The following is a 57,671-nucleotide window of genomic DNA, read 5'->3' as shown; positions in this document are numbered from 1 at the left end:
CCATGAGAACCCCATGAAACCAATGTAAGTGCAAGGACTGCTAGATTTACTGATTTTCTACTCATTTGAGTCATTTGTGTTTAGCTATTTAGATTTTTTTTATAATCTTCAACGGTATCAATATCAATCGATTTTCCATTGGAAGATAGAATCATTGTATCATTTTTATTTGAATTGATTACGGCTTTTGCCCCATTATCCCCATCCAATTCACCTAAAACCTCGAAATATTTGACGCTGAAAAACGCCGGTACGCCAGCCTTATCGCCATAAGCCGTTGCGATAATACCCTTTTTAGTATGGTTATGAGACGCCACTAGAGACTTTAAATATACAGAGTCTATCAAGGGTTGGTCACCCAATATTACAAGAACCGCTTGGTATTCATTAGTACTATTACGAAGAAAATTTATACCAAAAGCCAACGAAGACCCTAAACCATCTTGCCAATTTTCATTCTCAATGCATCGTACTTCTCTTAAATCGGGTATAATTTTAATTTTGGCAGCAAAAGCTCCGAGAACAACAATCACATTTTTTGAAATAGATTTGGCATTTTTTATAGCATTACCCAGAAGTGTCGTGTTTTTCCAAGGTAACAATTGTTTGATTTTGCCCATACGGGAAGATTGGCCTGCTGCAAGAATGAGTACAGCCAAATTATTTTTATTGACCATCAGCTATGAATTTTACCTTCTTTATCCCGTAGCATAATGGGCTCCTTATCATGGATTGTCGCTAAAATTTCGGAAATAATGGCAATGGAAATTTCCTGGGCCGTTACTGCTCCAATATCAAGTCCGGCCGGTCCGTGTATGTAATCAAAAAAAGTATCTGATACTGTCGGACACCGTTCTATAAAGTCGTTTAAAAGCCGTTCTCTTCTTTTTGAAGGCCCCAATAATCCCAAATAGGCAGGTTTGCTATCTTTCAATGCCAACAAATGATTTAAATCTTTTACAAAACTATGGGTCATGAGCATAACCGCCGTTTGACCATCGATTTTCGGCAAGGGGGTAATTTCAGGGTCAATATTCAATAACTCTTCTGCACCCGGGAAGTCTTTAAGAGTTTTTTCTTCGGAAGGTGTGGCGATTATCGTCACTTCCCATCCTGTAAGCGCCGCATACGAACACAGTTGTACTGCATCGTGTTCGGCCCCTATTATAAGCAATTTAAAACAAGGCTTCATTTCTTGTTCAAAAATTTTCAAATCCCCGTTTAAAGCAGCATCAGGTCGAAACCCAAGCTTTCCATTCTTATACAGCAATGAAGAGCCATAGCCATCATCTACACCTTCTTTTTTAGAGAAAAAAGAAGCTATTTTAAAATGTTGTCGATTTACTAAAAGACCGAAAAAAATGTGAATGAAGGTCTCATCAGGTTGAAACGGTTCGATTAAAATATATAAAATACCTTCACAGCCAAGCCTATACCGCCCGTCATAGGTCATTATCTTTGGTCGATTTTCTCGAAAAACACGCTCTGATTGTCGAAACACTTCTTTCTCAACACAACCACCACTGACTGCACCTGTCATTTTACCGTCTTCGCGAATAAGCATACGAACACCAGGGCGACGATATGAAGACCCTTCGAGGGCCACAACAGTAGCCAGCACAGTTTTAATTCCCTTTTCCTTTGCTAGAATATGTGATCGTACAATTTTTTTTAATTCGTGTGTCATATCAAATTTTCTTCGTCAAGACCGACGAATTTAATAACCCTACTAAAACGGATCACTAATTATTTAGCCATTTGCCATTAACCTATAATTGGCTTAGCTGCAGTTTTCCAAAAATCTGGATCGGCCATAAATGGTTGTTTGTAGATGCGCTTACCGGTAGCGGCTTTCAAGGCGTTGGCAATAGCGCCACCTGCAGGAGGTAATGTTGGCTCTCCCAAACCTGTGGGTGCCAACTCATTTTCAATAAAGTGCATTTCAACCTCGGGAACTTCCTTCATTCGAATCAGTCTATACCTATCAAAATTCTTTGACTGAGGCACTCCATCTTTAAATGCAAAATCTCCGTACAACGCATGACCTATCCCATCAATGATTCCTCCTTCTACTTGATTACGTGCTCCAAGTGGATTGACTACGATGCCGCAATCAGCTACACAAGTCACTTTTGTAATTACGGGTTTTCCATTTTCGATTTGAACGTCTGCTACCTCTGCAACATGCGTATTATGGCAATAATAAGCTACGAAACCTTGATAGACACCTTCAGGTTGTTTGCCCCAGCCTGATTTATCAACAACTTCTTTAATGACGGCTTGTAATCGTTCAGGAGAATATTGAATGCGTTCGTCTGTTGTACCCTTGACCTTTTCCAGCAAATCTAATCGGAGTTGTACACGATCTACCTCCATGACCTCTGCCAACTCATCGAAGAAGCTTTGTTCGGCATAAGCCAGAAAATTGGTATAAGGTGCTCGCCATGCGCCTGTGGTAATTTTACTTGCATAACTAGCAACATCTACCTTGTAATTCTCAACGGCACCTGCGGGAAAGAAATTAGGAATCAATCCATACATATTACCATTGACTGCTGCTTCTTTAAGATAGTATCCTGTCAGTTTTCCGTCTTTCACAGCTGCTTTAATGCGATATTTAATGGCTGGACGATATACCCCCGTGGTCATATCATCTTCTCGGGAAGAGACCATTTTAACTGGTTTCCCGATTGCATCGGAGATTTCTGCGGCCTCATATACAAAATCACCGTAAAGTCGTCGACCGAACCCCCCACCCATTCTGGTCATTTCCAAAGAAACATCTTCAACATCACGACCCAACATTTGCGCCACTGTATTTGCGGCATCTTCGGGAGTTTGGACAGGTCCGACCAAATGAATTTTTTCCGGGTTTACATCGGCATAGAAATTCATTGGTTCCATGGTATTATGGGGCAAAAACGGGGACTCGTAGGTGCGTTCCAAAACCTTATCAGCTTGCGCAAAAGCCCTGCTTACATCGCCATCATTTCTTAACGTCGTGAAGTTCGTTCCATCGAGCAATCCTGAGAGTTTATCATCTTGATATTTAGAATCTTCCAATGCACTAACAGCTTTCCATACCGCTTTTATTGCCTTTTTTCCTTTAAAGGCATCCCAAGTTGTTTTTGCAATGACAACTACTTTGTCGCTAGGGCTCAATTGAACGGTCCAACTAATTTTATCCTTACTTAATAATTCCCTGGTCTTTGTCCCTATTTTAATGACATCAATGACACCTGGCATGGCTTTGGCCTCCTCAGCATCGAATGACTCTAATTCTTGACCAAAAGCAGGTGGTCGAAGTACTGTGGCATATACCATTCCGTCCGCCTTATAATCAAGACCATATAACGGTTTTCCCGTAACTATTTTATCTATGTCGACATTCTGAATGTCTGCACCAATAATCTTATAATCTTTTGGCTCCTTGAGTGTTACGTTTTCAGGAACATCAAGTGTAGCGGCGGCGTCTACAAGATTGCCGTAACCCAAGGTTTCACCGTTACCGTTTGTAATTACCCCTTCACTTACGGTACATTCTGAAGGTTCAACCCCCCAATGTGCAGCGGCCGCATTGACCAACATTTGTTTGGCTGTAGCACCTGTCTGACGCAGGGCATCCCAACCATGTCTGATAGATTGGCTCCCCCCAGCTACCTGACGGGTAAAATTTTTAGTGTCTAAAGCTCCCTGTTGCACGTAAACATTATCCCATGCCACATCTAGCTCTTCAGCTATGAGCATTGGCATGGCCGTTTTTACCCCTTGGCCGATTTCAGGGTTCGGTGAAAAAATGGTAACCGCACCATTTTTTGCAATTTTAATAAAAGCATTAAAGTCGGCATAATCTAAATCGGCCAAATCGACCGGTACTTTTGCCTCGGGTTTACAGGCGGTAAAAAGATTAAACCCAATCATTAAGCCTCCACTGGCAAGCGAGGAAGTTCGAATAAAGTTACGTCTGCTGAAGGTTATATTTGAAACTGAGGTTGACATGATGCATGAATTTAATTAGTTGGATTCTCGACTTTGGGGGAATGAAAATTAAAAATAGCTACTATTCCATCTTCGCCGCGGCCATTTCAACAGCTTTGAAAATCCGGTTGTAACTTGCACACCGACAAATATTGCCGTGCATTGCATTTTTTATGTCCTCTTTTGAAGGAGCTGGGTTCTTTTCAAGGAAAGCGGCCGCGGTCATGATTTGACCAGCCTGACAATATCCACATTGTGGTACGTCGACTTCTTTCCAAGCTTCCTGTAACGGATGTGAACCATCTTCCGACAACCCTTCGATCGTTGTTATTGATTTTCCTTCCACTTGGGCCAAGGTCGTAGAGCAACTGCGTATGGCATTTCCCTCCAAATGAACTGTACATGCGCCGCACTGGGCAATACCACATCCGAATTTAGTACCCACTAAATCGAGATGATCTCGCAACACCCATAATAAAGGAGTGTCTTCACTGACGTCGACTGAATGCGACTTTCCGTTGATGTTAAGTTGATAGGTTGCCATGACTTTTAGTTAGTTTAATGAATTTCACTTCTATAACCTTTACAAGTTATCAAAAAAATGGATAACCAAGGGCACTTTAACAGTTTCTTAAAACCGTCTTAAAAAGAGAAAATATAAGGGTGCGGTGTATAAGCCAAATCTAATATCACTTATTAAACCAATAGGTGAATTTTAAGGTCAGTGCCCAGTCTTTCTTGGAAAAAGGATCTATAAACTGATTGTTGGTGTATACTAAAAATAAATCGGAAGCGGGGCTATATCGCCATTGCAACCGTGAATTGAGATTGAAATTCTTTGCTTGTTCATTATATTGAAACAAAGTGGCGAAAAATAGTTTATTGGTGAAGGTTATATCTACTTCCGATCCGATAAGCCAAAATTCGGTATTGTTCCAAGGTTCGGGCAAACTGATATGATTGTAGTTCAAAGTAGCACTTAGGCTAACAAAAGGTTGAAATCGATAACCAAGTTCACTTGTTATACTAGTTCGATTTCCATCGGAATAGTATCCTCCTAAACGACCACCAAAGGCATATGTAAAAAGGCTTTGTGGTTTTGATACGTAATCCCAACCAATACCTGTCCAATAATGATCAGTGCCTACGTCAAGCAGTTCTTTGCCCGATCGTGTAGGATCAAAGGGGGAGAGAAGTTCAACATATTCTTTAAAGGTCACCAGCTCAAAACTACTACGATTACGAAAATTAAGACCATAACTGATAATATTTACATTATCGGTCTTTTTGAAATTCTCATTAAAGTAGTATATACTTTCCCACTGAGGACCATGACTAACAATTTTACCTTTTTCAGGAAAAAACAAATAGCCCACTTCCCCATTAAAATTCACATATCCATTACGAGGTACGTACCCAACTTCCGCCCTATAATCTTTACCTACCCATTCTTCTTGAATTCGCCAACTCCATTTTCTGTTAGCATAAGCCAAATGCGCCGCTTGGGTTGCCCCATCGCCATTTTTATCAGGACTAAATGATTTTAAAAAGAAAGCCTTGCCACTCCATAAAGCATTGGAAGATGCTAAATTATACTCCACTCCCAAATTACGGTTGAATTTAGGATATAGCGTTTGAAGCGAATCGTTTTCAAGAGGATAATTGATAGCTTGCTTATTGACCAACATTAGACCAATACTCGAACGACTGAACACTTTTCGCTGTAATGATAGCACGGCAAAATTCTGGCTGGGCAATCCAGTTTCATCAACACTTGCTGTTTGCATGTCCATAAGGCCTACCCGCCATTTCTTGTTTAGGTTACCGCTGATTCTAGCGCCTGCTTGAATGGGCACCCCCAATCCTATACGCCTCGAAAAGAAAGGCCTTATCGTAGGATATCCGAAACTGGCGAACAGATCACCATTTTCAAGAAAAAACTGACGCTTTTCGGGAAAAAACAATTCAAATCGGTCTAAATTGGTCACTTGCCGGTCGACCTCTACTTGTGAAAAATCTGGATTCACCGTCAAATCAAGATTTAGAGAAGAGGTTAAGCTGAACTTCACATCTCCCCCAATCTTAAAATCATTTTCAGTTTTATCACCAATTTCAAAATTTTGGTTTAACCCTCCTAATACATAAGGAATAATTGAAAAATTCGTTCTTGGAGCGGGTGGTGCTTCATCCCAAACCAAGGTTCCGGTATAGGCTAAAGATGCCGTCGGAAGCTGTCTGGGAATAGGTGTCCAGCTCGACTTTTCACTCGATTTTAAATCTAAACGGCTAAAATTGATGCCCCATTCCCGAACACCGTCTTCGTAGCGAATCGATTTAAAGGGCAATGCCATTTCAAAGACCCATTTCTCATCACTTCGGGTCGTTTCCGAAACCCATTTGCTATCCCAATTCAAGTCGACACTTCCTCCATTATACATCGTACCATCCCATTGGGCACCGTAGGCATTTGCACCAAAAGAAAAACCTGTAGTCTGATTGTTAAAGGGATCCATAAAAAGTAAAAAGTTATCGTTTTTACCAAATGAAAAATCGCGTCTCAACGACTCAACAAAATAACCGCCTTCCGCCATATTGTAAAAAGTAGCCAATAGATAAATATTGTTATCATCATAAGCCATACGAATTTCGGAAGTTTCGTTCGCCTTATCGGTATCCATAGGTAATACCATAAAAAAGTCTTTCGCAACGTCTGTAGTAGACCAAACTTCGTCATCCCCTACTCCGTCAACTACCACAGGTGAATTGATTTTACGAATATGGATGCGAAATGCTTCATTTTTTTTTTGGGCGTACAAAGGTAGCGTCAAAATCATGACTAAAGCAGCCAAAGAAAATTGTTTCATTGTTTTAAGGGTAACGGCATTAAAGCGCTACAAATAAACCACTTACCAAAACAGAAGCAGTAATTGATAGGATTATCGTAGTTCGCCGGGATGAAACTACGAATTTTTAATCTATCGATTTAACAATGTTTAACACAATTTTCTCTCTGAAGCTTATACTTTTAAGCGCATTTAGCCGTTGTGATGGTTGAACGTAAAAAAATTGAAAATGAAATCATACTTAAATCTTCTTGGGCTTATTTTTGCCGTAACCGTATTTATATCCTGTGGAAATGCAGATGACGATGTAAATTTTGGGTTGAATACGGGCGACGGACTAGGTAAAGGAAAACCGGTAGACGAATGCCTGGCTCTCGGTGAGAGTGATTTGATCTTGTCAATACAAGAACAGTATACTACGGCTCCTGGAAAAGTGTCTATCTTTTTTAAGGTCTCCGATACGAATGGCAACCCGGTACCCGGTCTAACAGCCGAGCAATTCACGATATACGAGCAAGGTAGAAATGACGCCTGTTTCAATACGATATCCACTTCAGAATCTCAAGCACGTATTTCTCCGAACTCTCAAATTTTCAAAAACAATACATTGCTGGTGCTAGACCTTAGTAACAGTGTATTGAGTAGCAGCCTTGCAGAGTTAAAAGCTGCCGGCATCAGCTTTGTTGACAATGTAATGCCCGCTACTACCCAAGAATCTTTTAAAATGGCCATTTATTGGTTTGATGGTGAAAATGAACTGCATCTTTTAAATGAATTGACAGACTCAAAAGAAGAATTGACGGCCTCCATATCGGGAATTACCGATGACATTAGCAATGACCCATCAACCGACTTGTATGGTGCCGTAATGAAATCTACGGATATTGCCGCTAACTTATTGAACGAAAGCACGAAAGGCGGGAAAATTGGGGCGGCCTCTGTTGTTATATTTACTGATGGTACTGATCAAGCTTCCCGTTATACCCAACAGGCTGCTCAGAAAAAAGTAGATGACGCAGATCCAAATATTTCCTTTTTCACAATAGGACTAGGAGCAGAAATTGACACACAAGTACTAACAGACTTAGGTAAAACGGCCAGTGTTTTTGCAACGAACAAGGATGAATTGGAAAGTACTTTTAACGATATCTCTTTTCGTGTATCACAAAGGGCCAATAGCTTCTATCTTTTTGAGTATTGTAGCCCAAAACGTGATGGTAGTGGTGAGAACAATCTAGCGATTCAAGTAAAGGATGGGAGTCTGCAAGGTGCTGTACAAACAAAGTTCAACGCGACTGGTTTTACCGGAGGTTGTGAATAATCAAAATAAGAAAATCTAGAAAAAGGCGCTTGATATAGGCGCCTTTTTTTATATCCACAAGTCACTAACAATCAGTTTTTTAATTTTATATTTTTCTTTTAAACATAGTATTGATAAGGCTTGCGAAACCTAGGTCGACGTCTTTATTCGATTTTCGTGCGTATATGTGAGTGAAAGAATAAACTATAATACAATTGAAAATGAAAAAATCGATTATTACAGGTACATTGGCTATTACTGTTTTAGCTTCTTGTGTTTCGAAAAAGAAATATGTAGCACTAGAGAGTGACTTACAGACCACACAAAGTGCCTTGACAAAAACACAAGTTGAAAAAGAAGAGTTAGAATCTAAAATGACTAAGATTGAAGCTCGGGTTACCGAATACAATGAAAAAATAAATTCATTAAAAGACATCAATGATTCGCAAATGACCTCCGTTGATGATGTTGCCGTGATGAGCAACAACACCAAACAAAAAATGAGGGAAACATTGGCAAAAGTAGATCCAAGTAAATTGGCACAGGCCAAAACTCTTCAAGATTCCATGAATTTGGCCGTCTCATATAATTTGAAAAAGTCAATTTCAGATGATGAAAATGATATTGATGTAAATATTGACAAAACTGTAGTTATGATCAATATATCTGATAAACTACTTTTCAATAGTGGTAGTTACAGGGTCAGTAACAAGGCCAATAATATTTTAGGAAAATTAGCCGAAGTAATCAATTCGGAGCCTAGTATGGAAGTAATGGTCGAAGGTCATACCGATTCAAGAACTATTAGTACCGAAATGTTCAGAAACAATTGGGACCTTAGTGTAAAGCGTGCCACTTCTGTAGTTGATATATTGCAAAACAAATATGGTGTTGATCCCGCTAAAATGATTGCGGCCGGGCGAAGCAGTTATTTACCATTGGTCGAAAATGACTCTAAGGAGAATATGTCAAAAAACAGACGCACCAAAATTGTCATTATTCCTAATTTAGATAAATTCTTTGCACTTCTTGATGCGGAAAGCCTATAAACTAAGTTAGTTACATTATCAGAAAAAGGGGGAGCAATGATGGCTCCCCCTTTTTATTTTTATTTTTTACGGTAGGGTTTTTGTTTTACCAATTGTTATAGTATAAACTACCCCATAGTTTTATGAACGCCTACATCCAAATACGAATGATGCTATTTAACTTAAAAAAACAGAATCATGGGTGTAATCAACGAAATAATGCAGTATAGTGCGCTTGGCGAATTGAATAAATGGTACAGATATTTTGTCGTACTACTCTTTTCAATAATTGTTACTATATTATTTGTAATGATGGCAGTTTTAATAGAGAATGGTGCTTATAAGAATATCCAGTTCGGCTATTAGCCTTACCGATAGATCATAGCGTTTTTAAAAGCGGAATTAAAAATTATCCTTTTATTTCCGTCGCTAAGATCAAACAAAAAGCCATTGATAATAGCATAGTGTAGCCTACCATCTTTTTGTAGAAAGAAAGTCGGGTTCTCCCCCACTTTAATCTGTAGCTCGGGCACCTCATATTTTGTACTTATCATATGAATAGGAAAGGGTGAATATAATTCTTTCGCAGAAATACCTTTGACCCGCAAGTAGGCATAGCCCGATTTTAAGAGTGAAGGAAAATCGATATCTTTTGAATCGGTAACAATTTCAGGGTATACTTTCCCTGGCACTATCGTAAAGCCCGAAGCATCCAATGTTTCGTAACCGTAGTACGTAGAAAGATCACCTTGATCCAGAATACGACTACTGTACCAAAAGTCATTGTGGTTTTCAAGATCGACTTCCAACCTATTGATGCCGATATCTAAAATATAGTCTTTCCCTAAAAGATTGTAGGTAGCGTTCGCTATCTTTAAATCGAATAATTTACGATCGTTTTCAGGTATTTTCTCATAATCCTCAAGTGCAAGACTTTTATAACTTCCTTTGGCTATGGTGTAAATGGCCGATAAAATCGATACATAGTTCAATTTACGTATCTCTTGTTTTTCCACGTCATTTTGATACCCTCCCGATTCAATTAAAATTGCGCTAGTGCCCCATTTTTGAATATTATCGCCAAAAGCCCTGGGTTCAAAATCGTCATTGTAGCGTCCCACTTGACCAGGAGCATATTTTTGAATAATATTATTCATAAAAACAATGACTTTCATAGCATTGCTGCGCACCTCATTAATATCTTTACCATAATTAAAGGCCGGGGCCAAATAAGAAATCGTAGCGGGTTTTTCGGTACGTTCAGCGTTGTAGTATGTACTTTGATCATGGAGGTTGAACCCAAATTCGGCATTCAAACTATCACGAACCCTTTTTAGTGTTTGCCCTTCGGGAGATTGTAATCGCAGTGCGTCGCGATTAATATCAATTCCTAAAGCATTTCTTCTTTGATATACCTCTGCCCCATCGGGATTGAGCATGGGCAAAAAGTGAAGTTTGAGGTTGGCCAATATTGCCTCCTTTTCTATTTTTAAACTATTACTCTTCAAGAAATTGAGAATATCAAAAATAGCTTGGGTAGCAGTAGGTTCATCACCATGCATTTGCGACCAAAGAAACACATCGATTTCTCCCGATCCGATACTAATCAAATTTAAATCCCTTCCCTCAATCGATTCTCCGACCTTTTTTACTACAAAATCAGGACTGGAACGATATTTCAAAACTAAAGATTGAATCTCATTATGCTTTATCCGACGTTTATCGAGACTAGCCTCTTTAAATTGATCGTAAGATTCATAAAGCGAAGTGGTAATGTCGTTTTGTTGACAAAAAACAACGCAACTTAAAAATATGAAAATGACCGTTGTAATTTTTTTTATCATGGAATTACTGTTTTGAAGGAACCGGTTTAAAATTAAGTCTTTTGGTGGCCTTTCGAACATCGTCCATAAATTTTTTGCCTGGATCGGTTTTTTTGGTACGATATCCATCATCTTTCTCCAACCAAAGTTCATGCCCTTCGAAATTGGTATATTCATAGTGACCGATTAAATACCCAATGTCATATTTTTTTGACAGGTATTCAACTAACCAAACATTTGATTTTAATTGCGCTTCTGTTAGCGGCGTATCTTCGGTGCCCCCAACGTTTTCTATTCCTATGGCACAGTGGTTTAATCCAATAACATGGCGTCCCATAATCGTTTCTGGCATAAGTCGATATATGGTTCCATCTTGAGCGACTAAAAAATGGGCGGAAACATTTAGAGCACTCATATTCTTGATGTCTGGCCGCCAAGTAGGCAATTTCGGGCGCTCAAACGCATCGAAAGATCCTTCAAAAGTTGGAATTGCCGTCCAATGCAACACAATCATACGGGGAACGATAGTGGGTTTATCTTGTTCAAGACCATAGCGTTCCGACAAATACTCTAAGGTCAAGGTTTCACGTTCCTCATTAAAAACAATAGGTCTATCAATGACTTCTTTTGAACTTGCACAGGAAAATATGACTAAAGAAATCACAATTAAAAAACAATAGTTCAAGTACTTGGGTCGTAATATTCGATACATATGCTAAACTTTATTCAGGCGGTTGTTCTATAGCGTAATAAATCACTTTTTTCTTTATTCCCCAGGCTTTTGCCTGTTTAATATCATTTCCCATATAAATATCGATGCGATTTTTCCATTTTCCATGCATTTTATCTTTAACCTTATAAACTCCCTGCAATCCTTCAATTCTTACTTTGGTCATGTGTCCAAGGCCCAACGCTATTAGGTCTTGAGAAACCGCAATGCTTTTCTCCCCTGGAACCAAGGTATCGCCCCACGCCGCCAAACGAGGATTATTGGCCGTTTGGGATTTTACCGAATTATAGGCCGAAACAGTAACCTCCAAGGGCTTCCAAATAGGGCCATTATCATGACATCCCACTATAAAAACCAGTACCAATAATCCCCAAATTCGTTTCCAACTTAACCCCATAGTATAGGTTATTTTAACTACCCCAGATTTAACGAAGGAGTTGCTTCCTCATCAAATACCCCCATATAGCCTAACATAAGTTCAATGCATAGGGTATTTTCTCCCCTTTATAACAGGCAATAATATTCTGAGCGGCATATTCTGCCATTCGATTTCTTGCTTCAACCGTGGCAGAGCCAATGTGCGGAGTTACAGCTACATTTTCCATAAACAAGAGTGGATTATCTTTTTCCATAGGTTCAGGATTGGTAACATCTAACCCCGCACCCCATATTTGCCTCTCTTTCAATGCCGTTATAAGGTCGGCCTCATTGTGTACTCCACCTCGGGAAGTATTAATAAAAATAGCAGTATCCTTCATTTTTCGAAAAGCCTCTTTAGCAAATTTATTGCGGGTCTCACCTGTAAGAGCACAATGCAGCGAAACGATATCACTTTGTTCGAGTAATTCGTTAAAATCAACTTTTTTGGCATTCAATTCACGCTCGGCAATCTCATTTACGGTTCTATTACAATAAATCACCTTCATATCGTAAGCCCCTTTACAGCGTTTTGCCAACTCCATGCCAATAGTTCCCAGTCCGAAAACGCCCAAGGTTTTATTTTTAAGTTCTTGCCCCAAATTAGCCTGAGGCCTAAAAAACTTCCATTGATCTTCGATAATGCGTTTGTGCATATAACACATCTTTCGCGCGGTAGCAAGTATCAGGCCGAAAGCAATATCGGCAGTAGCATCGGTCATGGCATTAGGGGCATTGGCAATAGGAATATCCAAGGCCGTAGCCGCATCGACATCAATGTTATCATAACCCACGGCATACTGTGAAATAATCTTTAGATGGCGATGCTTTTCGAGAAAAGGAGCATCGATGCGATAACTTCCGGTAGACAACAAGGCATCATGTTTTTGAACAAGTTTATCCAATTCTTCCGAGGTCATCGGTCGCTCTTTGTCCCATTTGGTAATTTCAAGGCCTTCTTTTTTCATAAGTTCTATTCCTATTTCAGGAATATTCAAACAAACCAATACTTTCATTTATAGTGATTAGAGGTTCTAACACGAAATATTTCAAGTAAATATTCGAAATGTTATTACCTATTTTAATAATACAAGTTACACAATTTATAAAGTAATTTTTATATTTAGTCTTTTTGCTACAACCGGGTCTGCCAGTTTATTCAAATTCGATTTCTCCTATGAAGTTATTGAAACGTTTTGTTCCTTGGCTTTTGCTTGTTCTTTTGTTTCTAGTCGCATATTTCAACTACCCAAAACTTACGATCATTTCAGGATATGCCTCTAAAAGTATGGCCTCTACCGTTTTTATTTCCCATCGTAGTAGCCAATCGGTTATCGAAAGTGATCATAACATACCGCTGATAAAATTGGCGGAAGTTGAATCAAGGCCCAAAATGGCGACTGCGACTTTTTTTGGGCTTATGGAACGAAAAACAATATGTCGCGAAGGCTTGGGTTGTGTATTGATAAATGATAAACATGCCCTGAAAACCAATATTCCCACACCCCATCGAGAAGCGTTACAGAACGACCTACCTTTTCCTTATGGTAATAATGGATCAAAGGATACTCTTTTTGACAATGTCGATTATGACCAACTAAAGAGGACTCTGGATAGTGTATTTGTTGCAATAGAAACCTCAAAGACACGTACTGTACTTGTTGCCTATAAAAATCAAATTATTGCGGAACGGTATGCCGACGGGTTTACGGAGGAAACCCCCATATTGGGTTGGTCTATGACCAAAAGTATTTTAGCGACGTTATATGGAATCTTGGAGCATCAGGGGAAACTGGACTTAAATAGCTACACCTCCATCGCATCATGGCAAAACGATGAGCGAAAGCATATTACCTTTAATCACCTATTACGAATGCAAAGTGGGCTGGAATGGGAAGAAGATTATTCTAAGATTTCAGATGTAACGCGGATGTTGTTTTTGAATTCCGATATGACGACGGCACAAATGGAAAAGAACGCCATAGCCCGACCGACTGAAATTTGGAATTACTCTTCTGGTACGACCAATCTCTTATCCGGCATTTTAAGGAAGCAATTCGAGACCCATCAAGAATATGTAGATTTCCCGTATGCGGCCTTAATTGATAAAATAGGAATGCACTCTATGATCATCGAAGCCGATATGACCGGAAATTTTGTCGGTTCTTCCTATGCTTGGGCAAACACCCGAGATTGGGCGAAATTCGGCCTACTCTACCTGAATAAAGGCAATTGGAACGGAACGCAACTGTTTTCATCAGCATGGGTCGACTATATAAAAAGGCCGACCCTAAATTCTGATGGAACCTATGGTGCTCATTTTTGGTTGAATGCCGAAGGGAAATATCCAGATGTTCCTCGAGACCTTTTTTCAGCGAATGGCTTCCAAGGTCAACGCGTATTTATTATTCCTTCAAAAGATTTGGTCGTTGTTCGCACAGGAATTTCCGATGGATCGGTTTTTGATATAAATACCTTCTTAAAAGACATCATTGCTTCTATTGACTAAAATAGCACACCTAAGGGATCCATTTATTTTTTCCGAAGTCGGGTTTCCGCTTTTCTAAAAAGGCATTACGCCCCTCTTTGGCTTCCTCCGTGCCATAGGCCAAGCGTGTCGCCTCACCGGCGAAAACCTGTTGCCCTACCATACCGTCGTCGGTAAGGTTCATAGCAAATTTTAGCATTTTTATCGAGGTGGGCGACTTTTCAAGAATTTCCTGTGCCCATTGATAGGCGGTATCTTCAAGTTCTTCATGCGGAACCACAGCATTTACCATTCCCATTTCATAAGCCTCTTGAGCGGAGTAGTTCCTTCCCAAGAAAAAGATTTCACGTGCTTTTTTCTGCCCTACCATTTTTGCCAAATAGGCCGATCCATAACCAGCATCAAAACTAGTGACATCGGCATCGGTCTGTTTAAAAATAGCATGTTCTTTACTTGCTAAAGTGAGATCGCAGACGACATGCAAACTGTGCCCGCCGCCCACGGCCCAACCAGGTACCACGGCAATGACCGCTTTGGGCATAAAACGTATCTGGCGTTGCACCTCAAGAATATTTAGTCGGTGCATGCCATCATCACCCACATAGCCCTGCGCTCCCCGAGCCTTTTGATCTCCGCCACTACAGAACGAATAGATACCGTCTTTGGTCGAAGGCCCCTCGGCCGAAAGTAAGACTACTCCGATACTCGTATCTTCCTGCGCATCATAAAACGCTTGATACAATTCACTGGTCGTTTTTGGGCGAAAAGCATTTCGTACGTTGGGGCGATTAAAGGCTATACGGGCTACACCGTTTGATTTCTTATACGTAATGTCTTCAAATTCTTTGGCTGTTCTCCAGTTTGGTTTTTGCATTGTACAGTTTTAAAGTTTACAAAGTAAAGCAATTTGATAAAACAGATGGTTATAAGGGTAGCGTTAAACAAATAAAATCCTCCCTTTCTAACGCCGATAATAGACCAATAATACCCGCTGTTTTATGTAGCCCTAACTTGACATACCCCAACATAAGCCATGCTACATTACCATTATTATATGAGATAGATAGCCTAATTTACAGGAGTTTATATTAATTTATTTTAGTACAAAGTTTAGGTGTACAAAAGATGTCGTATTCAACATTTTAAATAAGAAATGTATTATAAAAACATAGCCTACCTCCTGTTAATTTTTATGCCAAACACGCCCTATGAACAATCAAAACCATAAAAACCAAACTACTGATATTGCACAAGATGCTATTAATGCCATCGCCCGAATAGGTTCTTGGGAGTTTAATTTGGAAACACAACTTTTTACCCTAAATCAGATTTCCTGTGATATTTTAGAAATTCCGCAAAGCACGCTTAATCTAGCGGAATGCTCCTCATACTTCGAAGTAGGTTCTTTCACTACACAAATTAAAAAAGGAATTGATGATCTCATCGCCAAAAAGATACCTTTTGATCAAGAAATAGAGTTGATAACCTCGCTAAATAAAACAATATGGGTACATATGATAGGCAATGGCACCTTTAGCGAAAATATATGCCTCAAAATTTCAGGGATTTTTCAGGACATAACCAAAAGAAAGGCGTTTGAAAAAAAATTGCTTCAAAAGAATGAACTATTAAACTTTACCGAGAAAAAAGCTTCATTAGGGCACTGGAAATTAGATTTGAATACAGATATGGTCACCTGTTCCCAAAATATTTGTCGCATCATTGGTGTTGAGGAAGATACACCTATTACCATCGATATGATGATAAATAGTGTTCATCCTGAAGATATAAATATGGTACGTGCCCACTTTAAGAAGTCACTTAAAAATAACATTTTTGAAACCCTCCATCATCGTTATCTTTTAAAAGATGGAACTGAACGGATCATTCAAGTTTTAGGAGAGTTCATTGCCGACGAGGCTGGAAATTTCAATAATGTCCTCTTTATTTCACAAGATATTACGGCCAGAAAGCAGTTCGAGGAAGGGCTCATGGAAAAAAATCAATTATTCTCCGTTATTAAACGGATGATGAAGCTAGGCTATTGGCTGTGGGATTTAAGAACCAATGTATTAACCTGTTCCGAGAACATGTCAAACCTCCTTGAGTTAGAGCATAACGAGGGTCTCCCCGCAAAAACACTCTTAAAAAATGTGCATCCCGATGATTTGGAGAATCTACATGCCTATTTAGAAGAGGTTATCTTGACCAAGACTTTCAAAAGCTTTAGCCACCGCATCATAATAGATGGGGTCATCAGGTATATTCAGGTCAATGGTAAAGTCAATATCGATAAAAATGGGGAGGCGCTCACTATTTTAGGTATTTCACAAGATGTAACGGCGCAAAAAGACCTGGAAATCGAATTACAGGAAAAGAACCGACTTTTAAATTTTGCAGAAGAAAAAGCAGGTGTAGGACATTGGCGGTGGATTATAAATGAAGATTTGTTTCTTTTGTCTAAAAGTTTGTTTAAAATTTTTGGTATACCGGAGGGCACAAGAATTACTTCAGAAACTTTATTAAAGTACGTACATCCCGAAGATCGCAAGAAAGTTGAACAAGCTAAAGAAAATGCCATAAAAAATAAGGAATTTATCGATGTAATTCATCGAATTATTCTTGATGATGGAACCTTGAAATATTTGAATGCTACCGGAGGTGATTTAATTACTAATGATAAGGGAGAATTAATCGAAGTGAGGGGTGCGTTCATAAATGTAACCAAACAGCAAAAAGAAATATTAAAATTTAAAGGACTTTTAGAATCGGCCCCAAATGCTACACTTATTATAGGGCAAGATAGTATCATTCAAATGATAAATAAACAAGCTGAAAAATTGTTCGGCTACACACCCAAAGAATTGGTGGGTCAATCGATTGATATGTTAATTCCTTCAAGATTTTTAAAGAAACGGGCACCTATTAGAGAGGTCTTTTTCAACAATCCAAAGGTGATGTCCATTGATATCGATGAGGATTATTATTTGATTAACAAAAAGGGTAAAGAAATACCGGTAAAAGTAAGCATAGGTCCGCTTCAAGCCGATGATGGGCTATTGATATCAATGGCCATTTGGGATATTACGGCTGAAAAATTGGCCGAACATAAGATGTTAGAATCCAATGAGCGATTAGAAATACTTGCAAAAAAACTAACTGCCCAGAACCAGCAGCTCGCTGATTTCACGCAGATAACCTCCCATAACCTACGTGCCCCGGTGAGTAATCTAAACAGCATTGTTAGCCTCTATAAAACTTCGAACAGAGAGGAGGAAAGATCTGAGATATTTAGTAAATTTGAAATAGTTATAGGCCATCTTACGTTAACCCTGAATACCCTTGTCGAGACGCTGAAAACAAAAAGTGAGAAATCGGTCATTCGAAAAGAAGTCTCATTTACCCAGACCCTAAAAAAAACACAAGATATACTTATGGCCCAAATCTCGGATAGCGGCGCATTGATTAAAGGTGATTTCTCGGCAATTGACGTGGTTTCTTATAACCCAATTTATATGGAAAGTATTTTTCAAAACCTCATTGGTAATGCCATTAAATATAAAGACCCAGAACGGAACCCTGAAATAATCGTGACTTCTGAAATCGAGAATGGCGTAGTAAAATTAAGCTTTAAGGATAATGGATTGGGAATTGACTTAAAAAAACACGGCCATAAGCTCTTTGGCCTAAACAAAGTTTTTCATAGACACCCAGATGCCAAGGGTGTGGGACTGTTTATGACCAAAGCGCAGGTTGAAGCGATGGGAGGTAAAATCTCAGCAGAAAGTCAAGTGGGCAAAGGCTCTATTTTTAGTATTGAATTTTAATCTAAACTGTATGAAAAACATACTACATATTTGTATTGTCGATGACGACGATATTTATAAATATGCCCTTACAAAGTCGGTCGCGACGCTTTTGGAAGGAAATCAGGTTTCCCTCTTCGCCAATGGTGAAGATACTCTCGATCATATCTTAACCCATCAAAATGACCTTGCCGCTTTACCCGATATTATTTTATTGGATATCGATATGCCAGTAATGGACGGATTTCAGTTTCTTGAAGAGTACGAGAAAATAGCGCATTCCCTGGCTAAAAAAATCACCATCTATATGGTTTCTTCTTCCGTAGACCCAGAAGATGTTATCAGGGCCAAAAGTTTTGAAACCGTCACCGATTATATTTCGAAACCATTGAACGAAAATAAATTTGAGAGTATTCTATCCGAGCTCTAAATAGAAATCGGGCGTCAAATTTCATAAAGAAACTGGCTATAGATAAAAGCTAATGTTTGACATTCTTCTCTTGTATCCATTTTGATAGATATTTGGTCCCCTGCATGGTTTGATGTCGTAAAAGGCTGCCGATAAAATTTTTAGTGCGATGCGCTGTTAAATCCCCTTCCAAATGTTTTAATATTGACTCTAACCGCTGGGATGACACTTTTTTGTCATATACCGTATTGACAATGACAATGCCATTCTTTTGTGCCTCTAACCACTTCTTCCGATTTTGATACAATTCTACTGCAGCTTGGGCAAACTCTTCCGGGTCATCTTCGACGCATCCGTTCCACGCAAGATTTTCATGCATACTTTCGGCACCGATTTTGGTTGTTACCGAAGGGGTACCGTACTGCATAGCGTCGACCAGTTTCCCTTTGATACCCGCTCCATAACGAAGTGGAGCCAAAAGCACTCGTGCCTTGCCCATAACTTCTGATACTTCCCTGGCCCAACCTTTTACAATAAAACCGTCTTTTGCTTGGTGCATTTGATAGACATGCTGGGGCAGGTTAGCGCCATAGATATTTAGCTCTGATTGCGGTAATTTGTTACGTATCAATGGCCAAATTTTGGTTTTTAGCTGAACAATCGCATCGACATTGGGTGCGTGCCCTCCAAAGCCAATGAACAAAAAATCGTAGCGCTCTTCAAAAGTTCGCCAAGAATCGATTTTATTTTGATCAATAGGGTTTAGCATGAAAGGCAGCTGTAGAAGAAGTCGCTTATGACCATGAACGATAGGCCGTAATATTTGCATTTCGTAATCAGATATTATCAATGATAAATCTGATCGGTAAATGCTGGCCACTTCCCTTTTTGTTTTATCGCTTTGCAACCACTGTGTTATGGTAAAATTGTTATTGTCTTTTATCGCCTCGGCCCTACTGGCACGAAGCGAATGCAAATCTTCGGTATCTAAAATTCGAATGGCTTGAGGTGCTTGTTCGGCCACCCTCCATCCGAACTGTTCTTCGGCCGTAAATCGGTCGAACAATACAATTTGTGGATCAAGTTCTTGAACGAAAGTATCAAAACTATCATGATTCAACTGAATCTTAACGCGATTGATGCCCCCATTGTTCGATATATCATTGCTATGTTCCTCAGCCGTACTTGCTAAGGTAATTTGGCAGTTTCGCTGTTTAAAGAAGTCTATCAATTGAAATAGCCGTACTCCTGCAGCAGTAAAATTAGGTGCTGGCCAATTTAAGGCAATTACAAGAACCTGTTTTTTCACAACAACTACTTAGAAGATTAAAAGATACATCGAAAGAGCATTCCACTGAGCCAAAACTTAAACAACCTTTTCCGTTTATTATCCCATAAAACAATAACAAACACTTAGAATATAAGTTTTTACACGAACTACACCTTACATACGTTCCGCAAACTTTCGAGAAATGGCGGAGCGTAGTTTTCGACCATAGTCTTCCTCTAACCACTCCTTATAATTCTTTGTATTATTCATGATACAATACGAGTATTGTCGAATGCGATAGGCTATTTCTTCCTTCAGTTCTTTTGCCAAAATTCGCGCATCAAAAACGTCTTCTGCATTTTCGACACATATTTGAGCATGCTGTTCGATACTTCGCTCCAACACTATTTTCGACTTAAGGCCTTCAGCAAACACTTTTTTATACTCGGCCTTTACATTAAATTCAATATGGCTCGATTTCGAAAATTTTGCTCTTAGATCGGCCGGCATTTCATAAACGAACTCCCGTTCAATCTCTTCATCGTTCTTTATATTTTCTAAATAGAAATCGGGAAAATGAAAAATCTCTTGCCAATCTATTGGAGCATCCCAAGGACCAAAACGTGCAAGATTGTTTCCCAAGTCGATAACATTGAATTCCTTTTTATCCTTTAAAACCCGAGAACCCCGACCGATCATCTGAAAATACAGTGTCAACGAACGTGTTGCCCTATTTAATATGATGGTCTCCACAGAAGGTTCATCAAAACCAGTAGTAAGAATACTCACGGAGCTTAAAATAGCATCGGGAGTATTCGAAAACCAATCTAATATTTCCCGCCTTTCGGCTGCATTATTTTTATTGTCAAGGTGTCTTACATTGTAACCCGCCCTTTTAAAGGTTTCATATACATAACGCGACGTATTGATGCCATTATTAAAAATAAGGGTCTTGGTACCTTCTGCAATTTCTTTATAGGCCGCCAACAACTTACCCAACATGCTGTGGTTTCCATAAAGCTCATCGGAAGATTTTACCGTATAATCACCACTTATACCCAACTTCAAGCTTTGCAGGCTAACATCGTAATTATATAGGTTTGCCCGGGCTAAAAACTTACGTTTGATCAATGAGCCGATTGATTCCCCAACGATCAACTTCTTATAGTTGTCTTTCATGGGTAGCTTAATATTCGAACTAAGAGGCGTTGCGGTTACGCCGAGTATAGTAGCGGTCTTAAAATGCTTAAAAAGTTTTCTGAAAGAATTATAGTGCGCCTCATCTATGATAACAAGTCCAATATTATTGATTTCGATTTTCTCTTCTTGCAATCTGTTGTTCAAAGTCTCGACCATGGCCACAAAGCACATGTATTCGTCTTGGTCTTTGAGTTCTTTGACCTCACTATTGATAATCTTGTTCTTTACCCCAAAACCAGTCAACATATTCGATGTCTGCGAACTCAGTTCGATACGGTGGGTAAGCACGACCACCTTTTTTTTTGATTCTTCGATGTATCTACGGGCAATTTCAGAAAAAACTACAGTTTTACCGCCACCTGTAGGTAATTGATATAGTAAATTGGAATTAACGTGAGATTCTTCCAAATGCTTAAAAATAGCATTTAAGTCATCGATTTGATAATCGTAAAGTGTCTTTTCTGTAGTATCTTTTTGTAGTTCCAAACAGTAAGGTATATCTTAAATTTAGTCTCCTCTATAACGGGCCGATGCAGCAGGTTCAATTTTGCAAAACTAATCGAATTTTGTCCTCAACCGAAATTTATTAGACGAAAAATCCCTCAAATTTTCACAAATCATTGCATTACAGCACTATAGATATCCTTGGTTTTTGGCTACCGAATGCTAACAAAGAGACAAAATCGAAAAGAAACTCAATAGCATTAATCGATAAAATCTAAAACTCGGGAGAACCCTTCGCCGTGCAACCAGTTCTCGTCTTGTGTAATCTGGTATACTTTTAAGATCCGCGACTTAAAATCGTGTAGCAAACCATTCAGGGCCACATACTGTACTGCTTCATTGAAAGAATTCAACATACTTTTATAAAAAGCATCGGGAACATTTTGTTCTAGTTCAAAAGATTGTGCCACTTCTAGATTATATAACATTACATCGGCAACCAAATACGGATCGACACCCAACTTGATAAAATGTTTTATCCTGTTCTGTGCTACCGAACGTCTAGCTTTTGGCCGCTTTCTTTTTATAGGAAAGTATTCGTTAGAAATTTTTGTCTTGGCTTCCTGCACCAGTTTGTCTTCTTTCGGGTTAAACACAAAATCATAATATTGCTTTACCATAGGAAAACGGTCATAAAGATCGAGTAACTGCGCTTCCAGCTCTCGTTTGGGTAAACTTGATGTATACTTTTTAAGTGCCCTTTTGCTCATATTTTAGCTATATACAGACAAAAATAATACAAGTATCACGAAAACTCCTTTGTAAGGTAATAAATCATAAACTTCTCATAAATTATGTATAACAATACTTTAACTCTTTGGAAAAGACACAATAAAGATGTATACTGTAAGCTTGTAGAACTTCAAAATCCAAAAAAAATATATGAGGCAACTAAAGATCATCAAGCAGGTCACGAACCGTGAATCTAAATCGTTGGACAAGTACTTGCAAGATATCAGTAAAATAGATTTGATCAACGCTCACGAGGAAGTGGAACTAGCACAACGTATTAGGGCCGGTGATCAAGTAGCCTTGGAAAAATTGACTACTGCCAACCTTCGTTTTGTGGTATCGGTGGCCAAACAATATCAAAACCAGGGGTTAAAGCTACCCGATTTAATCAATGAGGGCAATTTGGGGCTTGTTAAGGCCGCCAAACGGTTTGATGAGACCCGTGGGTTTAAATTCATCTCATACGCCGTATGGTGGATCAGACAATCAATATTACAGGCCCTGGCGGAACAATCTCGGGTCGTTCGGCTCCCTTTGAATAAAATTGGATCTATCAACAAGATAAAGAAGACCTTTTCTTATTTGGAGCAAGCACATGAGCGACCGCCTTCTGCAGAAGAGATTGCCAAAGAACTTGAAATGACGGTTACCGAGGTTAAACAGTCTATCAAGAACTCCGGGAGGCACGTTTCAATGGACGCACCGCTTCGTGAAGGGGAAGATTCCAATCTCTACGACGTCTTACGTTCTGGAGAATCTCCAAGACCGGATAAGATTTTAATGCAGCAATCATTGAACACAGAAATAAACCGTGCTCTTGAAACACTGTCGCCAAGAGAGGCCGATGTGGTAAAACTATATTATGGAATCGGTGACCAACAGTCAATGACCTTGGCAGAAATTGGGCAAACTTTTGATCTCACTCGCGAACGGGTACGTCAGATAAGGGAGAAGGCCATTCGAAAGCTAAGACATAACTCGAGAAGCAAATTACTCAAGACCTATTTAGGCTAGAAACGCTGTCTTTGTCTTTAAAAATAAAAACGGGGGACAGCTTTGCTGTCCCCCGTTTTTATTAGTCATTTGTTGACCAATTAAGAATACTTTAGTTTGCTGATATCGAAGTTCATAAGAATATCATTTAAACTTTCGATAAAATTCAAATAAGCTGCGTTGTCTTGATTTTGATTTGCCATAATCTGGGGATTTTAAAAGTTACTTTATTTTACTACATATAGTCTAATTCGGCCAACTCGTTTAAACTTAAAATTTCATTTAAATCTTGGAGAAACGCCAAATATTCTTCTCCATAAGTATCGTAAAGCATAGTATATAGGTTTAAAGTTAGTCCCGATATATCGAGATGATTTGGGTTTAATTGCTTATAATACTGTAAACATAAAAATAACGGGAAGCCCCAACAATTAATTGTGGTGTACCCTTGTCTTTTCGTTGTATAACACTAAAAATTTGAAGAATGTTATTTCGTCGGCCAAGAAAAATCAATACTCTTTACGTCGAAAATACATTTGCGGAATTGCAATTAAAATTTGATTTCATAGGATATTCCTGCAGAAATCGACCATGTAAATTTACCCGAATCAAAAACCAATTCTTGTCGATTGACTCCGAGACTGGCCTTGTAAATATTTGGACTATTTTTTGCGGTGAACTGATACTCCATACCCAATCGTTGCGATTCAATAAAGAGTAGCGTTTCTGCAAGTAACTCTTCATCATCGCGTAGTTGTTTAAGCTCAGGAGAATATCCCATTCCGAAATTAATACCAAGATAGTTGTAGCCATCTCTCAAATATTTACGCATCAACAAGTTTCCAGAAAAACTCATATTGCCATTGGGCTGTGGCGTAAGATAAGGCCGCAGGGAAAAGTAGTAGTTACCGGAATACAAACCAATCGAGCCCGTATAAATCTGGGCCTTTGATGTGTTAAAGTCTAAAAATCGCATCCCCAAAGAAGCTTCTAACGATTTAGGCAAGTTTGCATAGAGTTCGGCCCCTACCCTATGATCTGGAAAAATGGGCGCATTTGAATACCCATAGTTCAAATAACCGTAGAACGTTTTTGAAAACTTAGGATAAAAATCCAATTCATATTGCAAACCATGGGTTTGAAAGCGATTACTGTAGTTGATTTTTGGGATTACGAGACCTGCCCCTGTTTCTCGACCATAACTTATACTCGAATAGATCATAGGGTCATAGACCACATCAAAAATTTCAAAAGAATTTGAAATTTTTACACCATTCTTGAGACCTCTCGCTGCTGTTAGCGTATCGTTGGAGGGTGTGAATTCTGTCGGTTTTGGTGTTTCTTGCTTCCCTTTCTTTACCAAGGCCAAAGTTCTCGCCTGCAGCGCTATGATATCTATATCATTCTCTAAAAAGGATACGGCTTTATTGGCTAAACCAAGAGCGAGGTAATAATTTTCGGCATATATTTCATTTTTAATGGTGGCGACCCACACTTCCTTATTTTCCCGCTCTACGGATGTTATGCGGTTAAAATGGGATCTCGCCTTATCATAGTCTCCATCCCAACTATACGTACTGGCCAATAAACTGCGTACATCGGTATAATCAGGGTATTTTGTTAAAATATGGCATAAAGTATCTCGGGCAACATTACGATTGCCGTCGAAAGCTAAAGTACGTGCCGTAAAAAAAGAGACATCGGGATCACCGTTATATGCCAGCTCTTGGGCTTCTCCCCAAAACGGAGGCACTAACAAGACCATCAGCCATATTTTTCTAATCAATCTCATCAAATATCACTTAAAACGAGTTCAGTTTCTACTTCTTTTTGGTTTGAAGACTTTTGATTGAATGTGCTTAGGTGTTTCTTTTCAGCCGCTTTCCTTGCCCTATTGATTTTTGATGTAATCGCGGAAGTATCGATTTCATTTTTATCCATAAGCGATATCAATCTTATGGCCGCCTCAGTTTTCTCTGACCAGAAATAAACATCAAGCAAAGCTTCGTAGGAGTCTAAATAAGAAGGATTTAACCCAATACACGTTTTAAGTATGCGAATAGACTCAGAATAGTTTCCCTCCCAAGCATTGATTCTCCCCATAAGAATATGTGCATCTAAATGACTTGGAATTTCAGAAAGTATGTACCGACAAAGCAGCAATGCCTTTTCCGACTCCTTATCAAAAGCAAAACTTCTTGCCGTTGAATAAGCCTTGTCGAAGTTACTACCATTGAAAACACTATTTAGCCATACCATTTCATTGTGTTCGAACGCCTCTTTCCTAAAAGGAAAAATGACCAGTTCATCAGGTATTATCTTATTCTTCTCGGTTACATATACATTCATAGCCATAAAATCATTTAGCTTTCTTCCTAAATTACCCTTTTGGCCCAGTACCAGTTTTAAATTAAGGTCACTATCAATATCAAAGGCGTCTCCATCGGAAAAAAACTTATTTCCATGAATAAATTCCATGGTTCCATCTTTATCTGTCTTCAGCGGAATATCTTTAATCGACCGAAATCGTCTATGCATATCCAACGCACCGCCTAACCACGCCACTTTTTTGGGCAGTTTTATTTCATAAGTTTTGTTTAGAAGGGCCAATAAGGATGGGGCCACATCTAAATGTGAGGAAATAGAACTAAATGTCTTAGCCGTTTTCAGCATGGGACTATATATGATCAAGGGCACATGGAAAGAACCTAATGTATTTTTTAGGGGAATATCGGAATCAAGCGAATGGCTTCCCGTAATTATAAACAAAGTGTTGCCGAAGTCATTATTTTTTTGATAGGCGCTAAAGAATGCCTTTAAGGCCTCATCACTGTACAATAGACTAGCAAAAACGTTACGGTTATCTTCGATTACCTCCTGCGTCTTTTCATCGCTATTACTATCAATGAGCAATTTAGAAACCAATGCTTCGTAGTACTTTTGATTTGACAATAAAAAAGGACTACGCAAATTGGCGGTCATATACACCTCCATCCTTGGTTGGGTATTTGGCTTGGGCAGACTCATACCCTTTCTAAAGAGTTCCTTATCGGGATAACCCCAGGAGGAACCGCCGGCATCTTCAACTTGCAATTGATAACCGTTCCCAAAACCGGATCGGTCCAAAATAAAATCGACACTTTCACTCTGAAGAAAATTATCTAAATTATTCAATGAACTATTGGTTCCTTGATAGTATGAAGTATGGTAGCCGTTGTTCTTTAAAACCCCAAATAAAGTCAGTTTATTCGGAAAATAACTTAGATTTAAAAATCCTTCTTCGCCAAAGGGCAACGATCCGATCAAAGATGGTATTGTCCCTGAAGTTTGTGTAGTGTTGCTCAAAAAATTATCCCAATAGAGTGATTTACGGGACAACGAGTCTAAAAAAGGTGTAAACCCACCATAGGGTGCCTCTTTCCCTATAAAACCCTTCCCTAATCCTTCCACTACAACAAAAACGATATTCGGTTTCTCTTTCCTTAATTCAAAATAATCTCCCAAAACATCTTCAGTGTTCGGTGTTCGGACTAAGGGGTACTCCACTTTAGAATTATAATTCGTTCGTTCGATAGTTTCGGTGAAAAGATGTTTCCCTAAATATTGGGTCTTATTCTGGTTGATGGGCTTTCCTTCTGTAAATAGTGTAATGACAAAAAGACTGAACAACACAATGGTAAAGGGGTACATTTTATTGATGTGATGGTAAAATTTCGAAGTGACTCTATAGCATCCAAAAAAAGAAGCTATCATAATAAGTGTCGCTAAAATGATGGAAGGCAACATACCCAGGGAATTGGACGCACCTATCATAAGATCGGTAAAATTATAATCTAATAAGTCTGCACCCAACGGCACATAGAAGGCACAGTAGTAGGTAACTAACAATCCCTCGATACCCAATAGAAAAAGTAGTACCAAAAAGACAACTCTAAAACCGAGCCTGGGATTAAGGTTTTCTAGAAAGTTAAAAAGCGGTACTAAAATGAGACCAACCAAAGAAGCATATCCCATGTGATGTACAATCGAAATAACAAAGCTCATTCCCAAAATGACATCAACAACACCTTTAAAAAACAATATAGTGTACTGAAAAACGGACAATACAAGCAACGACAAGAAAAATGAGATCATCAATCTTGTGTAATGTTTTAAGGTCGATTTTGAAATGCTATTCGTTTCCATTTTTAAACTATGTTGTTTTGGCAAATCCTTTACGAACTTGAGAACCCCATCCTGATTTTATCTTGAACAATTTTTTGTAATTACCCCTCACGGCAGACCAGACCACTATTGGATGAAAAACCAAAGGTTCAATTAGGGCACAGCACATTAATGTGAGTATGTCTTTAGTGCGTTTGTATTCGTTATAGGAGTATACATCCCATAAAATGGCATAAAAAGAGAACATTACCGAGAACATATAAATCATCATTGTTATTGCAATGAAAAAATCCCAATTCAGTATTCCCAGATAATAAAAAAGTATGATGGTAAAAAACCCAAAAAATTCCAGCAAGGGAGCAAGCCATTCATAAAAAAACCAATACGGATAACTTAGCATTCCCAACTTCCCAAATTTGGGGTTAAAGAACATATCTTTATGTTTAAAAAGTGTCTCTAAATTTCCTCTGGCCCATCTATCTCGTTGGTTTATAAATATTTTAAGGTCTTCGGGAACTTCTGTCCAACAGAGTGAATCTGGAATATATTCAACGGTATAGGATAGTTTTCTTTCATGCATATACCTTCGCATTTTAAATACAATTTCCATATCCTCCCCGACTGTATTGGTGTCATATCCCCCTACCGCGAGTGCAATCTCACGATCAAAAAAACCAAAGGCCCCGGAAATAATCAACAAGCTATCAATACGGCCCCAGGCCATTCTTCCTAAAATAAAAGAGCGTGTATATTCCAACAGTTGAAATTTTGCCAGCCAGTTTTTAGGAAGACGAATTTCTTCTAGTTGACCTCCCGAAATAACGCAGGAATTCGCTACCCGAATAACCCCACCGACGGCAATCACTCTTTTTTTCGAACGTTGATAGAACGATTTCACCACATGGAGCAGAGCGTCGGGCAATAACAGGCAGTCGACATCGATACAGCCAACATAGCGATTGTTGGAAAGCGCCATTCCGGCATTCAAGGCATCAGACTTTCCCCCATTTTCTTTATCGATTACCGTAAGTTTGGAGAAAGAACGTTGCGATGATCTATATATGCCTCGTATGGGCTTCGAACGCCAATCTGGATCGGATTGATGTTCCACCTGAACCAAATCATAAGCATCTATCATTTTCTGCAAGGTGTCATCCTTACTACCATCATTAACCACCATCACCTCATAATTGACATATCGTAATGATAACAATGATCGAATATTTTCAACAATGGTCATTCCCTCATTATAAGCGGGTGCAATAATGGTAATGCTGGGTGCCAAAGGCGATGCCATAACTTTTGACATATCACCAAAGCTATTCTTGTTTCGATAATGTATTGAGTTTCGGGTAGATAGATACCCCATTAGACTGAACATTAGAAATAGGACCGTCGTAAACAATAGAAAAACAATGTTTATATAATCTAAAATGATATTGAATACACCACTATCCATTTAACTTCTCTATAATTTTGTTTGGAAATGACCACAATTGGTTCAGGAATGAATCGTGCGGGTTTTCCAATAATAGAGGTGGTTCTTCTACATGTTCCAATTTTTCGGAAAATTCAAAGCCAACGTCAAAAATATCGTTGTTCAATGGGGGTTCCGCTTCCATCTCATCGAGTAGAAGACTATACTCTAAAAGTACCGCTCCGTCAATTTCTTGTGATTGACCTGTTGTACTAGCCGATTGATCGTTTGCTTCGTCGCTTCCCAAGGATTCTCGTTTTTCAGCAAGCTTGTTCATAAGCCCTTTTAAACCTAATTGTGCCTTCTTTCTTATTTCAAAATTAGGATCCTCTAAAAGGCTATCTAGAAATGGAATTTCCTTTTCATCGCCTACAGCGACAATCTCATCTAGCAAGATTAGTTTTTTTGCGGTATCACATGTACGAAAAAGGTCTTCGAATACGTTGAACGGTTTAAAATCTATGTCTTCGGAAACTTCTAAATCTGTAGGGCTAGAGCGCTCTTCAAAGGGCATACTGGCGAATTTAGATATCAAATGTCGAATGCGTTCTTTAACAGATTTGTTTTTTTCGTTTTGCAAGAGTTCACTCAAAAGGGGAATTTCCCGTTGATCCCCCAAGGCTTCGATGTCGTCAAGTAATTGCATCGTTGCTTCTTCGGTATTTTTTGAGTATGATTCATTGCTATGACCGTCGATATCATTTGAAACCAATTCTCCAGCGTCCTCTATCTTTGTTTCCGATGCTATATTATCTTTCTTATTTCGAATCAAATTGTCTGCGACACCTTCATCTGAAGCTTTATCCGTTTCATTGATCGTTTCTTCCTTTTGCAAAGGCACAAATTCCATATCAAGTGATTTTCCAATCCACTCCATGTCAGACCATACATCATCAAATTCGTTTATGATTTCCTCGAATTCATTGGTATTCTCGAAAACGACTAAATCTTCAATAATCGCTTTTAATTTTAATTGATCGGTAGGCTTCATTTCGTTTGTTGTCTGCTGAGAATTTATTTGTTCTAAATTATAACCCAACTCCTCCATCTTATATTTAGGGAGGACTTCGGGGTCGATTACTTCAATATCCGGTACATCTAAAACCGGAAACCCATCTTTAAATACTATGTTGTGTGTTTCATTGTCCAATGTCTCGCAGCCAAGTGTTTCTTCATGAATTACTTCAATCGCCATCACATCATCAACTGCCGAGATGTTTATTTCTGCTTCATTAGAAAAAACAGAATCTTGACTGTTGGCCACAATCGGTAAAAAATCAAATGTCAAAGCATCAATATTCTCAACTTCATAACCGCCATGGTTCTTTTCAATATCATCTGTCTTTTGGGTAAACCTTACTTCCTCAAAAACAACTTGAACCTCATTAATTTCATTTTTGACGATTATTTTGTTGGGTCTATATTGCGCTGAGGTTTCGCTTATTTCCGAAAAGCTATCGGTAACCGTTACCTTGTCGCACACAATGGGCAAAAAGTTGACATCCAAAGAATCCATTAGTTCCTCTTTAGATAAAGTAGAAGTAACGGTCGAATGGTTTTCCTCCATCTCTTTTAAGGAGGTCTTATCGTTGCCTTTTTCTGCTAAAGTCGATGCGACCTGAGAAACCTTTTCCCTTTCTTCTTCAGACTGGAGCACGATGATGTGATTATCATCAACCAATTTTGAATTTAGAGTATCTTCAGTTTTATCGGTAGTATTTTCTTTTACATCGGTTAAAGGTGTTATACTTACATCTGCGTTTTGAAGGCCCTCGGTCGGCATAATACTTTCTGGCGAAATAGCATTAATAGCACTTAAAGCTTTACTTTTAACTGAAAAGTTAAACTCCTTATTTTCCACTAATTTCAAAAATGCTACATCTGCTTCGCTTCCCAGATTGGCTATGGCATCCAATACCGATATTTTAACCTCGACATTGCTTTTCCAGAATATCAATTTTAACACATCTAGAGCGGCAACAACATTAAATTCCTTGATGCATTTTATAGCTTCTCCCCTAATTTGGTTATTCTTATGTTTGACCAACTCAATCAAAGAAGCGTTGCAGTCGTTTTGATTGTAGTATTTCACCAATCTAAGTGCAAAAAGTACCACATGCTTGTTGCGTGATGTCAACCACAGTTTAAATCTAGGGGGATTAAAGTCTTCCAATTTTCGCATGGCATCCAAGAGCTTTAATTGTTGCCATTCCGATATTCGATATTTTGTGGTATCCAAAAAGAAGGCTATTCCTTCAGGCTTGAGTGTTACCGTGGCAATTTCTGCCTGTTTACGAATAGTACTCCTCTTGTCATTTATGAATTTCGTGATAAAAACATAAGATTCAACAACTTGCATACTGGTAAGCTCTAATATACCTTTCGAAACAACCTGCCATCGTGTACTTTTCAATTTTTCAAAAGCGTCTTTATGGAGCCCTAAATCTTGGTAAAGTGAAAAAAGTCGCTTTTGGGTATCTCCTGAAACATCTTTTTGAAGGTCAAGTAATATTTCGGCCAAGACTTTACGATTAAAACTATTCTTGAGCAGCTCCCTTATTTCAATCTTCAGGGCCACATAGTTACTCTTGTCTTCTTTTAGTCCGTTATCCTCATAAAAAAGAAACTCACTGATCATTGGTGATAATTCGGTCTTACGCCTTCTAACCTTACGTTGAGTAGCGGAAATCTTATTTCTAAAAAAGAATATTGCGGTGAAGTAGATAAAGACCAAACCAATAAAAAGGAAAGTCAACTGCCATAAAAGTTCCGTATGGATTTTAGGCACATTGATCCAAAAATAATGGTGATATGTCAGTGCTTCTATTATCAAATTACATTTTGTTCAGTTCTCTTGCGACCCTGACGAGCAGTTCTGAAGGGCTTACCGGCTTGGAGATAAAATCGTTCGCGCCCAATTCAAACGCACTAAGTACATTTTCTTCATTACCCGCCGAAGAAATAATAATTATAGGGACATTCGACTTCAGTTCATTGCGTACAAAGTCTATAAGTTCTATGCCCGAGAAATATGGCATCATAATATCGCTAACAATAATGTCGGGCATTTCTCTGCTTAAATGCTCTTTAACAGCCTTTCCGTCTCGACTTAGGCAAACTTTATATCCGCCTTTCTCCAATCGAAATGTCAAGAGTGAAGCCAGCAACTCATCATCTTCGGCCAATAAAAGCTTTTTTTGTACCATTATTCGTCACTTATGAGGTTGAAAAACTGTTCGTCTATGACACCCTCAATCAGAGGGTAGCTATCTAAAAAAGACTGGTATAACACTGTTAGTTTATCTACGCCTTCTTGGTCGACACAGATACAATGCATTTTTTCTACAATACTGAACAAGTCTTCTGTTTTCAAGAGCAACAGGCTACATTTTAGTTTGTGCGTGGCAAATTGCAGCCTCTCATAGTCTTGATTCGCTATATGTATTTTTGCTTTTCCAATAAATTCCAAGATATTTTTCTTGTATAGGCCAATCAATTCTTTTAGCATGTCAACATCACCCATACATTCTTCCAATAAAGGTTTTAAATCAATGATACCAGAGTCAGAACCATAGGTATTTTTTGCTGGCGACTGTTGACGTTCGAAATTTTTCATAACATCGTTCTTTTATGCGGGTCGCCAGACCTTCTATTTCCCAAACAACTTCCAATTATACCGCCTTTATATTTGATAATGAATGTTTTATGCGTCGATATAAAAGTTCTCAAATGATTTTCAACCTTGCATAAAAAAGGGAAAATCGAGTCCACTTTTTTGTAAATGAATTCGTAAGAAACTTTGAAGTTAACTGTCTGGGATGAAAAATTATATAGCAATGATTCATCAAGCTGAAGGCATGCGAAAAGTAGGTCTTTAGTTTTCAAAGAGGGTTGATTTGGGTAAATCGATTGAAAATAGTAGAATTTTACCCCTACAAAATTTCAATTTTTTTGTTAGTAATCAGTTAATTACCTTAAAACTAGCCCAATTGAGGTGTAGTTTGCAATTAAATGTTACCTAGCCCTTTGTTTATGTGGTAAAAGACGTCTATTTGTAGGTGTGCGACTTTTACCGATAAAAATGGTCAACCAAATTTTACCGGAAGACCATCGTTTTGTTTGATGAAGACTGATTGCCCATAACAGGCAAAAAAAAGACTTAAAGTATTATGGTATAAAAAATACTTTAAGTCTTTAAATTTTAGAACATTAAATAACTATTATTCTCTTTTAAAGAATCTACATGACGCTATTCGAAGGAACGGCTGAAATCGATGCTTTGTGTCGTGAATCGCTGCCGTACGAATTGTTATACGGTTGCTTATTTGTCTTTTGCGGCGGCCAACCTATCTTTTACAAATTCTATTTTTGTTTTTCCGTGAGATTTAGGTTTGCCGGCATCATCTAAATTAACCATAATGATATTATCAACGGTAACTATCGTTTCATGCGTCATTTTATTACGCACTTCACAATTAAGAGTCAAGGAGGTTTTACCGAACTTGACCACTTCAATACCTATCTCTACGATGTCTCCTTGCCTAGCGGTACTCATAAAGTTAATTTCAGACATGTATTTGGTAACCACCTTTTTGTTCTCTAATTGAACAATACTATACAAAGCCGCTTCTTCATCAACCCAAGCCAATACCCGACCACCGAATAGGGTTTCATTGGCATTCAAATCTCCGGGCTTAACCCATTTTCTTGTATGGAATCTCATAATAATAATTTTAGGGGAATTTTTTATTTACTGCTACAAAATTACACAAGAAAACTGCCTTAAAATAGCTTAGGGTCAGATTCTTGCATCGTTTTCGGAATCTGTAAATTACTACCAAGTTTTTTATTCAATTTAGCAATAAAGTGCGCAGATAATAAGGGGGATGCCAATTCCATATTTTGATGAACAAAAAAGTGAATGTTCTTTAGCCCTTTTTTCTTCCAATCGTCTAATTTATCGACCCAATCCTCTAAACGCGTATAATCACTTTCATGATTAGCCCCAACATATCTAATAAAGGCCTCATTATTGGTTAAGCGCATATGCATCAAATCACGTCTACCTGCGGTATCGACCAAAACATTCGCAATACCGTTCTCTTGTAATAAATGATAAAGTTCTTCTGCCACCTTCTCTTCATTGAACCAATCGGTATGTCGAAACTCCATCGCCAAAGAAAATTCCTTGGGCCAGTTATCGACGAATTGCACTACCCTATCCCAATTTTTAGGACCGAAATTATTATGCATTTGCAAGAATATGGTGCCTAATTTATCTTTAAGATTTGATGTAACATTAAGGTATTGATCTAAGATAGGATAAACTTGATCGTTTAAACGCCTTAAATGACTAATGTTCTGTACAATTTTAGGGAAGAACTTAAAATCGTCTGGTGTCTTATCATACCACTTACCATAAGTTTCTGCAGGAAATATGCGATAAAAAGTCGCATTGAGTTCAATACAATTGAATTGTCTAGAATAATATTCAAGCTCGTCTTTCGTTCCCCTCGGGTAAAAATTCTTTAAGTCTTGCCTGTTCCATTTAGCACAACCCACATAAATTTTTGGCGCATCATTGTTCGTTTGTCTTGACAAGACTATATCGGTGTCGGGATGATCCTTCGGGATGGTGAAATCTACCGATTCGGGACGCTCTACTTTTCCAAATTTCATTTAGCTATGTTTTCTTAAGACTATCTATTTATTTTACAACTTATTACATCAATTATTTAAAGCGAACATTGATAACTATTTGAATATAGGAATCAATCATATTTAACATATACAGTCTTCTTATTTACAAACTCCCGAATGCCGTGCAACGAAAGTTCTCTTCCGTAACCCGATGTTTTAACTCCACCAAAAGGAAGTCTCGGATCGCTCTTGACAAGTTCGTTTACGAATACGGCACCTTCATAAAATTGAGGAATCAGACGATTGACCCGATCCCTATCCGTACTAAAAATAGATACTCCTAGTCCGAATACCGAATTATTGGCAAGATTTACGGCGTCTACTTCGTTTTCGAAGGTGGTAATTCCGATAACGGGACCAAAGGTTTCTTCTTTAAAAACGGGCATGTCGTCGGTAACCCCTGTTAATATGGTAGGCTCGAAAAAACAACCTTGTCTTTTACCTCCCAAGAGAACATGAGCACCCATTTTCACTGAATCATCAACTTGTTTTTCCAATTCTTCCGCTAGGTCTTCCCGTGCCATGACTCCGATGTATGTTTCTTTATCCAAAGGATTTCCACACTTTAGTTCCTCCACCTTATCTTTAAACCTTTCAATGAATCCTTTTGCGATAGATTGCTGTAAAATAAGTCTTTTACCCGCAATACAACTTTGCCCGGTATTTTGAAATCGAGCCTTAACACAAATTTCCACAGTCTTCTCCAAATCAGCATCGTCAAATACTACAAGTGCATTATTTCCGCCCAGTTCCAGCACCGATTTTTTGATATGTTGTCCTGCTGCAGCAGCAACCGATGAACCCGCAGGCTTGCTTCCCGTTAGGGTAACTGCCCTGATAAGATCATTTTCCAACAACGCTTCAATCTTTTCGCTTCCAATAATTAAATTTTGAAAGCATCCCTTAGGAAATCCAGCATTTTCAAAAACCTCTTGAATCATTTGTGCCGATTTCATTACGTTAGAAGCATGTTTCAACACACCAACATTACCTGCCATTAGATTTGGGGCCGCAAACCGAAATACCTGCCAAAATGGATAGTTCCAGGGCATAACCGCAAGAACAACCCCGATAGGTTCGTAACGCACATAGCTAATTTCTGCATCAGTAGCAACAGGTTCGTTTTTCAACTGGTCTTTTGCATTTTCGGCATAATATTCACACACCCAGGCACATTTCTCAATTTCGGCAATAGCTTGTGTAATGGGTTTGCCCATCTCATTGGTTATAATTTCTCCATACTTTTCTTTATTATTTTTTAGTTCCTCGGCCGCCTTGACCATTAGTCTCTTGCGCTCGTCAAATGTGGTTTTTTTCCACGAATGAAAAGTCTCATCTGCAAGTTCAACTCGTGACTGTATATCACTATCAATCAATTCTTTAAATTCATATATCTTTTTACCGTTATAGGGGTTTGTCGATACTTTCATAACTAAGATTCATTTTTCTTAAAGCTAATGATATTGTTTTAAAATGGGGAAGTGTTAGCACTTATTTAACGCCCTTTTATAGCTGTTCATAACCTGGTTAAAAACTAACAGCTTTCCCCCAAAGGCACATGGTCAATATGTATTAATTTTATAAAAACCACATGTAATGAACGACAGATCCTCTAGTCTTCTTGAAATCCGCCCTCAAATTCCATCTGCAAAAGTAACCGAAGAGATGAGTTTAAACGAACGGTTTCAAAATGAAACTTTACGTCCCATTATTAAACTTCAAAATTTTTTACTGTTAGCGGTATTTAAAAATTATATTTCAAAACACAAGAACAGGTTTTATGATTTATTACCGGAAAAGCGAATGGACTATATCGAAAATGCCATTCAAAAAGACATTAAATTCAGAAATTCTTTAAAAGGTATGCTGATTGGTCAGTTCACTGAAGAGGAGTATGATATCTACATTCAAAATTCTTCAGCACTCAACAAGCGTATGATGAATATGGTCGTCGAAAAACTAAAAGATCAAATGCAGTATTTCACAATGGAAATGCTAGTCTAATAGTGACTCTCCGTTTAAATTTGTGGTAAGAATTTCACTCATCAAATCGAAATAAGGCCGAATCGCCATATAAGCTTCGTCAACAACATTGATAAAATTTGGCGACAATACCTCCTCGTCGGTAAAATTCTTCACAAAAATGTATTGCTTTTTCTTAATAAGATCAATATTTACATCCTCTTTATTAAAACCCTTAGGTGCTGTCTTAACTTCGTCACCAACAAGGTTTCCCCAGATATTTTTAAAACCTTTTTCAGATATCACCTCTCGAACTTCGGTCGTATCCAGCTCAAATTCTTTGCGTATGCGTAGTAGGTCATCTTTATTCGGTTGCCAAAACCCTGTTGCGATAAAACTTCCCCCAGGTTGCAAATGAAAGTAATAACCTCCCCTATTTTTGACTCCCGCCCTGGAAAATGACCCAGCTAAATGGGTCTTATAGGGTTGTTTGTTCGCTGAAAAACGAACATCTCTATATATTCTGAACATTTTCAGCTTGTCGATTTCATCATGAGATTGTAACCGTTCTTGCAAACGTTGTAAAAATATCTTGACTTCCAATTCACGCGCTTTGAATTCCTTTTTGTGTTCTGCAAACCAGTCCCTATTGTTATTTTTTTCCAGTTTTTTAAGAAAAAGAAGGGTCTGTTTCGTAATTACCGAATCTAACATACGACCTACAAGTTGTTATTTTTAAGCTAAAGTAACCAATTGGGATAAACTGCTTTTAATATAATGGTTAATTTTGAAAATTGTCAAGCCGCACCATATGAATCAGAAATCGATTATTCAAAAAATAGTTCAGCACAAGAATCAGCCTAATTTAAGGTTTGCGCTAAAACAGAAGACAGAACAGTTTACCGACCGTCTTTTTTATACCCTTTTTGACATTGATACTCCCGTAGCCGAAAATCTATCAACTTTAGAATCGCAGTTTGATGGTTTGGTCGATTTGGCTTGTTGGGATGTAAACAAATCATGTAAAAAAGTTTGGGAAAGTTATGTGGGCAAACTTCCAAAAATTCTAGAACGACTGAATATGGATGCAGCTGCAACGGTAAATTGTGACCCTGCATCATTATCGATTGAAGAAGTTTACATGGCCTACCCTGGTTTTTATGCTATTGCCATTTACAGATTGGCACATGAACTTTACAATGAAGGTTTTCCCTTAGTGCCCAGATTGATGACCGAATACGCCCACAGGCAAACGGGTGTCGACATTAACCCTGGCGCTCAGATAGGTGATTCTTTTCACATAGATCACGGTACAGGTGTGGTTATTGGGGAAACAGCCATTATCAAGAATCATGTGAAAATTTATCAGGGCGTTACTTTAGGAGGCTTATATGTTGCCAAGCACTTACACAAGACCAAACGCCACCCCACTATTGAAGATAATGTAACTATTTATGCAAATGCCACTATTTTAGGTGGGGAAACAGTAATCGGGGCTAACAGTGTCATTGGAGGAAACGCATGGATAACAGCATCCGTGCCCCCTCACTCTACAGTATTTCACACCCCTGAGATTAAAATAAAAACACTACCAAATGTCTAAAAGTATTCTCGACCTTATCGGAAACACCCCTTTGGTATTGTCAAGGGTTTTGAACAAAAATCAAAATGTAAAATTACTTTTTAAGTTAGAAGGGCATAATCCTGGAGGTAGCGTTAAGGATCGAGCGGCATTGAACATGTTGAAAAGTGGGCTCGAAAGTGGAGCTATTCGCAAAACCGATAAATTAATCGAGGCAACAAGTGGCAACACAGGAATTGCTTTGGCAATGATTGCGGGAGTTTACGGGTTGGATATTGAACTGGTAATGCCGGAAAGTGCTACAAAAGAACGGATACAGACCATGCGGGCCTTTGGCGCGAAAGTGACCTTGACTTCTTCGGATGTTGGTATAGAAGGTGCCCGTGATTATGCCGAAAGCAAGGTGGAAAAAGATGGATACATCATGATCAATCAATTTGCCAACGAGGATAACTGGAAGGCGCACTATAAAACAACCGGACCGGAAATATGGGAAGACACCCATGGAGAAATCACTCATTTTGTTTCGGCAATGGGAACCACGGGAACCATTATGGGCACTTCCACCTATCTAAAGGAAAAGAATTCAAAGGTAGAGATTGTCGGAGTTCAGCCTACAGATGATTCGAGCATACCTGGTATACGTAAATGGCCTAAAGAATATTTGCCTAAAATTTTCGATGCGTCAAAAGTCGATCGAACAATGGAGGTAAGTCAACAGGAAGCCATTGACATGGCCAAAAGATTGGCCAAAGAAGAAGGTATATTTTCAGGAATGAGTAGCGGTGGTGCGGCCGCTGCTGCCCTACGCCTGGCAGATACCTTAGAACATGGTGTAATTGTTTCCATTGTCTGTGACCGAGGTGATCGGTACCTCTCATCTGATTTGTTCGCCTAAAATCCCTTGTTTTTTTAAACCAACTTTACCAACTCTCGATGAGATAAAATGAAATTGCGAAATGCTAAAAAGAAGCACCTTTTTTAAGGTGCTTCTTTGTACTAAAAGACTAAGGCCCCGTAATTATTTCATTGCTTTGTGATTTTCTAAAATCAGTTGGAGCGCTTTTCCGTCTTTATCTGTAATGACGAACATTGTGTTCAGGCTTTTCTCTGACATTTGAGTATCGTTATGTACATTCAAATATTTACTGTTTTCAATTGCAGCGAAAATTTCATTGTCGTTTGTTCGGAAAACAAAGTCCTTGTTGGCATCCGAAGTATAGCTAAAGCTAATTACCTCGTCGAAATCATCATCGGTGTCATTGTCTATATTAATCGTTTTCGTGATTGCCTTTGGGGTAATAATTCTTCGAGCATCGATTTTACCCTCATCTTCCTTTGCAAATTTTATTTCTTGACTAATGGAAGTATGAATCTCGACGGATTTTTTTACAAGTTTACCCGCTTCATACATTTCATATTTCTTCTGGGTGGTTTCTTCTGAAATTTCCCTGTTAGAATTCTGTGCAGATAGTAACCCGGCAGTCAAAAAAGAAAAAATCAAAAGTGTCCGTTTCATATATATCATTTCTTGTGTTTTATTTACAAAAACAAGATATGCTACAAGTGCAGGCATTATTTGCTCTTTCAAAAAAATTATGAACTACATAAAGTGATCACACAGTTTAAAGCTACAGGTTGTTATTACAGCCAATGTTTTCTCTTAAAATAAATGAGCATCAACAAAAAGAGTAAAATCATTACGCCCCAGACCATTAAATAACCATATTCCCAATGAAGTTCCGGCATATTGTCAAAGTTCATACCATATATACCCGCAATAAAAGTTAATGGAATAAAGATAGAAGCCATAATAGTCAATACCTTCATTACTTCGTTCATTTTGTTGCTCATATTACTCATATACATTTCCATTAGACTCATCGACATTTCCCGATAAATCTGAAGGCTTTCATTGATTTCTATGGAATGGTCCAATGCATCCCTTAAAAACATTTTGGTATCTTTATTGATAAGTTCGCTTTCTGAATCTATCAAACGGCTGAGCAATTCTTTGACGGGAAAAATCCAACGTCTTACTTTTAATACATCTTTTTTTAACTCTTGTATTTTATGGGCAACCTCTTGTCGCGGGTTTTCATAGACTTCGACTTCCAATACTTCAATTCTTGCATTGAGGTGTTCAAGCACAACAAAATAATTATCGACTATTGCATCAAGCAATGCAAAAAATAGGTAATCGGAACCCTTGTTCCTGATACGACCGGCTTTGTTTTTTATTCTGTCCCTTACCCCGGCAAATACATCGTCATCAAGCTCTTGAAATACCAAAACACCATTTTTCACCAAAGCAAGGGCTACGTGCTCTGCAACCAATTCGTTATCATCATTGATATACAGCATTTGAAACACTCCGAAAATATAGTTCTCATATTCATCGATTTTTGGTCGCTGTTGGGTATTTACGGCATCTTCGAGCACTAAAGCTCCGAGACCGTAGTACGTTCCCAAATTTTCTACAAACCTTTCATCACTAATACCAACCACATCGACCCATTGCAGCATATCGGATTTCTGAAGTTTTATTGTCGCTTCGACACTATCAGCTTTATGCACCTCATAGTCTGACTTATTATAATTTATTATGGTTACCTTAGAGGCTACCCCTTCCCGTTTCCCCATATAAGTTACCGTACCAGGTGCTTTCCCCGTTTTACGATGCAATTTTGATTTCTTCTTTTGGTTCGATTTAAAAGATATTTTTTTCTTTGCCATAACTATACTATTATATAAATGGTACTGGTGCGTATTTTATTTAAATTCTAAATGGTTCAAAAGTAACCCAGATCCGGGAGCAACGAAGGTAAGTTGTGCATTGTTATCTTCATACAAAGATTCCTTAATCTCCCGTATACTCAGTTCTTTCCTACCCAACTGAACCAATGCTCCCATTATCATGCGTATCTGATAGCGCATGAAACCTTCTCCGGTGACATAAAGTGCATAGCTGGTTGTAGGAAAAAAATTAGCAGTCAATAATGTATTGGGTCTAATTTCACAACTGTCTATGGTTCTCATGACATCAGTATTCGCTCTCAATCGAGCCGTATAAGCAGAAAAATCATGGGTGCCTACAAAAAGTTGAGCCCCTTCCTTCATTAGGTCAATAGCTAGATTTTCTTGAAAATTGGCCATATATGGGGCACAAAATGGGTGATTTTTGGCACCGAAAGAAAATAAGTAGACATATTCCTTGGTTTTCGCATGTTGTATTATGTTGAATGATGAATCAACCTCACTAAACTCCAACGCGCGAATATCAGGAGGGAGGTTCTTATTAAAGTCATCGAGAAATTTCCCATAATTTTCAATGGGTGCTTCTTCTAAAAAAAGTTCAAATGCGGTATTTGCTGCTGAAACTTTGGCGTCGGTTCGACCCGCTCCTAAAATCTTAAATTTTTGGCCATTTAGAACGAATTTAAGCGTCTTGGTCACCATTCCCTCAATAGTTCTTTGGTGCGGCTGCTTTTGCCATCCGCTATAGCGAAAACCCAAATATTGCAATCGTATCAAATAGTAGTACTTATTTCTTCCCATTCATAAAAGTAATTCGATTCAAGCTACTGCTTTTTTTTGTAATTCTTATTAGGCTTGTTTAGGGATCATACCCAAAACCGCAACCTTCATAAAAATTTTCTTGTGATTTTCTCAAAAAAGGACTGGAATTAATATTGGATTCACTAGCTACATAGCACCCTTTAATTCAGTATTTTATACTAATTTCGGTGTTAAGATTATGTATAACCAACATTAACTACAGTTTATCGAATATTTAAAATAAACCAAATTTGAGTACGTTTTAAGTTTTAAACCAGGGTTCTATAAATCCCCCGAAACCTAATTTTAAAATGAAATATGTTTTACAACTGTTCCCATGGAAATGGGTATTGAGACTGTCTATTATAACCTTGCTTTTGCTTGGTATTCTTAGTTTTTACGGACTATATACCGATAAATTCTACTTTTTTAAGCCCGATAACTACATCTTTCCATTATTGAGCATTATTCATTTTACCTTTCTATATGTGATGTGGTTCAAAATTAAAGAAAATGATTTGAGCGACCCTCCCATGCGCACGTTAGAATATTCTTTGTATGTCATTGTCTTGGTCTACCTCTACAAATTTTTTGAAACTGTACAGATATTAATAAGTTACAACGAGTATGAAAACCATGTATTACCAAGTTCATTTTTTCCTATTGCGATCTTAATTATGTCGTTACAACTTTTACTCTTGGTATTAACGCTAATGACGTTTAAATACCGAAAAGTAGTTATAGGTCAATATATATTCGATGATATGAATCAACATGTTGATTCTTGGAAATAAACCACTTACGCAATACAACTATAAGTATAAATTCAATAACTTAACTTTTCTGTTTTAGAAAGTCGGAGATATTAAAATCCAATAACAAACAAAAACCCCGTCATATTGACGGGGTTTTTTAGTGTTCCTAATTTTTCGTAGGTGAGTTCTACTATTTGGGGGTCGATTGAATACTTACTTTGATAACCCTTGCGTTGTCAGGTATATGCTCCAATTCGGCTACACTCGCAAGCCGAACATTTGCATTGGGGTCATCTGCGCCCGAATCGGGACCTGATTGCCTAATGACCTGAAACAAACCAGCTCCGGGATATTCATCTGCTTCGGTTCCGGCATCATAGAGGTAAACATATTCCGTCAAATCTCCGTCAATGGGTGTTCCGTTCTCAAAAAGGGCCAAACCATCGGGTGGAAACGAATAAAACCAATCATTGCTTTGTACGAACATGGTTGTAAAAGATAAATGTTCCCCATCTTTTGCAGAAAACTCGAATTGATAACTTCCTCCTGGACCAATAGCCCCAGGACCTGATGTACCTACCGGTGTATCGAAGGCCGCAAAAGCATTTATGCCCTCTTTAACCGCCAATGCGTCGACCAATAAGCTAGGAATTCCATCTTCGGCAATGGCCTGCAACCCTTCCCCAAAATCAGGGGTATCGATTTGATAAAAGGGCTGGACATTCGTGACATGGGTTGCCCAGACACCTGGTGATAGCGGAACGATCAGGCCCGTTGCTTCTTGGGCATCCATTAATAAGGCTTCTGGAAAACCATCTTCGGCTATATTTTCAAGACCATCTGAACTGGCTATAAGACCGGCCTCCGAAGCAGCCTCTCCCTCTACAAAAAATGGAGCTGGTGCCGTGTGTACGGCATAAACTCCCGGTGAAAGTGGAACTGCCGCCCTAGTATCTTCACCTTGAGCGGGAACTGCAATGGTTGTGCCGTTAGAAACATTTATTATACGGACTTTAAACTTAGCCGGACCAATATTTTCAATGGTAACCTGAATGACCTCTTCGTTTTCAGGTAACACATTGCCATAACTACAGCTGTTATTTGTTATTTTAGTAACAACCCCATATTCATTCTCTCCTTGATCCGCTGCCTCGGGCGATTGTTGTGGTTTTTGATTAGGACCTCCCGTACGTTCATTGACCTCGGTACCCGCATCCCAAAGTTCTATTTGATCCGTAACATCTACCGGGCCATTGGCACAAATTGAACTGCCATCTTCATTGTAAAGCCGAATCCCTTCTTCCCCAGGTGCATAAAAAAGATCGTTCGATTGCACGAACATAGTTACAAAAGAAAGCCTTGTGCCTCCATCACCTGGGAGTACTACCGGACCTGCATCGATTTCAAATTCATAAGCATCACCGGGAAATAAGGGAGCCGGATCCGACCCGCCAACAGGTACTGCAAATACCCCGCTTTGAAAAATAGGTTTGGGAGTGACCACATTCTCGATGGTCAACATGAAATCGGCTTGGGCCGCAACTTCCATCTCCGTATTGTCGGTGCTGCTTTCCGTATCATCAACGGTTTTTTCAACAGTTGTATCGTCGGAAACAAGTACGTCACTTTCAGGGTCTGAGCAAGCGGCTAGAAACAAAACTGTTCCGCTCAAAAAGGTTACAAATAGTGTTTTCGTTTTCATAATCTTAGCTTTTAGAATTATTTAAGGGTTAAATCCGCACTTTTGAATCGTTAGCAGATAAACAGTATGCTTATACTTTTTGCTAATCTTCCTTAATTGGCGGGGTTATTCTCTTATCAAACTAAATACAACGAAATCACAGGGCCATCACAAAAATCTCAACCTTTGAGCGTACCTTGTTATAATTTTGTGACACTTTCGCATAGCACAAATACTTAAATAGGTAGTAAAAAGACATAAAAAAGTTCAACATAGCTATGTCGAACTTTTATTACAGCCTATTGACCTAAAGGATCAAATACCTTTCAATCTACTTTTTGTCTATCGCGTTACCGAACCGACAGGAAAACTTCCTGCTACATTATTGGCTATTTCCTGTACACCGGAGGCATCATCGGCTATAAGACTGGCCAATGGCTTTAGCGTAAACGGACTGGGACTGTTATCAGGAAAAGGTTCGATGCTGACCACGGCAGTTTTTCCTCGTAAATCAGTAGGAAACACCAATCCTTCAGGGGCATTTTTCAAAAAGTCCTCTCCGGGAAAAGGAGGCCCGGGATTCTCACCACTGAAGAAATCACTTTCATCAGCGAGCGATACACTCGTAAAAGTGCCTGTAGTGACCGGAATACCATCGATGACCACCCAGCCTTCATATTTCCAACCTGCTGCGAGTTCAGGAAGCACTAAACCAGCTTCAGGATTCCCAGAACTTGGATCTAAGAACCAAATACCACTATTGGCCTCTTCCTCTGCACCGGTTCCTGTGGGCGTTGCTATTATAAACTTGCCAGAAACCGTATTAAAGGAACTTGCGACAGTACCGGTATTCAACTCAGCTGTTTTTCCTTCAAAATCACCCACAAAAATCTTAGTATCCGCCGGGTCTGGAGAGGGGTCCGGTACTGGCTCAATTGACAGTACAAAAGAAACGGCAGCGTTCAACTGCTCTGCATTTATTTCAAATTGTGATTGTGAAAGAACTCCATTTTCATCAACCGAAAAAGTACCTGTAGATATTGGGGCTCCTTCAACTATGAGCCAACCCTCATAGCGAAAGTCCGTTCCTAAGTCTTCTAAACCTTCTACATTAAGGCTCAAGGTCGAGTTCGTGGCCGTAGATTGTGTTTCTTCATCGTCATTGGAACAAGATGCCAATAGTAGCGCAGTTAATGAGAACAATAGACCGGTAAATTTTACTTTTTTCATTATCTTAAAGTTTTAAATGATTGAAAGCACAAAGTAAGCGGGCAAATGTTGTGAACAGATTTCAAAAGTTTCAATTTATGTCCATGTTTCAGTATTATACTGTGAACACTTTGCCTAAATCCTTTATTTGACCATCTTCTACCCTACGCCAATGCTCGTTTGACCAAGGTTGTGGTCAATTGTGATACCCTTGTGATACTTTTTCTATTTATTTACGACCAAAGAGCTTATGAAACAAATACTCATTATAGAAGACGATCCAGAAATCATCAAACTACTTGAGATTCACCTCACCGACCTAATCTATAGCACAACCAAAGCCATGGATGGGGAGTTAGGGCTGAAACTGGCACTCGAAAACGACTACGACCTCATTTTGCTGGATTTAACATTACCATCCATGGATGGCGTCGAGATATGTAAGGCTTTACGGGCAAAAAAAAACACGCCCATTATTATGTTGACCGCAAAATCAGAAGAAATAGATCGAGTTTTAGGTTTAGAAATAGGCGCCGACGACTATATCACCAAACCCTTTAGCATTCGAGAACTATTGGCTAGAATTAAAGCGGTAATGCGAAGAACAGATACGCGCCATAATGAAGAAAAGAATACCGCTTCGCTATCAGCCGAAGGTTTGGAAATAGATATCGATAAGCGTAAGGTGCTGTTGAAAAACCATAAGATAGAATTGTCACCCAAGGAATTTGAATTATTGGTGCTCATGGCCTCGAATCCGGGTCGAAATTATACGAGAACCGAATTGTTGAATATCATTTGGGGTTACAATTTTGAAGGGTATGAACATACGGTGAATTCACATATCAATCGGTTGCGCGCCAAAATAGAGTCAGACATGGCCAATCCGGTTTATATTTTAACGACTTGGGGAGTCGGGTATAAATTCAATGAAGATATTATGACATGAGCAAAGCAATAAACACACTAACACCAAAACTGGTCAAAAAGCTCTGGTTTGCATTTATTCTGCTGATAATACTGATGGGAGCGTCTTATATATTCATTACCATCTACTATGTTGATAAATATAGCCATGCTACAGCCCAACGAGTAGATGCCCATATTGCCGATCATCTTATTAAAGAAATGTTTCAAAATGATTCTCCTTTTTTAAAGGATGGTAGTGTGAACAAACCCCTTTTCGGTGACCTAATGCACGATATGATGGCTATCAATCAAAGTATCGAGGTATACCTATTGGATAAAACCGGGGAAGTGCTTTATTCAGTTGTGTTGGACCATAGTGCCAACGCCCCGGCAAAAACCGTGGCATTAGGCCCCATTCAAGCTTTTATAGCCAGCGATGGCGAAGAATACATTTTGGGTGATGACCCTCGCAATCCCGGGGAACAAGAAATATTCTCAGCTGCGCCTTTTTCCATTGATGGCCGTGAAGGTTATATCTACATTATTCTAGAAGGAAAAGAGCTTCAACTTGTTAGTAATAATCTTGTGGGCACTTATTTTTCAAAATTGGGAATCGGCGCCCTATTATTGTCCATGCTCTTTACCGTCATCATCGGACTACTGAGTATTTGGTTTTTGACGAAAAATTTACGGTTAATGACAGGTACCGTTCGGCGATTTCAAGAAGGTGATCTCGATGTGCGCATCGAGGACCCCGAGAAATCGGATATTGCTATTTTCGCCCATTCATTTAATGAAATGGCCGATACTATTGTAAGTAATATGGATAAGATGAAGTCTGTAGATTTGCTACGGAGGGAACTTATTGCCAATGTTTCACACGACCTTAGAACACCATTGGCCATATTAAAAGGTTATATCGAGACGATGCAAATCAAGAAAAATTCCCTTTCCGATCAAGAAAAGGAAGAATACCTTCAAATTACCCACGACAATGTAGATCGATTGTCAAATCTTATCAACCAACTGTTCGAATACTCAAAATTGGAAGCCGAGCAAGTGAGCCCTGTAAAAGAACCGTTCTCGATTACGGAACTGTCACATGACCTGATCGCCAAATTCAGGGTGCTAGCGGAACAAAAACAAATAACGCTACAACTTGATAACCCTCAAGAAAACAGCATGGTATATGCCGATGTAAGCCTTGTAGAACGGGCACTTCAGAACCTTATAGAAAATGCCCTGAAATATACCGAGCCCAATGGCAAGGTTACCCTGGCGATACAGCGAAAAAACAAGAACGTTGAAATAAACATCACCGATACGGGAACCGGAATTCCCTTAAGTGAACAGCCTTTTATCTTTGACCGCTATAAACAAGTAGACAAAAGCGCCAAGAAACAGGGTTACGGACTGGGCTTGGCCATAGTCAAAAAAATCATGGACTTGCACGATACCACAATCACGGTTTTAAGCAAGCCCAAGGAAGGAAGTTCATTTATCTTTAACCTACCTGCCTATCAACAGGTATAGGGAAAGAAATTGCTATGAACAAAAAGCCCTGAACAATACAAAGTCAGGGCTTTTGATTTATGCTGTAATGAAATTTCGAAAAGAAATTTTACAGACCGTTTATAAAACTTCCGTAAAGGTCTTTGAACTGATACCCTTCCGTGAAGCGATGTTTGCTCAGCTTCTTATAGGCCACCAAACCCCAAAGCAATAATTCTTTTAAGAAATACACATCCTCCTTCGGGAAATCAGGCTGATATTCTTTTACAATATTGTTGAGGGCCGGAATGGCATCCAAAGCCCTTTTATATTCCGCATCGGTATAATCGTCCAACAATTCAAACCCCTCACCTTCAAAGAACCAATGGGTAAGTTCATCATAGGGCGTTTTTTCATCTTTACGCTCCAACTTATTGATTTTCGGAAAATAGGTAGCAAATAATGATTTGACCGCGTCATCGATCAGTATGGAGGCCACCCCATCGGCTCCCTCTTGTTCTCCTTCATAGACCAACTCTATTTTTCCGGTAATCGCGGGTATCACCCCCACGAAATCGCTTAATCGAACCGCTGTTTCTGTTGCGCCGTTTAACAACGTACGCCGCTCGGCAGTGCTCAATAGATTCTCAAAAGCCGTTATACTGGTTCGGGCACTTACCCCACTTTTAGCATCAACATATTCGCTGTCACGAGCTTCAAAACTAATTTGTTCCAAAAGATCTTTGGCCACATCGGGCACATAGACGGCATCGGTTTGACGTATATCTAGACGCGACTCTTGCGCTGTAATCTTACGGGCCGTCGCAATATCGTCGGGATAGTGGGTCAAGATCTGTGAACCTATTCTATCTTTTAAAGGCGTTACGATACTTCCCCTGTTGGTATAATCTTCTGGATTGGCCGTAAAAACAAACTGTAAATCTAAAGGAAGTCGCAATTTAAACCCTCGAATCTGAATGTCGCCTTCCTCTAAAATATTAAAGAGCGATACTTGAATTCGTGCTTGTAAATCAGGGAGCTCATTGATTACAAAAATACAGCGATTCGCCCGCGGAATCATTCCAAAATGAATCACCCTGTCATCGGCATACGACAATTTTAAGTTTGCCGCCTTTATGGGGTCGACATCACCGATCAAATCGGCAACCGTTACATCGGGAGTGGCCAACTTTTCATAAAAACGTTCATCTCTATGCAACCAAGAAATAGGGGTTTCAGCACCTTTTTCGTTGATCAGTTCTTTCGCATATCTCGAAATCGGTTGTAAGGGGTCGTCATTAATTTCAGAACCAGCAACAATCGGAATGTATTCATCCAATAAATTGACCATCAATCGGGCCAATCGTGTTTTGGCCTGCCCTCTTAAACCCAATAAATTAATATTGTGGCGCGATAAAATAGCTCGTTCCAACTCGGGAATGACCGAACTTTCATACCCCCAAACCCCTGCAAAAGTCTCCTTTCCATTTCGTATTCGTTCTATGAGGTTTTCACGCAGTTCGTCTTTTATTTTTTTTGTTTGATAGCCGGCTTTTTTTAGTTCGCCAAGTGTAGTAATCTCTTTATAGTTCAATTCCATAGGTATAATATACATAAGTAAAAAAACAAAACACCCTTTATACAGGGCAATCTCGTCTATTTCAATCTTTTTCTTCTATTCTGTTCGTAGTCTTCAAAAATCATTTCTCCCAGCCCTTTTAATCCCGTAAAAAATGCCTTGCCTTTGTTCGCTTCGGTAAAATGCCGAATAAATTGCATCAAATAAGGGTCTTCGGCAATCATAAAAGTAGTAATAGGAATGTGCAATTTACGTGCTTGTCTCGCCATATTATAGCACTTTTCCACAATGTAGTCATCAAGACCGACACTGTTTTTATAATACGTACCATCGGGAAGCCGCAGACAACTGGGCTTACCATCGGTAATCATAAATATTTGTTTGTTCGTATTGCGTTTTCTACGCAGCATATCCATCGCCAATTGCAGACCCGCCACGGTATTCGTATGATAAGGCCCTACCTTCAAATACGGTAGATCTTTTATAGGAATCGGCCAGGCATCGTTACCGAACACCAAGATATCAAGGGTATCTTTAGGGTAACGTGTCGTTATCAATTCAGCCAAGGCCATAGCGACTTTTTTAGCGGGAGTGATGCGGTCTTCACCGTATAATATCATACTGTGGCTGATATCGATCATTAACACGGTACTCATTTGGGCCTTATGTTGGGTGTCTTCAACGACCAAATCATCTTCGCTTAACGAAAAATTGCCGATCCCGTGATTGATCTGGGCATTTTTAAGACTCTCGGTCATCGAAATGTGCTCTAGACCATCGCCATATCGGTATTCGCGAAAATCACCGGTATGCTCATCGCCCTGCCCCGATTTTCCAGTTTTATGGTTACCCGCACCGCTTCGTTTTAACTTTCCAAAAATTTGGTCTAATGCCCGTTGCCTAATAATACGTTCCATTTTAGCCGTAATCGACAGACTACCCCCATCACCTTCTTCTCCTGTACCTTCGCCCCCACCATCTTTAAACTCTTCCCGAATGTAACCTTTGGCTTTTAAATCCTCAATAAAATCATCAATGGTATATTCGTCATCGGTAAGTTCATATTCTTGATCTAATTCACGTAACCAATCGATCGCTTCATCAAAGTCACCTGAAGTATGGGTTATCAGTTCTTGAAAAATATCAAAAAGTTTATCGAACGGAGTTTCTTCCGGTGCTTCGTAGGTAGAAAAACGAAAACCTTTTCTTGTCGTCATAGCCATAGTATAAATTTAAGATATTTGAGCTTGTGAATAATGCTTTTTAGGAAAAGTTAACTTTAGGCACTTTGGTGGTGTTCTATTGCCTTGGTCGGTTTAACTGCCGTAAATTAACAAACTCATTTGACTATATGCAAGATCAATTTCTAGAAAAACAATGTATAGGATTCTTAAACACGCCGCCCCTATGGGATACCGAGCAATTTGATGTGCAACAATTTGAGTTTCCAGATATTGATTTACCCGATTTCTCTCCTACTGCTATTCCCCAAAATATCCGTTTGGGGCATCAAATGGAATATATATGTAAACAGTTCTTAGACCATTCCAATCGGCATGAAGTGTTGTTGCATAATTTTCCTATCTATAAGGACAAACAAACACTTGGTGAAATTGATTTTATACTGAAAGAAACATCCACAGAGCAACTAATACATATGGAATTAACCTATAAATTCTATATTATAGATCCGGATATTGCGGACCCTCTTTACAATTTAATCGGACCAAACAAACGAGATGTCTTCTTTGCTAAAATTCAAAAAATAAAGAACAAACAATTTCAATTATTACACTCGGTTGAAGGGGCTCAGGCACTACAAGAAAAAAACATCAACCATAAGGGCATTGTGCATCAAGCTTGTTTCAAAGGCCAAATATTCAAGCCTTATGGTGCTACTATTACCACTATGCACCCTATAAATGAAGATTGTATTCGAGGTTATTGGCTGCGCTTCGATGATTTTAAAAAGGATGAATTCGCAACTTTTCAATTCTTTATTCCTTCAAAAACTGAATGGGTCATAGAGCCACAGGAAGCGGTACAATGGGCATCACATCTTAAAACGATAGCAAGCATTGCAACTCATATGCTTAGAAAAAATGCACCTATGGTCTGGAAGAAAAAATCAGATACTGCTTTTGAAAAGTTCTTTGTAGTTTGGTGGTAAAAAACAACTCAAAAAAAAAGTGGATTATTTCCCGAAAGAAATAATCCAACTATTTGTATCAAATATATTTTTACTCCACAGTGTAACTCGTCTTGTTTACCTCGGTCAACCTAAAATAGCCATGGGCATAATTATCAGCATTCGTTTGGTTGATACAATTACCTCTCACCGCAACCGGGGTAGCTTGAAAAAGTCCGACCCCACCTATTTGATCTATCAAAATATCCATATAATTATAGTACGCATTTGAGATACCGTACATTTCTATGGAGACTACATCCCCTGGCTGAAGCACATCTATTTTGTCGGTATCTTCGTCTTCTTGAACTTCATACCACCAATCGACTTCATTGCCGTCGACAAACTCATCATCACCGACTTCGAGCTCTGGCAGTAGGTCTCCCTCTTTATGAAATCTAATAAGATAGTAATTGTCTACATTGGCGGGATCGGTAAACTCAACATGAATTTCCAATTCTTCATCATCAAAACCATCTTCACGGCCTTGGTAAACATTGGTGATATCAGTCACGCTATTCAAGGTCTCTTGAGCAACATAGGTTTCTCCCTCATGAATAATCTCTAAGGTATACGATTGGTCGATAGCGGGAACAAACTCTGAAGTTAAGTATTCGCCATTGTTCTGATCCACAAAAAGGAATTCATCACCGCTCGTATCATTGGTAATCTTGACCGACGCCCCTGTAACAGGGGTAGTACTTGCTGTGTCGAAAAATGCCGATGACGTACTTAACCGGATCGTCTGTTCATTACCAGAGGTGCCCTTGACCCAATCAATGGAAGCCTCTACAACAAGTCTTGTGGGCGCCGTTTGCACGGGAACGTCGATAACATCGGAGCAAGAAGCTAAAGCAATAGTGAATAATAGTATGGTGGTTCGAATGTATGTTTTCATGTGCTTAAAATTTAAAATTATAGGTTACCGATGGAACTATGCCGAAGATGGCCGTTCTTGTGGCTTCGTTGGCCCCAGTTTCAAAATTCTGACCAAAAGAAATGGAAGCTGCGTTCTTGCGATTATAGGCATTGTAAATTCCCAATACCCATTCGCCCTTAAACCTGCGCTCGGGTTTTCGGTTCGGTTTGTAATTGACCGAGAGATCTAACCGATGATAGGCTGGCAAACGGTCTGAATTTCTTGCGGCATAACTAGCGACCGAAATTCCTTCGTATTCATACTGCTCGTTCGGATACGTAACCGGTCGGCCCGTCTGAAAGACGAGATTGGTGCCAAAACTCCATTTATCGTTCAATTTATATGCTCCGGATATCGAAATATCATGGGTTCTATCATAAGGCGTATTGTACCACTCCCCATCGTTGATTCCCAATCCGCCAGCGTTGCCACCGGGAGTTCGTTGCTCTGATTTCGATAAGGTATAGGCAATCCATCCGGTAAACTTTCCTTCGTTTTTACGAAGTAACAATTCGAGGCCGTATGCCCGTGATTCCCCGTTTAAAATTTCCGTTTCAATCGTATTCTGTCCTATTAAATCGGAGCCATCGATATAATCGATTCGGTTGTCGGTATTTTTATAATAGGCCTCTACCTCCATAGAATAGACCTTATCCTTGAAATTGCGGAAATACCCGATCGCATATTGGTTCGATAGTTGCGGAGCTACGTATTTTCCACTGGGTGTCCACACATCCAACGGTGTTGCCGAAGCCGTATTTGACAGCAAATGAATGTATTGTGCAACCCTAGAAAAGCCCGCTTTAAAAGAAGATACCTCGTTCAATTGATAGGCCAATGACAATCGCGGTTCAAAATTCCCGAAACGTTTGATGGCATCCCCCTTTTCATAATCGGTCTCCCCTACTTCGGTACCACGTTCATAGATACCTAAGGCCTGATTGTATACAACCGGTTGGTCATTGGCATAATCAACCATTGCTTGACCGCCCAATCGTGAGAATGCACTATACCGCAGGCCATATTGTGCCGTTAGTTTATCGGTAAGTGTATGTTCTGCATTTATGTAAAGTCCGCTTTCAAGCGCCTTTTTACGATCCAAGGTCATCGGGTTAACGGCCGAAGTTTCAGAAGTCGGAATGATCTGACCGGGATCAAAATCATAATAAATACTACTCGCCCCAAAATCAAGCTTGAAGTTGTTACTCAAATAATATTTCAAGTCATATTTTAGATTATAATTGCTAATTGAAGAAACCCAATCAAATTCAGCAGCTGTAATGCCCAGGTCATAATCGTATTTGCTGACTACGGCCGAAAGGTTGGAAAAAAGCCGCTCGTTAAAAATATGGTTCCAACGCAGGTTGCCCGTTGAATTACCATAGCTGCTGCTGAAACTTTCGCCCAATTCAAAGGCATCCCTGCCGAAATAGCCTGATAGAAAAAGCTTGTTGTTTTGATTGAGATTGTAGTTGGCCTTTAAATTGAGGTCATAAAAGCTTACACTATTATCTTCGCCTGCCGCTTTTAGCAAAACGTCGGCATAAGAACGGCGCCCCGCTACCAAAAACGAACCTTTTTCCTTAAATATAGGTCCTTCTACCGCAACACGACTTGAAATAATGCCAATGCCACCCGTAGCGGCAAACCGTTTGCTGTTACCATCTTTTTGGCGAACATCGAGTACGGAAGACACCCTCCCCCCGAAACGGGCAGGAATACCGCCTTTGTACAATTTCACATCTTTTATCGCATCGGCATTAAAGACGGAAAAAAAGCCGAACATATGTGAGGTATTGTAAATTATCGCCTCATCGAGCAAGACCAGATTTTGATCTCCGGCCCCTCCCCGTACGTGAAATCCACCGGTACCCTCACCATTGTTGGTCACCCCTGGTAGCATTTGTAAAGACTTCAAAATATCGACTTCCCCTAAAACCACTGGCATCTGTTTGACGGTAGCAATATTCATTTTCGCCACACTCATTTCGGGCTTTCTCAAGATAGCCCTTTCAGGTTCATCGGCGGTAACCACGACTTCTTCGAGTTCAGTAGAAAATTCGGTAATTTCGAAATCGAGTTTTTGATTACTGTCAAGTGTTATGTCTTGATTGATTTCAGAAAAGCCGACATACGAAATATTCAAGGTATAGTCTCCTTCAGGGGCCGTAATGGAATAAAAGCCATATTCGTTGGTAACCACCCCAATGGTGGTACCCTTTAGAAAAACAGAAGCCCCGAATAGGGTTTCGCCATTATTTTTGTCGGTAATGGTACCATTTAGTGTATAGTTCGATTGGGCCAGCGCCGCCGAACTAAAAAGAAACGTAATAAGCCAAAGGCCGAAGACCAAAGGCTTTTGAAAATTTGTTTGCATTCGCATTGATTGATGGTTTTTTAATGTTGTCTTTTAATTTCCCTTCCAAAGACAACGGCAAAAATAAAAGGTTGCACCGACCGACCCTTTTATTTATGAAAAGTTTACCATTCGTTGTTCAACCAAGGAAAACAAGGTTCTCGGAAGGCGTTTTATATAGCCCTGGGGTTGGCCCATGTACTTTGGAGCAGTCTTGGACATACCCGTTTTTTTAGCTGTTGGTAAAATGTTAAATTTGAGTGTGCTAAAAGAGAGCTATAGTTACTAGTGGCTATAAACAATTGTTGTACGCAATATCCCACTGACACTTTTAACATTTTTTTGACATTTTGACAGTCAATAATAATTGGCATCTTTATTGGAAAAATGAATTCGAATCTGATTATAACATATTGAATATCAGAATTAATTTAATTTCATCAATAGCCTTAAGCCTTGAAGAAATATATAACTAAACTAAATGGCGACATCAGTAAATTCAGCTTTCAGCACCTTCAATAAAGATTATGTGAATTTATTGAAGGACAGAACAGATAAGGCAAGAGCCAGTAGAAATTGGTTATATGGGCAATTAAACGGACTTGAAAATAAAGACGACCTAAATTTCCCTTATAAATATGATGGTTGGCACATTAATTATGGCTCTTTTGAAAGAAGAACAAAAATCCGCGAATTAGACGATGTTGATTTAATGTTCTGTTTGGGTGCCAATGGAGCATATTATTCTAAATATGGAAATGAATACACCATTCATACACCAAATGCTGGTTACAGATTAAAATATTTATCCGATTCCGATGTTTTGAATTCAAGAAGAGTTGTCAATAAATTCAAAAATTCACTATCTACTATTGAACAATACAAGTCAGCCGAAATTAATAGTCGTGGAGAAGCAGCAACACTAAATTTATCATCTTACGAATGGGTGTTCGATATTGTTCCTTGCTTCAAAACAGATACTGACATTTATTTAATTCCTGATGGTAATGGCAATTGGAAACCAACTGACCCAAGAATTGACCAAAATAGAATTACAACTGCTAATCAAGACAATAAAACCCTTGTTTTACAACTTGTTAGAACATTGAAATATTGGAATAGGAGAAACTCAACCCATACTATCTCATCTTATCTTTTTGAAAATATTGTAATAAATTTTGTGAATTCAAGAGCAGAACTAAACGATTATAATGACATTAATGTAAGAGATTTTTTTTACTATTTAATTTCTGCAATCCTAAATTCTGTTTATGACCCAAAAGGATTTCAAGGAGATATGAACACATATTTATTTGCAGAAAAAGAAGCGATTTCAAGAAAAGCAGATTGGGCATATGAAAAAGCAAAACAGGCTGTCTATGCTGAAATAACAGAGAAAGACCAAAAAAAATCAATTAATCTTTGGGGAGAAATTTTCGGAGCAAACTTCCCAACATATGGCTAATAAAGGAAAAAAAATATTAAAAAAGCAAAACAAGGATATTCATATTAATGAATTGCTTGCTCAAAAAAGGGTCTATTCAATAGCCAAGAATTATCAAGGTTTATTAATTTTTATTTCAGTACCACTTCCAATTATTATTTCTTTGGTAATTAAAACAAATCCAACCTTCATTGATGAAGCAAGCTATATATTTGTTTTGTACACAATTATCGCAGCAGTTGGAGAAAAGATTTTAGAAAGTACTATTGATAGATTAAAAAAAATTGCAGCATCGATAAAGGAAACTTTTGATACTAAAGTGCTTGACATCCCAGTAAATGAGACATTAAATTTAGTTCTTATAGACAGAGAGATTATTAGACGATATTCTTTAAAGCATAAAGAAAATCAAAAGATTGTTGAAAAAGTTACTAATTGGTATTCTTTAGCTATAAAAAAAGTTGATACTAACGTTGCAAGTTTACTTTGTCAACGTACGAATATTACATATGATTTTTCAGTACGCAAACGCTACAAATATTTAGTTTACTTAATTAGCTCAATAACTTTTACTATTCTTTTAGTAATCGCTCTTATGAACGATTTAAGTTTACAAGGTTTTCTTATTGAGGTTATATTGCCATCAATTCCAGTTTTTATGTTTGCTTACAAAGAAATCAATTCAAATACAGAATCAATTGATAACCTAAATCATTTGAGAAACCTGATTGAATCGACATTATCAAAAACTAATATTAATGATAATATTGATAAAGAACACTTGAGAAATATTCAAGATAGAATATATAATAACAGACTTTTAAGCCCAATGATTCCTGATTTTATTTATAATTCTTTAAGACCAAAACTTGAGGATGAAATGAATTATTCAATGGAAGAACGGATAAAAATACTGCGTACAACATAGTATCCTATGAAAAGCACTAGTCCAGTTCCTTAAAGTTAATATTTTATTTTTTATCAATCCATAATGGTGATTTTGGGGTGTTGAATTGTTGGCAACCCTTGTCAGCTTTTTACTTGGTTGTCAATACTTCAACACCATATATGACTTGCTCCGCATCCTATGTGTGATCGATCCTGGATTATGAACGTCACCGGCATCTGTATGATTATAAGCTATAATAGACCTGTTCACTTGCTATACGATGTGAT

49 protein-coding genes (1 of these 49 running past the window's edge) are annotated in these 57,671 nt (G+C 38.7%); 16 read left to right on the top strand and 33 right to left on the bottom strand.

Annotation, left to right across the window (positions count from 1 at the left end; all coding sequences use genetic code 11):
* The 6 genes from AACZ88_RS00245 to AACZ88_RS00220 all read right to left on the bottom strand — a co-directional run.
* A protein-coding gene (locus tag AACZ88_RS00245) for an amidohydrolase family protein (protein ID WP_339704448.1) crosses the window boundary here: on the bottom strand, positions 1–65 show its beginning. 1,030 nt of this gene lie to the left of the window's left edge; only the first 65 of its 1,095 coding nucleotides appear in the window; it begins with the start codon at positions 63–65; the stop codon falls past the left edge of the window.
* 15 nt (positions 66–80) lie between these two features.
* Positions 81–677: a nucleotidyltransferase family protein gene (locus tag AACZ88_RS00240; protein ID WP_339704445.1), complete on the bottom strand. Its 597-nt coding sequence runs from the start codon at positions 675–677 to the stop codon at positions 81–83.
* Positions 677–1,687: an XdhC family protein gene (locus AACZ88_RS00235; RefSeq protein ID WP_339704442.1), complete on the bottom strand. Its 1,011-nt coding sequence runs from the start codon at positions 1,685–1,687 to the stop codon at positions 677–679. The genes AACZ88_RS00240 and AACZ88_RS00235 overlap by 1 nt, the downstream gene beginning before the upstream one ends.
* 77 nt (positions 1,688–1,764) lie before the next feature.
* Positions 1,765–3,999, bottom strand: coding sequence for a molybdopterin cofactor-binding domain-containing protein (locus tag AACZ88_RS00230; protein WP_339704439.1), 2,235 nt, complete (start codon positions 3,997–3,999; stop codon positions 1,765–1,767).
* Positions 4,000–4,060: 61 nt separating this feature from the next.
* Positions 4,061–4,522, bottom strand: coding sequence for a (2Fe-2S)-binding protein (locus AACZ88_RS00225; protein WP_339704436.1), 462 nt, complete (start codon positions 4,520–4,522; stop codon positions 4,061–4,063).
* 145 nt (positions 4,523–4,667) lie between these two features.
* Positions 4,668–6,842 (bottom strand): DUF5916 domain-containing protein, encoded by a 2,175-nt coding sequence (locus AACZ88_RS00220; protein ID WP_339704433.1) that lies wholly within the window; start codon positions 6,840–6,842, stop codon positions 4,668–4,670.
* Positions 6,843–7,050: 208 nt separating this feature from the next.
* Between AACZ88_RS00220 and AACZ88_RS00215 the strand changes: the two genes are divergently transcribed.
* The 3 genes from AACZ88_RS00215 to AACZ88_RS00205 all read left to right on the top strand — a co-directional run bounded on the left by AACZ88_RS00215 (position 7,051) and on the right by AACZ88_RS00205 (position 9,515).
* On the top strand, positions 7,051–8,142 hold the full coding sequence (locus tag AACZ88_RS00215; RefSeq protein ID WP_339704430.1) for a VWA domain-containing protein: 1,092 nt from the start codon (positions 7,051–7,053) through the stop codon (positions 8,140–8,142).
* A 200-nt stretch (positions 8,143–8,342) separates the two neighbouring features.
* On the top strand, positions 8,343–9,170 hold the full coding sequence (locus AACZ88_RS00210) for an OmpA family protein (RefSeq protein ID WP_339704427.1): 828 nt from the start codon (positions 8,343–8,345) through the stop codon (positions 9,168–9,170).
* Positions 9,171–9,347: 177 nt separating this feature from the next.
* On the top strand, positions 9,348–9,515 hold the full coding sequence (locus AACZ88_RS00205; RefSeq protein ID WP_339704424.1) for a hypothetical protein: 168 nt from the start codon (positions 9,348–9,350) through the stop codon (positions 9,513–9,515).
* A 2-nt stretch (positions 9,516–9,517) separates the two neighbouring features.
* Here AACZ88_RS00205 and AACZ88_RS00200 read toward each other — a convergent pair whose 3' ends face one another.
* From AACZ88_RS00200 to AACZ88_RS00185, 4 genes are all read right to left on the bottom strand, one after another.
* Positions 9,518–10,993: a M14 metallopeptidase family protein gene (locus AACZ88_RS00200; RefSeq protein ID WP_339704421.1), complete on the bottom strand. Its 1,476-nt coding sequence runs from the start codon at positions 10,991–10,993 to the stop codon at positions 9,518–9,520.
* Positions 10,994–10,997: 4 nt separating this feature from the next.
* The gene (locus AACZ88_RS00195) at positions 10,998–11,684 is read right to left on the bottom strand and encodes a peptidoglycan recognition family protein (protein ID WP_339704418.1); all 687 of its coding nucleotides are present in this window, start codon (positions 11,682–11,684) and stop codon (positions 10,998–11,000) included.
* Positions 11,685–11,694: 10 nt separating this feature from the next.
* Positions 11,695–12,099, bottom strand: a complete 405-nt coding sequence (locus tag AACZ88_RS00190; RefSeq protein ID WP_339704417.1) for a hypothetical protein — start codon at positions 12,097–12,099, stop codon at positions 11,695–11,697.
* A 70-nt stretch (positions 12,100–12,169) separates the two neighbouring features.
* The gene (locus tag AACZ88_RS00185) at positions 12,170–13,135 is read right to left on the bottom strand and encodes a D-glycerate dehydrogenase (protein WP_339704415.1); all 966 of its coding nucleotides are present in this window, start codon (positions 13,133–13,135) and stop codon (positions 12,170–12,172) included.
* Positions 13,136–13,296: 161 nt separating this feature from the next.
* On the opposite strand from AACZ88_RS00185, the gene AACZ88_RS00180 reads away from it, so the two are divergent.
* Positions 13,297–14,628 carry a serine hydrolase gene (locus AACZ88_RS00180; RefSeq protein WP_339704413.1) on the top strand — a complete coding sequence of 444 codons (1,332 nt, stop codon included), beginning with the start codon at positions 13,297–13,299 and terminating at the stop codon, positions 14,626–14,628.
* 10 nt (positions 14,629–14,638) lie between these two features.
* Here the strand turns inward: AACZ88_RS00180 and AACZ88_RS00175 are convergent, their stop codons facing one another.
* Complete coding sequence (locus tag AACZ88_RS00175) at positions 14,639–15,481, bottom strand: 1,4-dihydroxy-2-naphthoyl-CoA synthase (protein ID WP_339704410.1); 843 nt, start codon at positions 15,479–15,481, stop codon at positions 14,639–14,641.
* 334 nt (positions 15,482–15,815) lie between these two features.
* Here AACZ88_RS00175 and AACZ88_RS00170 point away from each other — a divergent pair, with 334 nt between their 5' ends.
* On the top strand, positions 15,816–18,434 hold the full coding sequence (locus AACZ88_RS00170; protein WP_339704407.1) for a PAS domain S-box protein: 2,619 nt from the start codon (positions 15,816–15,818) through the stop codon (positions 18,432–18,434).
* 10 nt (positions 18,435–18,444) lie between these two features.
* Positions 18,445–18,843, top strand: coding sequence for a response regulator (locus AACZ88_RS00165; RefSeq protein ID WP_339704404.1), 399 nt, complete (start codon positions 18,445–18,447; stop codon positions 18,841–18,843).
* A 49-nt stretch (positions 18,844–18,892) separates the two neighbouring features.
* Here AACZ88_RS00165 and AACZ88_RS00160 read toward each other — a convergent pair whose 3' ends face one another.
* The 3 genes from AACZ88_RS00160 to AACZ88_RS00150 form a co-directional block, all read right to left on the bottom strand.
* Positions 18,893–20,131 carry a glycosyltransferase gene (locus AACZ88_RS00160; protein ID WP_339704401.1) on the bottom strand — a complete coding sequence of 413 codons (1,239 nt, stop codon included), beginning with the start codon at positions 20,129–20,131 and terminating at the stop codon, positions 18,893–18,895.
* Positions 20,132–20,266: 135 nt separating this feature from the next.
* Positions 20,267–21,778 carry a DEAD/DEAH box helicase gene (locus AACZ88_RS00155; protein WP_339704399.1) on the bottom strand — a complete coding sequence of 504 codons (1,512 nt, stop codon included), beginning with the start codon at positions 21,776–21,778 and terminating at the stop codon, positions 20,267–20,269.
* A 218-nt stretch (positions 21,779–21,996) separates the two neighbouring features.
* The gene (locus tag AACZ88_RS00150; RefSeq protein ID WP_339704396.1) at positions 21,997–22,506 is read right to left on the bottom strand and encodes a DUF6155 family protein; all 510 of its coding nucleotides are present in this window, start codon (positions 22,504–22,506) and stop codon (positions 21,997–21,999) included.
* A 172-nt stretch (positions 22,507–22,678) separates the two neighbouring features.
* On the opposite strand from AACZ88_RS00150, the gene AACZ88_RS00145 reads away from it, so the two are divergent.
* Positions 22,679–23,542: an RNA polymerase sigma factor RpoD/SigA gene (locus tag AACZ88_RS00145; RefSeq protein ID WP_339704393.1), complete on the top strand. Its 864-nt coding sequence runs from the start codon at positions 22,679–22,681 to the stop codon at positions 23,540–23,542.
* Between the two features lie 529 nt (positions 23,543–24,071).
* Here AACZ88_RS00145 and AACZ88_RS00140 read toward each other — a convergent pair.
* The 9 genes from AACZ88_RS00140 to AACZ88_RS00100 form a co-directional block, all read right to left on the bottom strand.
* Entirely contained in the window at positions 24,072–25,313 is a 1,242-nt protein-coding gene (locus tag AACZ88_RS00140; RefSeq protein ID WP_339704390.1) for a YaiO family outer membrane beta-barrel protein, read from the bottom strand.
* Positions 25,313–27,706 carry an LTA synthase family protein gene (locus AACZ88_RS00135; protein WP_339704387.1) on the bottom strand — a complete coding sequence of 798 codons (2,394 nt, stop codon included), beginning with the start codon at positions 27,704–27,706 and terminating at the stop codon, positions 25,313–25,315. Before AACZ88_RS00135 ends, AACZ88_RS00140 begins: the two co-directional genes overlap by 1 nt.
* 7 nt (positions 27,707–27,713) lie before the next feature.
* Positions 27,714–29,144: a glycosyltransferase gene (locus AACZ88_RS00130; RefSeq protein ID WP_339704384.1), complete on the bottom strand. Its 1,431-nt coding sequence runs from the start codon at positions 29,142–29,144 to the stop codon at positions 27,714–27,716.
* Positions 29,137–31,995: a hypothetical protein gene (locus AACZ88_RS00125; protein ID WP_339704381.1), complete on the bottom strand. Its 2,859-nt coding sequence runs from the start codon at positions 31,993–31,995 to the stop codon at positions 29,137–29,139. The genes AACZ88_RS00130 and AACZ88_RS00125 overlap by 8 nt, the downstream gene beginning before the upstream one ends.
* A 1-nt stretch (position 31,996) precedes the next feature.
* The gene (locus AACZ88_RS00120) at positions 31,997–32,368 is read right to left on the bottom strand and encodes a response regulator (RefSeq protein ID WP_339704378.1); all 372 of its coding nucleotides are present in this window, start codon (positions 32,366–32,368) and stop codon (positions 31,997–31,999) included.
* A complete protein-coding gene (locus tag AACZ88_RS00115; RefSeq protein WP_339704375.1) occupies positions 32,368–32,778 on the bottom strand; it encodes a hypothetical protein in 411 nt (136 codons plus the stop codon). Before AACZ88_RS00115 ends, AACZ88_RS00120 begins: the two co-directional genes overlap by 1 nt.
* 705 nt (positions 32,779–33,483) lie before the next feature.
* Complete coding sequence (locus AACZ88_RS00110; RefSeq protein ID WP_339704372.1) at positions 33,484–33,885, bottom strand: hotdog domain-containing protein; 402 nt, start codon at positions 33,883–33,885, stop codon at positions 33,484–33,486.
* A 59-nt stretch (positions 33,886–33,944) separates the two neighbouring features.
* A complete protein-coding gene (locus AACZ88_RS00105; protein WP_339704369.1) occupies positions 33,945–34,841 on the bottom strand; it encodes a DUF72 domain-containing protein in 897 nt (298 codons plus the stop codon).
* Positions 34,842–34,933: 92 nt separating this feature from the next.
* Positions 34,934–36,292 (bottom strand): NAD-dependent succinate-semialdehyde dehydrogenase, encoded by a 1,359-nt coding sequence (locus AACZ88_RS00100; RefSeq protein WP_339704366.1) that lies wholly within the window; start codon positions 36,290–36,292, stop codon positions 34,934–34,936.
* 166 nt (positions 36,293–36,458) lie between these two features.
* On the opposite strand from AACZ88_RS00100, the gene AACZ88_RS00095 reads away from it, so the two are divergent.
* Complete coding sequence (locus tag AACZ88_RS00095; protein WP_339704363.1) at positions 36,459–36,866, top strand: glyoxalase; 408 nt, start codon at positions 36,459–36,461, stop codon at positions 36,864–36,866.
* On the opposite strand, the gene AACZ88_RS00090 is transcribed toward AACZ88_RS00095, so the two are convergent.
* Positions 36,858–37,538, bottom strand: a complete 681-nt coding sequence (locus AACZ88_RS00090) for a DUF2461 domain-containing protein (RefSeq protein WP_339704360.1) — start codon at positions 37,536–37,538, stop codon at positions 36,858–36,860. The genes AACZ88_RS00095 and AACZ88_RS00090 overlap by 9 nt on opposite strands.
* A gap of 97 nt (positions 37,539–37,635) precedes the next feature.
* Between AACZ88_RS00090 and epsC the strand changes: the two genes are divergently transcribed.
* A complete protein-coding gene (gene epsC, locus AACZ88_RS00085) occupies positions 37,636–38,427 on the top strand; it encodes a serine O-acetyltransferase EpsC (protein ID WP_339704357.1) in 792 nt (263 codons plus the stop codon).
* Positions 38,420–39,304, top strand: a complete 885-nt coding sequence (cysM, locus tag AACZ88_RS00080; RefSeq protein WP_339704354.1) for a cysteine synthase CysM — start codon at positions 38,420–38,422, stop codon at positions 39,302–39,304. Before epsC ends, cysM begins: the two co-directional genes overlap by 8 nt.
* Positions 39,305–39,427: 123 nt before the next feature.
* Here cysM and AACZ88_RS00075 read toward each other — a convergent pair whose 3' ends face one another.
* From AACZ88_RS00075 to truA, 3 genes are all read right to left on the bottom strand, one after another.
* Positions 39,428–39,925, bottom strand: a complete 498-nt coding sequence (locus AACZ88_RS00075) for a hypothetical protein (protein WP_339704351.1) — start codon at positions 39,923–39,925, stop codon at positions 39,428–39,430.
* 125 nt (positions 39,926–40,050) lie between these two features.
* Positions 40,051–41,142: a magnesium/cobalt transporter CorA gene (gene corA / locus AACZ88_RS00070; protein ID WP_339704349.1), complete on the bottom strand. Its 1,092-nt coding sequence runs from the start codon at positions 41,140–41,142 to the stop codon at positions 40,051–40,053.
* A gap of 36 nt (positions 41,143–41,178) precedes the next feature.
* On the bottom strand, positions 41,179–41,964 hold the full coding sequence (gene truA, locus AACZ88_RS00065) for a tRNA pseudouridine(38-40) synthase TruA (RefSeq protein WP_339704346.1): 786 nt from the start codon (positions 41,962–41,964) through the stop codon (positions 41,179–41,181).
* A 311-nt stretch (positions 41,965–42,275) separates the two neighbouring features.
* On the opposite strand from truA, the gene AACZ88_RS00060 reads away from it, so the two are divergent.
* A complete protein-coding gene (locus tag AACZ88_RS00060; protein WP_339704343.1) occupies positions 42,276–42,758 on the top strand; it encodes a hypothetical protein in 483 nt (160 codons plus the stop codon).
* 151 nt (positions 42,759–42,909) lie between these two features.
* Here AACZ88_RS00060 and AACZ88_RS00055 read toward each other — a convergent pair whose 3' ends face one another.
* Positions 42,910–44,421, bottom strand: coding sequence for a spondin domain-containing protein (locus tag AACZ88_RS00055; protein ID WP_339704341.1), 1,512 nt, complete (start codon positions 44,419–44,421; stop codon positions 42,910–42,912).
* 321 nt (positions 44,422–44,742) lie between these two features.
* Positions 44,743–45,630, bottom strand: coding sequence for an anti-sigma factor (locus AACZ88_RS00050; RefSeq protein WP_339704338.1), 888 nt, complete (start codon positions 45,628–45,630; stop codon positions 44,743–44,745).
* A 229-nt stretch (positions 45,631–45,859) separates the two neighbouring features.
* Between AACZ88_RS00050 and AACZ88_RS00045 the strand changes: the two genes are divergently transcribed.
* Both AACZ88_RS00045 and AACZ88_RS00040 read left to right on the top strand, forming a co-directional pair.
* Positions 45,860–46,558, top strand: coding sequence for a response regulator transcription factor (locus tag AACZ88_RS00045; protein WP_339704336.1), 699 nt, complete (start codon positions 45,860–45,862; stop codon positions 46,556–46,558).
* A complete protein-coding gene (locus tag AACZ88_RS00040; RefSeq protein WP_339704333.1) occupies positions 46,555–48,051 on the top strand; it encodes a HAMP domain-containing sensor histidine kinase in 1,497 nt (498 codons plus the stop codon). The genes AACZ88_RS00045 and AACZ88_RS00040 overlap by 4 nt, the downstream gene beginning before the upstream one ends.
* A gap of 88 nt (positions 48,052–48,139) precedes the next feature.
* On the opposite strand, the gene AACZ88_RS00035 is transcribed toward AACZ88_RS00040, so the two are convergent.
* Together AACZ88_RS00035 and AACZ88_RS00030 are read right to left on the bottom strand one after the other, a co-directional pair.
* Complete coding sequence (locus AACZ88_RS00035) at positions 48,140–49,609, bottom strand: magnesium chelatase (RefSeq protein ID WP_339704330.1); 1,470 nt, start codon at positions 49,607–49,609, stop codon at positions 48,140–48,142.
* A gap of 56 nt (positions 49,610–49,665) precedes the next feature.
* Positions 49,666–50,811, bottom strand: a complete 1,146-nt coding sequence (locus tag AACZ88_RS00030; protein ID WP_339704327.1) for a VWA domain-containing protein — start codon at positions 50,809–50,811, stop codon at positions 49,666–49,668.
* A 128-nt stretch (positions 50,812–50,939) separates the two neighbouring features.
* Between AACZ88_RS00030 and AACZ88_RS00025 the strand changes: the two genes are divergently transcribed.
* Positions 50,940–51,758 carry a DUF1853 family protein gene (locus AACZ88_RS00025; RefSeq protein ID WP_339704324.1) on the top strand — a complete coding sequence of 273 codons (819 nt, stop codon included), beginning with the start codon at positions 50,940–50,942 and terminating at the stop codon, positions 51,756–51,758.
* A gap of 70 nt (positions 51,759–51,828) precedes the next feature.
* Here the strand turns inward: AACZ88_RS00025 and AACZ88_RS00020 are convergent, their stop codons facing one another.
* Positions 51,829–52,674, bottom strand: a complete 846-nt coding sequence (locus AACZ88_RS00020; RefSeq protein WP_339704321.1) for a DUF4249 domain-containing protein — start codon at positions 52,672–52,674, stop codon at positions 51,829–51,831.
* Positions 52,675–52,678: 4 nt separating this feature from the next.
* On the bottom strand, positions 52,679–55,072 hold the full coding sequence (locus AACZ88_RS00015; protein WP_339704318.1) for a TonB-dependent receptor: 2,394 nt from the start codon (positions 55,070–55,072) through the stop codon (positions 52,679–52,681).
* A gap of 460 nt (positions 55,073–55,532) precedes the next feature.
* On the opposite strand from AACZ88_RS00015, the gene AACZ88_RS00010 reads away from it, so the two are divergent.
* Both AACZ88_RS00010 and AACZ88_RS00005 read left to right on the top strand, forming a co-directional pair.
* Complete coding sequence (locus AACZ88_RS00010) at positions 55,533–56,516, top strand: hypothetical protein (protein ID WP_339704316.1); 984 nt, start codon at positions 55,533–55,535, stop codon at positions 56,514–56,516.
* On the top strand, positions 56,509–57,423 hold the full coding sequence (locus tag AACZ88_RS00005) for an S-4TM family putative pore-forming effector (RefSeq protein WP_339704314.1): 915 nt from the start codon (positions 56,509–56,511) through the stop codon (positions 57,421–57,423). The genes AACZ88_RS00010 and AACZ88_RS00005 overlap by 8 nt, the downstream gene beginning before the upstream one ends.
* Positions 57,424–57,671 lie beyond the last annotated feature (248 nt).

Source organism: uncultured Kriegella sp. (assembly GCF_963975415.1).
GTDB lineage: Bacteria > Bacteroidota > Bacteroidia > Flavobacteriales > Flavobacteriaceae > Kriegella.
This window is presented reverse-complemented; position numbering and strand designations above follow the sequence as displayed.

Coding starts and splice junctions, on each gene's coding strand:
- AACZ88_RS00205 (WP_339704424.1), top strand. CDS start 9,348: ATGGGTGTAATCAACGAAATAATGCAGTATAGTGCGCTTGGCGAATTG.
- AACZ88_RS00010 (WP_339704316.1), top strand. CDS start 55,533: ATGGCGACATCAGTAAATTCAGCTTTCAGCACCTTCAATAAAGATTAT.
- AACZ88_RS00045 (WP_339704336.1), top strand. CDS start 45,860: ATGAAACAAATACTCATTATAGAAGACGATCCAGAAATCATCAAACTA.
- AACZ88_RS00200 (WP_339704421.1), bottom strand. CDS start 10,993: ATGATAAAAAAAATTACAACGGTCATTTTCATATTTTTAAGTTGCGTT.
- AACZ88_RS00115 (WP_339704375.1), bottom strand. CDS start 32,778: ATGAAAAATTTCGAACGTCAACAGTCGCCAGCAAAAAATACCTATGGT.
- AACZ88_RS00175 (WP_339704410.1), bottom strand. CDS start 15,481: ATGCAAAAACCAAACTGGAGAACAGCCAAAGAATTTGAAGACATTACG.
- AACZ88_RS00225 (WP_339704436.1), bottom strand. CDS start 4,522: ATGGCAACCTATCAACTTAACATCAACGGAAAGTCGCATTCAGTCGAC.
- AACZ88_RS00025 (WP_339704324.1), top strand. CDS start 50,940: ATGCAAGATCAATTTCTAGAAAAACAATGTATAGGATTCTTAAACACG.
- epsC (WP_339704357.1), top strand. CDS start 37,636: ATGAATCAGAAATCGATTATTCAAAAAATAGTTCAGCACAAGAATCAG.
- AACZ88_RS00005 (WP_339704314.1), top strand. CDS start 56,509: ATGGCTAATAAAGGAAAAAAAATATTAAAAAAGCAAAACAAGGATATT.
- AACZ88_RS00035 (WP_339704330.1), bottom strand. CDS start 49,609: ATGGAATTGAACTATAAAGAGATTACTACACTTGGCGAACTAAAAAAA.
- AACZ88_RS00040 (WP_339704333.1), top strand. CDS start 46,555: ATGAGCAAAGCAATAAACACACTAACACCAAAACTGGTCAAAAAGCTC.
- AACZ88_RS00015 (WP_339704318.1), bottom strand. CDS start 55,072: ATGCAAACAAATTTTCAAAAGCCTTTGGTCTTCGGCCTTTGGCTTATT.
- AACZ88_RS00145 (WP_339704393.1), top strand. CDS start 22,679: ATGAGGCAACTAAAGATCATCAAGCAGGTCACGAACCGTGAATCTAAA.
- AACZ88_RS00230 (WP_339704439.1), bottom strand. CDS start 3,999: ATGTCAACCTCAGTTTCAAATATAACCTTCAGCAGACGTAACTTTATT.
- AACZ88_RS00210 (WP_339704427.1), top strand. CDS start 8,343: ATGAAAAAATCGATTATTACAGGTACATTGGCTATTACTGTTTTAGCT.
- AACZ88_RS00130 (WP_339704384.1), bottom strand. CDS start 29,144: ATGGATAGTGGTGTATTCAATATCATTTTAGATTATATAAACATTGTT.
- AACZ88_RS00170 (WP_339704407.1), top strand. CDS start 15,816: ATGAACAATCAAAACCATAAAAACCAAACTACTGATATTGCACAAGAT.
- AACZ88_RS00020 (WP_339704321.1), bottom strand. CDS start 52,674: ATGAAAACATACATTCGAACCACCATACTATTATTCACTATTGCTTTA.
- AACZ88_RS00185 (WP_339704415.1), bottom strand. CDS start 13,135: ATGAAAGTATTGGTTTGTTTGAATATTCCTGAAATAGGAATAGAACTT.
- truA (WP_339704346.1), bottom strand. CDS start 41,964: ATGGGAAGAAATAAGTACTACTATTTGATACGATTGCAATATTTGGGT.
- AACZ88_RS00190 (WP_339704417.1), bottom strand. CDS start 12,099: ATGGGGTTAAGTTGGAAACGAATTTGGGGATTATTGGTACTGGTTTTT.
- AACZ88_RS00180 (WP_339704413.1), top strand. CDS start 13,297: ATGAAGTTATTGAAACGTTTTGTTCCTTGGCTTTTGCTTGTTCTTTTG.
- AACZ88_RS00095 (WP_339704363.1), top strand. CDS start 36,459: ATGAACGACAGATCCTCTAGTCTTCTTGAAATCCGCCCTCAAATTCCA.
- AACZ88_RS00165 (WP_339704404.1), top strand. CDS start 18,445: ATGAAAAACATACTACATATTTGTATTGTCGATGACGACGATATTTAT.
- AACZ88_RS00105 (WP_339704369.1), bottom strand. CDS start 34,841: ATGAAATTTGGAAAAGTAGAGCGTCCCGAATCGGTAGATTTCACCATC.
- AACZ88_RS00055 (WP_339704341.1), bottom strand. CDS start 44,421: ATGAAAACGAAAACACTATTTGTAACCTTTTTGAGCGGAACAGTTTTG.
- AACZ88_RS00240 (WP_339704445.1), bottom strand. CDS start 677: ATGGTCAATAAAAATAATTTGGCTGTACTCATTCTTGCAGCAGGCCAA.
- corA (WP_339704349.1), bottom strand. CDS start 41,142: ATGGCAAAGAAAAAAATATCTTTTAAATCGAACCAAAAGAAGAAATCA.
- AACZ88_RS00120 (WP_339704378.1), bottom strand. CDS start 32,368: ATGGTACAAAAAAAGCTTTTATTGGCCGAAGATGATGAGTTGCTGGCT.
- AACZ88_RS00150 (WP_339704396.1), bottom strand. CDS start 22,506: ATGAGCAAAAGGGCACTTAAAAAGTATACATCAAGTTTACCCAAACGA.
- AACZ88_RS00195 (WP_339704418.1), bottom strand. CDS start 11,684: ATGTATCGAATATTACGACCCAAGTACTTGAACTATTGTTTTTTAATT.
- AACZ88_RS00140 (WP_339704390.1), bottom strand. CDS start 25,313: ATGAGATTGATTAGAAAAATATGGCTGATGGTCTTGTTAGTGCCTCCG.
- AACZ88_RS00075 (WP_339704351.1), bottom strand. CDS start 39,925: ATGAAACGGACACTTTTGATTTTTTCTTTTTTGACTGCCGGGTTACTA.
- AACZ88_RS00110 (WP_339704372.1), bottom strand. CDS start 33,885: ATGAGATTCCATACAAGAAAATGGGTTAAGCCCGGAGATTTGAATGCC.
- cysM (WP_339704354.1), top strand. CDS start 38,420: ATGTCTAAAAGTATTCTCGACCTTATCGGAAACACCCCTTTGGTATTG.
- AACZ88_RS00050 (WP_339704338.1), bottom strand. CDS start 45,630: ATGAAAAAAGTAAAATTTACCGGTCTATTGTTCTCATTAACTGCGCTA.
- AACZ88_RS00220 (WP_339704433.1), bottom strand. CDS start 6,842: ATGAAACAATTTTCTTTGGCTGCTTTAGTCATGATTTTGACGCTACCT.
- AACZ88_RS00060 (WP_339704343.1), top strand. CDS start 42,276: ATGAAATATGTTTTACAACTGTTCCCATGGAAATGGGTATTGAGACTG.
- AACZ88_RS00235 (WP_339704442.1), bottom strand. CDS start 1,687: ATGACACACGAATTAAAAAAAATTGTACGATCACATATTCTAGCAAAG.
- AACZ88_RS00100 (WP_339704366.1), bottom strand. CDS start 36,292: ATGAAAGTATCGACAAACCCCTATAACGGTAAAAAGATATATGAATTT.
- AACZ88_RS00030 (WP_339704327.1), bottom strand. CDS start 50,811: ATGGCTATGACGACAAGAAAAGGTTTTCGTTTTTCTACCTACGAAGCA.
- AACZ88_RS00090 (WP_339704360.1), bottom strand. CDS start 37,538: ATGTTAGATTCGGTAATTACGAAACAGACCCTTCTTTTTCTTAAAAAA.
- AACZ88_RS00215 (WP_339704430.1), top strand. CDS start 7,051: ATGAAATCATACTTAAATCTTCTTGGGCTTATTTTTGCCGTAACCGTA.
- AACZ88_RS00135 (WP_339704387.1), bottom strand. CDS start 27,706: ATGGAAACGAATAGCATTTCAAAATCGACCTTAAAACATTACACAAGA.